The sequence below is a fragment of the Shewanella sp. Scap07 genome (assembly GCF_013394145.1).
Taxonomy (GTDB): domain Bacteria; phylum Pseudomonadota; class Gammaproteobacteria; order Enterobacterales; family Shewanellaceae; genus Shewanella; species Shewanella waksmanii.
In genome coordinates this window covers 415343-473013 of sequence record NZ_CP041329.1, presented here as the reverse complement: position 1 = coordinate 473013, position 57671 = coordinate 415343, and the positions used below count along the sequence as shown (strand labels likewise).

Sequence of the window (57671 nt, the reverse complement as noted above, 5' to 3'; positions counted from 1 at the left end):
AAGGGGGCTTTGTCACCCTCACCGTCAATGGCGGCAGTGCCATTGTGCTGCGCCTCAGTGACTTCACTGACAACGGCAGCGGCGTATTGACGTATAACGGCTACACCTACGATGGTAATGGCGTCATCACTTGGGATGAATCCGCCCCTGCGGAAGGTGAGTCGATCACCGTCACCGCCACCCAAACCGATGAAGCCGGTAACACCTCAGAGCAAGCGAGCGACACCGCCACCGTTGCCGATGAGACCAAGCCGAATACCCCAACGGTCTTGATTGTGGATGATAACAACCCTGATGATGGCGCACTCACCCAAGCAGAGCTGGGCAATGACGGCGTGCAGTTGCAGGTCAACATCAACCATGCGGACTTTGCTGAAGGGGGCTTTGTCACCCTCACCGTCAATGGCGGCAGTGCCATTGTGCTGCGCCTCAGTGACTTCACTGACAACGGCAGCGGCGTACTGACGTATAACGGCTACACCTACGATGGTAATGGCGTCATCACTTGGGATGAATCCGCCCCTGCGGAAGGTGAGTCGATCACCGTCACCGCCACCCAAACCGATGAAGCCGGTAACACCTCAGAGCAAGCGAGCGACACCGCGACCGTTGCCGATGAGACCAAGCCGAATACCCCAACGGTCTTGATTGTGGATGATAACAACCCTGATGATGGCGCACTCACCCAAGCAGAGCTGGGCAATGACGGCGTGCAGTTGCAGGTCAACATCAACCATGCGGACTTTGCTGAAGGGGGCTTTGTCACCCTCACCGTCAATGGCGGCAGTGCCATTGTGCTGCGCCTCAGTGACTTCACTGACAACGGCAGCGGCGTATTGACGTATAACGGCTACACCTACGATGGCAATGGCGTCATCACTTGGGATGAATCCGCCCCTGCGGAAGGTGAGTCGATCACCGTCACCGCCACCCAAACCGATGAAGCCGGTAACACCTCAGAGCAAGCGAGCGACACCGCGACCGTTGCCGATGAGACCAAGCCGAATACCCCAACGGTCTTGATTGTGGATGATAACAACCCTGATGATGGCGCACTCACCCAAGCAGAGCTGGGCAATGACGGCGTGCAGTTGCAGGTCAACATCAACCATGCGGACTTTGCTGAAGGGGGCTTTGTCACCCTCACCGTCAATGGCGGCAGTGCCATTGTGCTGCGCCTCAGTGACTTCACTGACAACGGCAGCGGCGTACTGACGTATAACGGCTACACCTACGATGGTAATGGCGTCATCACTTGGGATGAATCCGCCCCTGCGGAAGGTGAGTCGATCACCGTCACCGCCACCCAAACCGATGAAGCCGGTAACACCTCAGAGCAAGCGAGCGACACCGCCACCGTTGCCGATGAGACCAAGCCGAATACCCCAACGGTCTTGATTGTGGATGATAACAACCCTGATGATGGCGCACTCACCCAAGCAGAGCTGGGCAATGACGGCGTGCAGTTGCAGGTCAACATCAACCATGCGGACTTTGCTGAAGGGGGCTTTGTCACCCTCACCGTCAATGGCGGCAGTGCCATTGTGCTGCGCCTCAGTGACTTCACTGACAACGGCAGCGGCGTATTGACGTATAACGGCTACACCTACGATGGTAATGGCGTCATCACTTGGGATGAATCCGCCCCTGCGGAAGGTGAGTCGATCACCGTCACCGCCACCCAAACCGATGAAGCCGGTAACACCTCAGAGCAAGCGAGCGACACCGCCACCGTTGCCGATGAGACCAAGCCGAATACCCCAACGGTCTTGATTGTGGATGATAACAACCCTGATGATGGCGCACTCACCCAAGCAGAGCTGGGCAATGACGGCGTGCAGTTGCAGGTCAACATCAACCATGCGGACTTTGCTGAAGGGGGCTTTGTCACCCTCACCGTCAATGGCGGCAGTGCCATTGTGCTGCGCCTCAGTGACTTCACTGACAACGGCAGCGGCGTACTGACGTATAACGGCTACACCTACGATGGCAATGGCGTCATCACTTGGGATGAATCCGCCCCTGCGGAAGGTGAGTCGATCACCGTCACCGCCACCCAAACCGATGAAGCCGGTAACACCTCAGAGCAAGCGAGCGACACCGCGACCGTTGCCGATGAGACCAAGCCGAATACCCCAACGGTCTTGATTGTGGATGATAACAACCCTGATGATGGCGCACTCACCCAAGCAGAGCTGGGCAATGACGGCGTGCAGTTGCAGGTCAACATCAACCATGCGGACTTTGCTGAAGGGGGCTTTGTCACCCTCACCGTCAATGGCGGCAGTGCCATTGTGCTGCGCCTCAGTGACTTCACTGACAACGGCAGCGGCGTATTGACGTATAACGGCTACACCTACGATGGTAATGGCGTCATCACTTGGGATGAATCCGCCCCTGCGGAAGGTGAGTCGATCACCGTCACCGCCACCCAAACCGATGAAGCCGGTAACACCTCAGAGCAAGCGAGCGACACCGCGACCGTTGCCGATGAGACCAAGCCGAATACCCCAACGGTCTTGATTGTGGATGATAACAACCCTGATGATGGCGCACTCACCCAAGCAGAGCTGGGCAATGACGGCGTGCAGTTGCAGGTCAACATCAACCATGCGGACTTTGCTGAAGGGGGCTTTGTCACCCTCACCGTCAATGGCGGCAGTGCCATTGTGCTGCGCCTCAGTGACTTCACTGACAACGGCAGCGGCGTATTGACGTATAACGGCTACACCTACGATGGTAATGGCGTCATCACTTGGGATGAATCCGCCCCTGCGGAAGGTGAGTCGATCACCGTCACCGCCACCCAAACCGATGAAGCCGGTAACACCTCAGAGCAAGCGAGCGACACCGCGACCGTTGCCGATGAGACCAAGCCGAATACCCCAACGGTCTTGATTGTGGATGATAACAACCCTGATGATGGCGCACTCACCCAAGCAGAGCTGGGCAATGACGGCGTGCAGTTGCAGGTCAACATCAACCATGCGGACTTTGCTGAAGGGGGCTTTGTCACCCTCACCGTCAATGGCGGCAGTGCCATTGTGCTGCGCCTCAGTGACTTCACTGACAACGGCAGCGGCGTATTGACGTATAACGGCTACACCTACGATGGTAATGGCGTCATCACTTGGGATGAATCCGCCCCTGCGGAAGGTGAGTCGATCACCGTCACCGCCACCCAAACCGATGAAGCCGGTAACACCTCAGAGCAAGCGAGCGACACCGCCACCGTTGCCGATGAGACCAAGCCGAATACCCCAACGGTCTTGATTGTGGATGATAACAACCCTGATGATGGCGCACTCACCCAAGCAGAGCTGGGCAATGACGGCGTGCAGTTGCAGGTCAACATCAACCATGCGGACTTTGCTGAAGGGGGCTTTGTCACCCTCACCGTCAATGGCGGCAGTGCCATTGTGCTGCGCCTCAGTGACTTCACTGACAACGGCAGCGGCGTATTGACGTATAACGGCTACACCTACGATGGTAATGGCGTCATCACTTGGGATGAATCCGCCCCTGCGGAAGGTGAGTCGATCACCGTCACCGCCACCCAAACCGATGAAGCCGGTAACACCTCAGAGCAAGCGAGCGACACCGCCACCGTTGCCGATGAGACCAAGCCGAATACCCCAACGGTCTTGATTGTGGATGATAACAACCCTGATGATGGCGCACTCACCCAAGCAGAGCTGGGCAATGACGGCGTGCAGTTGCAGGTCAACATCAACCATGCGGACTTTGCTGAAGGGGGCTTTGTCACCCTCACCGTCAATGGCGGCAGTGCCATTGTGCTGCGCCTCAGTGACTTCACTGACAACGGCAGCGGCGTACTGACGTATAACGGCTACACCTACGATGGTAATGGCGTCATCACTTGGGATGAATCCGCCCCTGCGGAAGGTGAGTCGATCACCGTCACCGCCACCCAAACCGATGAAGCCGGTAACACCTCAGAGCAAGCGAGCGACACCGCGACCGTTGCCGATGAGACCAAGCCGAATACCCCAACGGTCTTGATTGTGGATGATAACAACCCTGATGATGGCGCACTCACCCAAGCAGAGCTGGGCAATGACGGCGTGCAGTTGCAGGTCAACATCAACCATGCGGACTTTGCTGAAGGGGGCTTTGTCACCCTCACCGTCAATGGCGGCAGTGCCATTGTGCTGCGCCTCAGTGACTTCACTGACAACGGCAGCGGCGTATTGACGTATAACGGCTACACCTACGATGGTAATGGCGTCATCACTTGGGATGAATCCGCCCCTGCGGAAGGTGAGTCGATCACCGTCACCGCCACCCAAACCGATGAAGCCGGTAACACCTCAGAGCAAGCGAGCGACACCGCGACCGTTGCCGATGAGACCAAGCCGAATACCCCAACGGTCTTGATTGTGGATGATAACAACCCTGATGATGGCGCACTCACCCAAGCAGAGCTGGGCAATGACGGCGTGCAGTTGCAGGTCAACATCAACCATGCGGACTTTGCTGAAGGGGGCTTTGTCACCCTCACCGTCAATGGCGGCAGTGCCATTGTGCTGCGCCTCAGTGACTTCACTGACAACGGCAGCGGCGTACTGACGTATAACGGCTACACCTACGATGGTAATGGCGTCATCACTTGGGATGAATCCGCCCCTGCGGAAGGTGAGTCGATCACCGTCACCGCCACCCAAACCGATGAAGCCGGTAACACCTCAGAGCAAGCGAGCGACACCGCGACCGTTGCCGATGAGACCAAGCCGAATACCCCAACGGTCTTGATTGTGGATGATAACAACCCTGATGATGGCGCACTCACCCAAGCAGAGCTGGGCAATGACGGCGTGCAGTTGCAGGTCAACATCAACCATGCGGACTTTGCTGAAGGGGGCTTTGTCACCCTCACCGTCAATGGCGGCAGTGCCATTGTGCTGCGCCTCAGTGACTTCACTGACAACGGCAGCGGCGTATTGACGTATAACGGCTACACCTACGATGGTAATGGCGTCATCACTTGGGATGAATCCGCCCCTGCGGAAGGTGAGTCGATCACCGTCACCGCCACCCAAACCGATGAAGCCGGTAACACCTCAGAGCAAGCGAGCGACACCGCCACCGTTGCCGATGAGACCAAGCCGAATACCCCAACGGTCTTGATTGTGGATGATAACAACCCTGATGATGGCGCACTCACCCAAGCAGAGCTGGGCAATGACGGCGTGCAGTTGCAGGTCAACATCAACCATGCGGACTTTGCTGAAGGGGGCTTTGTCACCCTCACCGTCAATGGCGGCAGTGCCATTGTGCTGCGCCTCAGTGACTTCACTGACAACGGCAGCGGCGTACTGACGTATAACGGCTACACCTACGATGGTAATGGCGTCATCACTTGGGATGAATCCGCCCCTGCGGAAGGTGAGTCGATCACCGTCACCGCCACCCAAACCGATGAAGCCGGTAACACCTCAGAGCAAGCGAGCGACACCGCCACCGTTGCCGATGAGACCAAGCCGAATACCCCAACGGTCTTGATTGTGGATGATAACAACCCTGATGATGGCGCACTCACCCAAGCAGAGCTGGGCAATGACGGCGTGCAGTTGCAGGTCAACATCAACCATGCGGACTTTGCTGAAGGGGGCTTTGTCACCCTCACCGTCAATGGCGGCAGTGCCATTGTGCTGCGCCTCAGTGACTTCACTGACAACGGCAGCGGCGTATTGACGTATAACGGCTACACCTACGATGGTAATGGCGTCATCACTTGGGATGAATCCGCCCCTGCGGAAGGTGAGTCGATCACCGTCACCGCCACGCAAACCGATGAAGCCGGTAACACCTCAGAGCAAGCGAGCGACACCGCCACCGTTGCCGATGAGACCGCACCTACAGTCGCGATTACCGGAATAACGAACGATACTGGCATAGCTGGTGATTTTAATACCAATGACAATACTTTGATTTTCTTCGGTACTGTTGAAATGGAACCTGGAAATGTACTCGTCGTCAATATTGAAGGAACTGAATATACAGTTGGTAACGGTCTAGTTATTGATGCACAAGGCAACTGGAGCGTTGACTTGCAAGGTACTGTCCTGGCCGATGGAACCTATAGCGTCACTGCCACTGTTACTGATTCAGCAGGCAATAGTGCTCAAGCTACTCAAGATGTGGTTATTGAGAACAATGCTCCTGTTATTCAAAACCCAACTAACAGTGCAGTATCGGAAGAAGGGCTAGCAGATGGTCTAATCGATAACACTGGGGAAGACGACACCACTGATAACGTTCAAGCTACAGGTTCAGTCACTATCACAGATACCGATGGTGATACTGTCACTGTTGAGCTGACGGGCCCAGCAGGAATATACTCTGGCGGTGTTGAGCTGCAATGGTCATGGGATAACGGAACACTAACAGGTTACGTCGGTACGATTGGCGAAAGTGACTATGCAGCTGTTATGACAGTGGCACTTACATCACCCACCAACGCCAGCCCTGATGTGTGGAATTATACGGTTAATATACTTGCACCTATCGACCACCCTGATACAACCGAGGAAGATGATTTACCGATCACTGTTGGTATCAATGTTGATGATGGTAATGGTGGTACAGCTTCAAGTAGCTTTACTGTGACGGTAGAAGATGATGCACCTGAAGTAACTGATGCTGCACCTGTCGTAGTCAGTGACGATAACATTCCTGACACACTGACAGGTGAGTTCTCGTTTACGGGATCAAACAGCAACCACAACTCACTTGATTTTGACGGTTTTACCGTCACCGCACGTGGTTTTACCTCTGCAACAGACTCGACATTAGTTGCTGCGCAGGTAAATAGAAGTGGCAGCGGAATCGGGGTGAACAGTGTCGATTCGCCTTACCACAATATCTCTAACGAAGTGGATTTCCGCGAATTTGCAGATGGTTCATCAGCGTCAGAAGAAATCGTCATCACTCTAGACCCTGGCACCGTAGCTTATGGCATCAAGATGGAATTCTCTGCCATGTTTGGTGGCGAGTTAGAAGTGGGAGTAGTCGACTTCTACCGTGATGGCCAATTGATAGCTAGCCAAACCTTTAGCTCCGATGCATCAGACGGCGACTATGCAGCCTTATTTGAAGTATTAGAAGGCGGCTTTGATCAATTAGTTGTTAGAGCAACCGATAATGGTCTTAATGACGATGATGACAATAGTGATTTCACCATCACCTCTATCGAGTTCCTCGGGGTAACCGATCAAGCTATTGGCTATGCTTCTGGTAATGTCGATGTAGAGTGGGGCGCAGACGGATTTGGCTCACTAGCATTTGCAGGTAGTGATGAAAATGCCTTAACCACTGCAAGTGGTGAGGCGATTATTATCACCCAAACAGATAATACCTTGTTGGGTCAAACCGCCGGTGGTGACTTAATCTTTAAAGTAGAATTTACCCCTGCAACAGGCCAATGGGAGTTCTTCCAGTACCAAGCAATGTCAGCCCCATCTGATGGCGCTATTGACTTTAATGTGGTTGCTACTGATGGTGATGGCGATAATAGCCTTGGCCACTTCTCTGTGACCCCTAAAGTGGATGCTATGCCTGTTACCACTGACGGTACAGCTGATGGCATTGAAGATACTGCCTTGATACTGCAGTGGAGTGACTTTAATGTCACTGACAGCGATACAGCCAAAGCGGATATAGCAATTAAAGCTGTTAACTTACCGCAAGCAGCAAATGGTACGTTGCAGTATTACAATGGCTCAACATGGCAATCAGTTACGGTAGGCATGCTACTAACATCAGTGATGTTTGATGATGGTCATGTGCGCTTTATGCCTGCAGAAGACCAAGCTGACGGCACGCTAGGTGGTCTTGGTAATCGCGGCGATGCACTAGCAAGCTTTGATTATGTAGCAACCGATGGTACTTCAGACAGCAACCAGTCTTCAATGACCATCAATATTGATGCTCGAGCCGATAGCCCACTCCTCAATGCATCCGCTGGCGATCTAGTGTGGATTGATAAAGCACCTATTGATACGACCGTACCCGGCAATGTTCAAGCTGGAGACACAGTATTTGGTGTCAATGTCGACAATGTACATTCTGGACGAGCAGTATCTGTAAGTGGCTCAACGGATAATAACTTTATCTCCAATAGTGATGTCAATGACACCTCAGTGCTAGAAGCTGGCAGCGGCGATGATATCTTGATCGGCGGCAACTTAGCTGACAACTTAATCGGTGGTGCTGGCGATGATATTTTTGTTGGTGGCGGTCAGAATGACTCAATATATGGTGGTGCTGGTACCGATACCGCGTTCTACACGGGTAACTTTGCCGACTACACCATTACCAATCATTACGACCATGCAGTGCCGCCATATCTGCTTATTAACGATAGCCGTAATATTGATGCAAGCTCGGTCAATACAGCTGATTTGGAAGCCGGAGACCATTTGTATGAAGTTGAACGTTTGGTGTTTGCCGACGGTATTTATCAGGTCAACCCAGATGGCTCAATTACGCAAGTGCAAACCAAAGAGATAGCATTAGATATTTCTGCAGACTTAGCAGATACCGATGGCAGTGAATCACTCTCTGATATCACAATCACTGATATTCCTGCCGGGCTGGTACTTTCAGCCGGTAGCTATGATGTTGCAACCAATACCTGGACATTGACTCAAGCCGAGTTAGTCGGACTGAAACTGCAAGTGCCTGAAGACTACTCAGGTGCTCAAGAGTTTACCATGAACATCAGTGTTACCAGCACTGAAGACAGTAATGGTAACGCCACGACTACCACTACGGGTGTCGGAATTTCAATTCGTGCCTACGAATATGAAGATGGCACCGATGGCAACAATGTCATTGATGGCGGTGATAACAACGACATCATAGTTGGCGACACCACGGGCATACAGATTGTTCAAGGTGAAAATTACAATATCGCCTTTATTGTTGATACCTCGGGCAGTATGGGCAGCAGCAACGTCAGTACAGCAAAAACTGAGCTGGCCACTGTGTTCAGCACCCTTAAAGCCAGTGTAGGTCAAGGCTCGTCAGGGATTGTAAATATTCTACTTGTCGACTTTGACACTGGAACAAAAGCTAATGTTGCCGTTAATCTTGCTGACAGTAACGCTCTGACCGTTCTCGGTAATATTCTGGATACCATGAGCAGTGGCGGCCGGACTAACTATGAATCAGCCTTTGAAACGGCAATCGATTGGTTTAACAATGGTTCAGCATCGACCAATGATGGAACTAACCTGACTTACTTCATTACAGATGGTAAGCCAAATAACCATACTATTGACAAAGATCTTGATGAAGTCATGGTATACAACGGACCAGGTCAAGGTAACAACGTCTATTTGAATGAGCTAATCGCTGGCTACCAACCAGGTCAGGAATTGAAGTACAACAATCGCACCATCGTAGATGAGTATGGCAATATCAATTATTGGTATCGCGATGATGGCGAGTGGGAAAGTTATCAAGTGGGTACACTACGCACTGATGTTAATGGTGATTACTTTGTGTCATATATTACCAGTGACTCAGGCTCGACTTCAGAAGCGCAAGCCGCGTTTACGGTATTGAGTAACTTATCTGAGGTTGAAGCGCTTGGACTAGGTTCGGGAATTGATCTTGATGATCTTAACCCTTATGACTCTGACGGCAATGCACTGAGCAATATTAACGTCTCTGATTTAGCCGCTATCATCCTAGGTTCTGAACAACTTCTGGTTCAGGGTGATGATACGGTAGATGGTGGTGACGGTAATGACATTATCTTTGGTGACTTAGTCGAGTTCTCTGCCGACAACATTGATGGTCAGGGTTATGCAGCGCTACAAAAATATGTGGCATTGCAGCTATCCGTAACGCCAGACTCTCTATCTGTTAAAGATGTCCATGACTATGTCCTTGCTAACCCCGATGAGTTTGATATATCGCGTACCGATGATGGTGGCGATACATTATCGGGTGGCGACGGTAGCGATATGCTATTTGGTCAAGGTGGTGGCGATACACTTATTGGTGGAGATGGCGCCGATACCATAATTGGTGGATTAGGTGACGATACTCTAACCGGTGGTGAATTAGGCGTAGCCGATACCGATGTTGATACCTTTGTTTGGCATGAAGGTGACACCGGAGAAGATCATATTACCGACTTTGACCTAAGTAATGACAAGCTCGATCTGAGTGATTTATTACAAGGTGAGAATGCCGGGAACTTGGCTGACTACCTAAGCTTCGAAACGAATAATGGCACCACAACCATTAAGATAGATGCGAATAATGACGGAAGCATTGACCAAGAAATTGTATTGGACGGTGTGAACTTAGAAACCGCTTATGGCAATAGTGACGCAGCTATTATTAATGGCTTATTGGGCAATAACGGTGATGGTCCATTAATAGTTGATGGTGTTGCCACAAATAACGCCCAACAGCCATTTTCTGCAACTGAAAATAGCCCAACGGGTAACGATAATGACGATAATATCCAGCATATGATTCCGTAGAAAATATGCTATTTGAACAATGGCCTGTAGCAATACAGGCCATTTTGATTAATAATTCAGTTACAAATATATAATAAAATCTTAAGGATAAGTTTTTAAGATGACTGCGTCAGCGTCTCAAAAAACTGAACAATGGACAATTTCGGCATCACAACGTGTGAATGTTGACCCCTTGTTAGACAGTCTCGTGCTTTTGACTGAATATTTCGGCAGCCCCTGTTCGAGTGAATCTCTTGCAGCGGGTTTACCGTTGTCCGGCACCGTCCTTTCGCCAGACTTAGTGCCACAAGCTGCCGGTCGTGCCGGACTTACAGCCAAATTGACCCGTAAAGGATTAGACCAAATCTCCGGGATTTTTTTACCTTGTATATTACTACTTAAAGATCAAAAAGCCTGTTTATTACGTGAATTGGATATCGACAATGATCGGGCTGTGGTACAAATGCCAGAAACTGGTGGCGAAGAAATTCTGTCACTCGAAGAGCTAGAAGCCCTGTATGTCGGTTACCTGTTTTTAGTCAAACAGCAGTATCGTGGTGATATGGGCTTTGATTTACATCAGCACGATACTCAAAGTCACTGGCTACTACAAACGTTAAAAGATTCAGCTCCCATATATCGCGATGCACTCATCGCCTCGGTGCTCGTCAACTTGTTTGCACTGGTATCACCACTGTTCATTATGAATGTGTACGACAAAGTGGTACCCAACCTAGCCTTCGAATCACTTTGGGTGTTAGCTATCGGTGCTGGCATCGCTTACATATTCGACTTAATCATGAGACAGCTTAGGGCATACCTCATCGATGTGGCTGGCAAAAAAGTTGATATCATTGTTTCATCCCGATTGTTCGCCAAAGCCATTGGTATTCCGCTAGCAAAACGCTCCCCTAGCGTTGGCGGCATGGCGCGGCAACTTGGCGAATTTGATAGTATTCGTGAAATTCTTACCTCTGCCACCATCACTACCTTAGTCGATTTGCCGTTTGCGGCATTTTTCATGTTAGTGATCTATGTTGTTGCCGGTGATTTAGCACTTATTCCACTGATAGGCAGTATCATCATTATCGCCTACACCTTAGCCGTGCAGCCTAGACTCAAAGCAGCAATAGAAGAAAGTAACAAATACGCCAGTTTAAAACATGGCCACTTAATTGAATCACTGGCATCACTTGAATCAATCAAATCGAGTGGCGCAGAAGGATTAGTGCAAAAAAGTTGGCAACACATGATCGGCCACACCGCAAACTGGCAGCTCAAGTCTAAAAAGCTATCAACTTCCGTCAACAACATTGCCAATTTTACCGTACAACTATCCGTTGTCTGTGTCGTGATTTTAGGGGTTTATCGGGTAGCGGATAATGAAATATCTATGGGTGGCATCATTGCTGCGGTTATTTTATCGAGCCGAGCTATTTCACCTATGGCGCAACTTGCCGGGTTAATGACCCGGGGTAATCATACTGCCAGCGCCTTAAGGCAGCTTGATCAAATCATGACTGAAGAGGATGAATTCGAAAACAAAGGTCACTTGGTCAGCAAGCAACGTTTAAAAGGTCAGTTGAACGCCGATCATATCGGCTTTAATTACCCAGGCACAGAAAAGCCGGTTTTACATCCGCTGAGTATTAAGATTGAACCCGGCGAGCGTGTTGCCATTATTGGTCGTAACGGTTCGGGAAAAAGTACCTTAGCCAAGCTCTTGGTCGGCTTATTCCAACCGACTAAAGGCAGTTTACGTTATGACGGCTTAGATTCAGCGCAAATACATCCAACCGATCTTAGGCGCAATTTCGGCTATCTCCCGCAGGATATCACCCTATTTCACGGCTCTATTCGAGATAACATTTTATTTGGTACCCGACAGGTCACTGAGCACCAACTTATCCGCGCCGTACAACTGTCTGGTGTTTATCAATTTACCGATATAGAAACCGAAGGATTAGATACTCAAGTTGGCGAAGGTGGCCAGTCATTGTCACGTGGTCAACGACAAACTGTTGCGCTAGCTAGGGCGACATTAAACGATCCGCCAGTATTGCTGATGGATGAGCCTACAGCCAGTTTAGATGCCCGCGCAGAAAAGCAATTCATTCATGCAATGAAAAATGTCAGTAAAGACCGAACGCTACTGCTGATCACCCATAAAATGCACCTGCTTAACTTGGTTGATCGCATTATCGTACTTGATCGTGGCCATTTGGTCGCTGATGGTCCTAAAGCTGAGGTACTCGACAAACTCTCCAAAGGATTAATTTCTGGAGGAAAGAGTCATGAGTAAGCATCTCACTACCCACGACTTAGATATGGTTGATGATATCTATGGTGCGATGATGACTGACGCCCCAACCAGTCATAGGCTGATTATATGGGCGCTATTTGCTATGGCCATTTGCTTTACAATTTGGGCCTATTTAGCTGAGCTTGACCAAGTCACCACAGGTATGGGCAAAGTTATTCCATCCTCTCAAGTGCAAGTCATTCAAAGCCTAGATGGTGGCATCATGCAAGAATTGTATGTGCAAGAAGGCATGTTAGTCACTAAAGGGCAGCCTCTAGTGCGCATTGATGATACCCGCTTCCGTTCTGATTTTGCCCAACAAGAGCAAGAAGTAGATAGCCTGCGGGCAAACGTGATTCGCCTGCGTGCAGAACTCAATAGCATCACCATTTCTGACATGGCGGCTGACTGGCGGCAGCAGGTCAAGATAGCCAAAATACCACTGCAATTCCCCAGCGCCTTGATTCAAGATCAACCGGATCTCACCCGTCGTCAATCTGAAGAATACGCTGGCAGACTGGATAACCTCAGTAACCAATTAGAGATTTTAGCCAGACAAATTCAGCAACGTCAGCAGGAAACTCAAGAATTAGCGTCTAAAATAAGTACTTTGACCACCAGTTTTCAACTTGTGTCACGTGAACTTGAACTTACCCGCCCGTTGGCGGAAAAGGGTATCGTGCCGGAAGTTGAATTGCTCAAACTAGAAAGAACCGTAAACGATATAAGAGGAGAACTTGCCACACTGCGTCTACTAAGACCGAAAGTTAAAGCATCTCAAGATGAAGCGATATTGAAACGTAGGGAAGCTGTATTTGTATTTGCAGCAGAAGCACGTACGCAACTTAACGATATGCAAACTAAACTGTCTCGAATGAGCGAAGCTCAGGTAGGTGCACAAGATAAGGTTAGCAAAGCTGAAATAGTGTCGCCTGTAAACGGCACAATAAAAACTGTTCATATCAATACACTTGGCGGCGTTGTGCAACCAGGTGTCGATATTATTGAAATTGTGCCCTCAGAAGACCAGCTGCTAATTGAAACTAAAATCATACCTAAAGATATTGCTTTTTTACATCCTGGCTTACCCGCCGTGGTCAAGGTTACGGCCTATGACTTCACCCGATATGGGGGATTAGACGGCGTTGTGGAGCACATTAGTGCCGATACAACACAGGACGAAGAGGGAAACAGTTTCTATCTTGTAAGGGTTAGAACTGAATTATCAAGTTTGACGAAAGACGATGGAACCCAGATGCCAATTATACCGGGAATGTTAACTTCGGTAGATGTCATTACTGGGCAGAGATCTGTTCTGGAGTACATACTTAATCCAATTTTAAGAGCCAAAGATACGGCTCTTCGTGAGCGCTAAACTCACGGATCTAACCAGGGGGGTTAACCATGAACATGAAAACTGTTCAACAACTAAAAGGAAGTGCTATTGCGCTGGCGATAAGCGCGCTGATGATACCAACAACTGCATCTAGTCAAACACTGGAGCAAGCTGTTGCCCATACACTCGACACCAATCCTGAAATTCGCATTGCTTTTAATCGATTTAAAGCACGTGAAGAACAGGTCAACCAAGCCATTGCGGGTTATATGCCAACCGTTGATATTTCAGCAGGTTATGGTTGGGAACAAACCAATAGTCCATCCACTCGCCGTAAAGCCAATCAAGGTGATGTCGACGAGGATGGTGTAATTGAGCTTGAAAGGGGCGAAGCCGGTTTTAGTATCAAACAGATGCTATTTGACGGTTTTTATACTGCCAGTGAAGTCGACAGATATAGCTTCGAAGCCAGTGCTGAGCAGTGGGCACTGTTTGCTGCAGCTGAAGATATGGCGCTCGATGTTGCTAAGGTCTACGTCAACTACATTCGTACCGAACAGGTATTAAAGCTTGCCGAGAAAAACCTTAATAGCCATAAAGAGATTTATGATCAAATCAAGCAACGCACTGACTCAGGTCTAGGTTCTATTGCCGATTTGTCGCAAATTACTGGCCGTTTAGCCCGTGCAAACGCCAACGTCATTTCAGCAAAAAATAACTTTTTTGATGCCAAGGCGCAATTTGTTCGCATTGTTGAACAACAGCCAGAAGCACTCATTGTGCCTGTGCCTGATGATGAAATGCTGCCGGTCGATCTCGATAGCAGCGTCACCCTAGCGCAGGACAATCACCCCATTTTGAAGTCTGCTTCTAGTGATATTATGGCGGCGCAAAATGAGCGTTCTTCAGCGCAATCTAACTACTATCCAACAGTGACATTAGAACTAGACGGTAACTGGAACAATAACCTCGACGGCGAAGATGGCTACTCACAGTTTGCATCACAGAATGTTGGCGGTCATAGCAATGACCTCGTCGCGATGGTGCGACTCAAGTACAACTTGTTTGCCGGTGGTAAAGACTTAGCCAGAGAGAAAGAAGCGGCTTATAAGGTCGGAGAAGCTAAAGAGATCCGTCAACGGGCCCATCGCCAAGTTGTTGAAGGTGTTAACTTAGCTTGGAACGCCTATGAGTTATTGGCTCCACAAAAGGCCTTTATTCGTGATCATGTGGTTGCAGCAAAAGACACCCAAGTTGCATATAGCCAGCAATTTAATTTAGGCCAACGTACTTTGCTTGATTTACTTGATACCGAAAACGAACTCTTTGAAGCACGCAAGGACTACCTAGAAACCGAGTACGATGAGATTATTGCAGAGTACCGAATCTTGAACGCTACCGGGCGTTTACTTGAATCATTACGTGTCACCGCGCCTGATGTTTGGGCCGGCGAACGTGATTATGAAGGAGGAGTGCCACAATGAAGACGTTAACCACCTTACTCATAGGTATGACCATCATCAGCGGTTGCTCAATGCGAGACGTGGTCACAATGGACCAATCAACCTCTCAAGTACATGACCTTAATGATAACGATCGTGACGGTGTCATTGTGGCTCGAGAGCGCTGTAACGATACAGTCATGGGTGCCACCATTGATAATTATGGCTGCGGTAAAGTTGCCCCCATCAACGAGCGTCATGAGCTGAAAATCTTATTCGCGAATGACTCGTATTTTATTGATGACCAATATTACGACCAAGTTGAGCAAATTGCGGTATTTATGCGTCAATACCCCAATACTAAGGTGACCATTGAAGGTCATTGTAGTAAAACGGGGTCATATGATCATAACCTAGCCTTATCTCAAAATAGGGCCAACGCGGTGATTGCAGCGCTGTCAGAGCGATTTGATATCGCATCAGATAGACTCACCGCTATTGGATATAGCTATGATCGACCAGTTGATCCTACCCATACCCCCATGGCACACAAGCGTAATCGCCGCGTGATTGCCGAGGTGACCGGTACGGATACAAGTGCAGATATGAAATGGCATATTTATACCGTTGATGAAGAAGTGAAATAATGAAAATAGTCGGAGAACATGAAAACTAGATTGCGCCTATATAGTCAGTCAAAGAAAGTTTGCCAGCTGAGCTTAGTGGCACTGACTTTAGGCATATCATGTCTTTATGCTTCTCCGACACAAGAGCTTGATGCCAGTCATATCATAACAACGTTAGAGTCTCGTTATGGTGAACGCGCGGGTAAACGTGTTAATGCCTGGTTCAACGTTTTAGAAGAAGCAAAAACACTGAGCGAAATCGATAAGGTCACTAAAGTGAATAACTTTTTTAACCTTTTTCGCTTTGTGGATGACATCAAACTCTGGGGAGAAGCCAACTATTGGGCTACTCCTATGGAGTTTATTGGCGTCAATGGCGGTGATTGTGAAGACTTCTCCATTGCAAAATACTTCACTTTGCTGCAACTGGGTGTACCTGAAGATAAGTTACGCATCACTATGGTTAAGGCCACCAGTGTTAATCAATACCATATGGTATTGGCGTACTACGAAACTCCTGGAGCTATCCCTTTAGTTTTAGACAATTTAGATAGAAAAATTAAGCCGGCAACACAGCGCACTGATCTCATTCCAGTGTACAGTTTCAACGGTCGACAGTTATGGCTTAACAAAGAAAAAGGACGAGGTGTTCTAGCGGGCTCTTCAAAGCGGCTCGCTAAATGGAACGAACTCAAAGACAGATTAGGCGTAGAGCGCTTGCGTATGCCTATATTAAGATTGGAGTAGTTAGGAAATGACACTGTTTCGACAGATATACTCGTTGTTGTTTGGTTTGTTCTTAGTGGTTGTTGCGAGCTTAGGTTACGTGCAATTTACCGAGACCCAAAACTTCCTTACTAAGCAAATGGAATCTGATTTAAATAACACCAGCCATAGCTTAGGCATTATGCTCGTCCCTGACTTAGAAGCCGGAGATATTGTTGGCGCTGAGACGCTGATTAATGTCATTTTTGAAGGTGGCTATTATCAGCAAGTTAAGCTGACCTGGTTAGTCGATGGCAAACAGCAAGTTTGGCAAAATCCAATAGAAATCGACGGCGTACCGCAATGGTTTATTGATTTAGGCTTTTTCAAAACCATTAAAAAAGAAAGCGTGATTACCTCTGGCTGGATCCAGTTAGCCCGCCTTGAAATTACAGCGCACCCTGGTTTTGGCTACCATGAGCTATGGCGTACCATGAGCAACGCCATTATGGTGTTCGCTATTTTGTTTTTACTTGCCATTGTACTCGCCCGAGTTGGGCTATCGTGGATACTCAAACCCTTACATGATATCGCCGAGCACGCCAAGGATATTGCGCAACGCAAATTTGGCCCTGAACTCGATATCCCAAAAACCTCTGAATTAAAATCTGTGGTGACCGCCTTTAACAGCATGTCACAACAGCTTAAGCAGGTCTTTAGTTCATTAGATGAAGAAGTCACCGAGCTGCGTAAGAAAAACTTGGTAGACCAAGTGTCTGGATTGCCGAACCGCCAATACATGATGGGCCAAATAAACAGCTGGTTAAGCGAGCCCTCAAACGGTGCTTTGCTACTGGCTAAGTTTGATTGGCTGGAAGAAGTGCACAGTAAGTATGGCTACCAAGTGCGTGATGAGACTATTCGCTTACTGTCTGAGAAAATGACCCAACACTTAGATGGCGTCGCACCCTCTATCATTGCCCGAATTGCGGCCTATGAGTTTGCTTTCCTACTACCCAGTGCAGAGCACGAACAGACCAGTAAATATCTACAGAGTCTTATTCGCACCGTAAATCAAGAGATGTCGAAGGCTGGCTGCAAGCCAAATGAGAATTTTGCCATTGGTCTGGCTGAGCGTTTAGGACAAATGACCGTATCTGACATTTTGGCACAAACCGATAATGCTCAGCAAAAAGCTATCCAAGAAAATAAAGTATTCCATTGGTTTGAGACCAATGAAAAACAACTGTTTACCCGCGAGCAATGGCGCGAGCATTTGGGTAAAGCCATCTCGACCAAAAAATTCCAATTCAAATGGCAACCGGTACAATTTAATGGCAACAGAGGCGTGGTTCAGCGTGAACTCTATTGCCAGGTAACGATTGGCGATAAAGTTATCCATGCCGGCCAGTTTATGCCCTATGTTGAATTGCTGTCATTAGGCTCAATGTTAGATAGAAGTTTAATTGAAACCGTAAATGAAAAGCACCTGTTAGACCGTAATTATGAGCCCATCGCCATTAATTTGACCTTCCAAAGTCTAAGCGACCTGAGCTTCCATGACTGGTTGAAACAGTTCTTGCGCACTACGCCATTGGCTGAGCGAATGTGCTTTGACATACCCGAAGCCGGTATCTATAGCGACCCTGAAGCCTGTGAGGCCTTGTGTGCTATTATCCGTGACAGCGGCGCCCACTTTGGTATCGATCATTTCGGTCGCCAATTTGGCTCAATGGCATACCTGCAGTCACTTAGGCCGACATACGTCAAGCTGGATCAATCTTTCGCGTATTATGACGAAAGCCAACACAGCAGTGAGCTATGCCGAGCACTGGTGAACGTTGCCAGAGGACTCGACATCCAAATCATCGTCACTGGTATCCAAGAAGAGCAGCAGCTTAAACGATTTGAGCCATTAAAAACCGATGCTTATATGGGCTTTATCACCCCACCAGAGAAAATCGAGTTATAGCACTAAGTTAGGCATCACATGAGCAGTCATCGTGATGCCGAGCCAACAAGACAGCAAGCAAGATAGTCGCTAAGGGCGACTTGAGCACTTATCCCGATCATTATAAGAATTTGATCGACTCATCGCGATTGTTGGCAAACGAGTTCAGAGCGAATAGCTGATGCGGTGTTAACGAGCTGAACCGTAGAACCACTATGCGCTTCACTCGTTGCAAGCCGCATGGATGTGGTGAATGTCATTAATGCACGACTATAAGGATATACGAGGTAGAGTAACGCAGGAGCAGTTAACGACCTTGTCTCAGAACCGCTAAGCTCTCTCTCAGTGACTCAATGTTCATACTGATTGGTATGATATCGAAACTCGGCATTATAGCTTGGATACAAAAAAGCCCTTCGAATTATCGAAGGGCTTTTTCATCACTATCTTTAAGAAGTGGTCGGTGATAGAGGATTCGAACCTCTGACCCTCTGGTCCCAAACCAGATGCGCTACCGGGCTGCGCTAATCACCGAATTTTGTGTTTCGATACCGATATAAAATCACTATCTAAAAATGAGTGGTCGGTGATAGAGGATTCGAACCTCTGACCCTCTGGTCCCAAACCAGATGCGCTACCGGGCTGCGCTAATCACCGAACATAGGGGGAAAAGTGGGGTGACTGATGGGACTTGAACCCACGACAACCGGAATCACAATCCGGGGCTCTACCAACTGAGCTACAATCACCACTGTGTACTTTTCTTGCTAACAAGCTCTTTTCCAACTGGTGCACCCAGAAGGATTCGAACCCTCGGCCTCACCCTCCGGAGGGGTGCGCTCTATCCAGCTGAGCTATGGGTGCCTGCCTTGTTAGCGCCGCATATAGTAGGGATAAATTAACGGCGCGTCTATAGTAAAGCTAACTTTTTTTGCTCATTTGCTCAAGTTTTAGCTAATTGATCTAAATATAATCATGAAACAGTCAAAATAATGACTTGGATCTGATTTTTTTTCATGCTATTTATACCTATTAACCCCAAATCCTAGTCTAAAAAATAATTATAGCGATTGGCGGAGCCATGTTTAGGGATGACAGACACCCACACTCAGAGATTGAGGTGGGGCGATTACACAAAAGGATTGCTCGCTTAAAGGCACTTGCACTTAAGTATAAGCGCGCAGAAATAACCCAAAATGCTCTATTAGAGATATCGAACCTAGCAGCTAAGGTCAATTCGACCGAGCAGTTTTACTCCGGTATTCATAATACATTGAGCAAGCTTTTGCCTGCCGATAATTTTTTTGTGGCCATCGTTAACCCACAAACCCAGCGCATCGAACTACCCTTTTTTATTGACGAAAAAGATTCGCACCCTAGCCTCATCTATCCCGACGAAGATATGTCTCGCACGCTCTATAGCGGCCTGACAGGCTACGTACTCAAAACGGGCCAGCCACTTCTGTGCGATGAGATAAAGTTCAATCAGTTGGTTGCTGATAAACAGATCATGAGCCGAGGCACGGCTTGCCATCAATGGCTGGGTGTACCTATCTTTAATGGCAGTGAAACAGCGGGTGTGTTGGTAGTCCAAAGTTACCGCGAAGCCATTAGTTACGGTGAAATAGAAGTTGAGCTAATGATTTTCATTAGCCAGCACATTGCAGGTGTATTTGAACGTATTCAACACCAACAACAACTAGAGCAAGCCATTGAGCACCGCACTAAAGAGCTCAGTGTTGCTTATGACAAACTTAAGCAGGAAGTGTTTGAGCGCCGCCGCGCTGAACGCCTGCAAAAATCACTCTTTGAAATCGCTAACCTCTCCAACACGCGATTAAAGGTCGATGATTTCTACGCCGAGCTGCACCGGGTGATCAGTCACCTATTGCCAGCCAATAACTGTTATATCGCATTAATAGATGAGAGCGGACGTCATATCGACTTCCCGTTTTATGTATCACAGCTCAGCGCGACCCCGCCACAAAAGCGACCATTGTCAGATGGGTTAACCGAATACATTCTCAAGAATAAACGGCCCATGCTGCTCGACAGTAAAGATATCAGAGCCTTGATTGAGGCCAATGAACTTTATGCTGAAGCACCGTTTTTAAATAAAACTGAAACCATCCACCAATGGATAGGGGTGCCACTGTTTATTCAAGGTATCGTTCGTGGTGCCTTAACGATTTACAGCTTCAGTATGTCGCAAAATTATCAGGCTAAAGATGTTGAGCTACTGACCTTTGTCTCACAACATATCGCCGCGGCAATTGAGCGTAAGTTATCAGCCGAGTCACTGCGCCGCAGCTATGAAGAGTTAGAAGATAAAGTCGCGCATCGTACCCAAGCTTTGGCCATGCTTAACCAAGATTTAGAAAAAGAGATAGCGCAGCGTTGCAAAGTTGAGCAGCAATTGGTCCATGATGCTAGTCACGATACGTTAACTGGCCTGCCTAACCGCGCCATGTTTATGGAGCGACTCAACCAGGCCATAAAACATGTTAGACGCCACGGACTTGACCGTTTTGCACTACTGTTTATCGATTTAGATCGCTTTAAGTTGATTAACGACACCTTAGGCCACCTCCAAGGTGACCGCTTTTTAATTGAAACCGCAAAACGATTACAGCAATGCATTCGAGACAACGACACCTTAGGTCGCATTGGCGGTGATGAGTTTGTGATATTGCTCGACAGCATTAATGAAGTCGAAGATGCCAAAGAAGTGGCCGAGCGAGTATTAACCAGTTTGTCGCGACCCTATGAAATTGGCGATCAAAGCTTTACCTCTGGTGCCAGTATCGGTATCGCTTTTAGCGGCAAACAGAAAACCGATACCAGTGAGTCATTATTACGTGATGCTGATGCCGCAATGTATCAAGCTAAGTCTAAAGGTAAAGGCTGTTATATCATCTTTGATGAGCAGTCCCATACTCAGTTAATCAAAGATGTTGAGCTCGAGATTGAACTGCGCCAAGCTATCGCCGAAGACAAACTGGCCATTCAATATTTCCCAATAATGGATTTGACCAACGAGAACGTCATCGCCATTGAACCCACACTCTATTGGTTGCATCCTCAGCTAGGCAAAATCAAACAAGCCCAACTAAATAACATTGCCGAGCACTGTAATCTAACCAAAGAGCTTGATTTATATTTACTAGAGCAACTCAATAAAGAGTACCCACAACTGCAAGCCAGCCCACTGGCCGATACTGGCTTGCATTTGACCATCGCTAGCCAACACCTCAAACATAAACATGCGGTACGTAAGCTTAAAAACCGTCTCAAGCAATGCCTGTTTAAGCCTGAAAATGTGTGGTTATTTTTCGATGAGAAAGAGTTTGTGCTGGATACTGAAAACCATATCAATGCGTTCGATCTATTGAAAAAGCTCAACATGAATCTGGCCCTTTGTGCTTATGGCACTGCCCATAGCGCACTAAGCAGCTTAACCTTCTTGCCGCTACGCGGTCTAAAGCTTGATTCTAGCTATGTTTCTCATCTAGAGCATGAACAACATCAACGCTTGCTTAAAGCCCATAATCTCAGTGCTCAAGCGCTTGAGCTAACCTTATTTGTTGAAGGGGTGAGCAGCGATATACAGCGCCAGCAACTGCTCAACTTAGGGGTAAAAGAGGGGCAAGGCCCGGCACTTGGCCGAGCTTTTGATATCAATGGGCTGGATAAAAAAAAATTTTTGCAAGAGATATGCGCCTAACCCACCGGCCATAAGCCCGCAATTCATCACTAGCCACAGCCAGATGGATCGCTAAGCAGAAGGTTACTTTTTAAACATATCACGCAAGTTGGCAATATTAGCCTTACCGGCTTGCACACGTTGCTGCTCACTTTGCTGGGGTTTACGGTTTTCCCAAATCAAGTCGTCCTGGGGCAACTCCATTAAAAAGCGGCTTGGCTCGCAGCGCATCACCTCGCCAAATTGACGCCGCTCGCGACAAACAATAAACCACAACTCTTTTTGTGCTCGGGTGATACCTACGTAAGCGAGGCGCCGCTCTTCTTCAACATTATCTTCATCGATACTGCTTTGGTGCGGCAATATACGCTCTTCAGTTCCCACCATAAACACATAGGGGAACTCCAACCCTTTAGAGGCATGCAAAGTCATCAATTGCACCTGATCGCCTGCTTCATCTTCACTATTGCGCTCCATCATGTCGCGCAAAGTCAGTCGCGTTACCACCTCAGGCAAAGTCATGCCTTCATCAAGCTCATCACCCTCTAACATCTCAGTCACCCAGCGATACAGCTCGGAGATATTTTTCATCCGCATTTCAGCGGCTTTGGCGCTGGTACTGGTCTCGTAGAGGTAATCTTCGTAATTAATATTTCGGATCAGATGCTTAACGGCTTCAACGGGTTCGCCACGGCTTGCATGCTCACCAGTATCCACAATAAATTTGCCAAATTGATACAGCGACGACATGGCAGCGGGCGGCAAATGATGATTAAGCTCACTATCAAAAATGGCTTCAAACAAAGAGATCTGTTTTTGATTAGCAAAGTTGCCCACGCGCTCTAAAGTAGCTGGGCCTATGCCCCGTTTAGGTAAGTTCACCACTCGCAAAAATGCATTGTCATCATCAGGGTTTACCACTAAACGCAGGTAAGCCATGATGTCTTTAATTTCAGCGCGACCAAAAAATGAGGTACCGCCACTTAACTTGTAAGGAATACGGTTGGTCATCAACGCCCTTTCCAACAGGCGTGATTGATGGTTTCCGCGGTACAGAATCGCGTAATCACCAAATGAGGTTTTACCCACAAACTTGTGACGAATCATCTCCGCAATGACTCGCTCAGCTTCCTGCTCCTCATTTGCCGCCATCAACACTCTCAGCGGCTCACCGTAGGCCAGCTCACTGAACAATGATTTATCGTAAACATGCGGGTTATTAGCAATCAAAATGTTAGCGGCCCGCAAGATGCGCTGACTTGAACGGTAGTTTTGCTCCAACTTAATCAAACGCAGGGAAGGAAAGTCTTTGCCCAATAGCACTAAGTTCTGCGGCTTAGCCCCACGCCAAGAGTAAATAGATTGATCGTCATCGCCCACAACGGTAAAGCGTGCTCGCTCGCCCACTAGCAACTTCACCAATTCATATTGGCTGGTGTTTGTATCTTGATACTCATCCACCAGCAAATATTGAATGCGTGTTTGCCAGCGCTGTCGCACTTCAAGGTTATGCCGCAACAACAGTGTTGGCAGTAAAATTAGATCATCAAAATCGAGCGCATTGTAGGCTTTCATATGTTGGGCATAGCGCTGATACAACAAAGCAAATAGCTGCGACTGCTCATCTTTAGCCGTCTTACGCGCTTGCTCCGGAATCATCAAATCACCTTTCCAATTGGAAATGGCGGTCATTAACGCACTCAGCAGATCTTTATCACCGTCTAGCTCATTTTCGGTCAGCTCTTTTAACAGTGCCAACGTATCTTGGTCATCGAATAAGGAAAAACCAGGTTTCAAGCCGACCACTTTGTACTCGCGCTTGATGATCTCTAAGCCTAAGGTATGAAAGGTTGATATCCATAAGCCCCGCGCTTCTTTACGTCCCATCGACTGCGCCACACGCTCTTTCATTTCACGTGCAGCTTTATTGGTAAAGGTGACCGCGGCAATATTGCGCGGTTTATAACCACACTTTTGCACCAAATAAGCAATTTTATTGATGATCACACGGGTCTTGCCACTACCTGCACCAGCAAGTACTAAACAAGGGCCACTGACATAGTGTACCGCGTCATTTTGTCCGGGATTGAGCTTCATGGATACGTTATAACCAAGATAATCTAGAAAGGCTGTAAAGCAGGAATCATAGCAGAAACCACAGTGCAAACGAAAAGGTTCTATTGATTAACTGCAACGACACCAATTGTGGCTATATTTATTAACTGCAATCTCAAAAACTTAGCAAGCTAATTCTAAAATGATGCAAATTATTGCTTGCGAGTGACTATACACATGACTACACTATGAATGAACGTTCATTCATTTGTGAGTGATTTATGCACAACAAACAAGACCGCATATTACGTGCGGCAGAGAAGATTATCGCAAACGGTGGTATTCAGGGCCTGTCAATGCAGCATGTTGCCAACGAGGCCGGTGTGGCTGCAGGTACGATTTATCGCTACTTCAAAGATAAAAATGAGCTCATATTAACACTACGTCGAGATGTGTTAGCCCAAGTTGCAGAAGCGATCTTAGAGGATCATGACCAAGGTAATTTAGAGCAACGCTTTAAGCGTATTTGGATGAAAATGTACCACTACGGTAAACAGCGTACGCCTGCCAACCTCAGCTATGAACAGTATGCTCACTTGCCTGAAAGCAATACGGATGAAATTCGTCAGATTGAATTACAACTGTTTGCGCCATTGCTGCACCTTTTTGAAGAGGGGCTCAAACAGGGCAGTATTCAGCCGCTGCATCCACGCGCGCTGTATGCCTTGTCAATGGAGCCGGCGATGACCTTAGCCCGCGCTATCAGACGTGGACTCATCGAATACCAAACTGAAGAGATCGACTTGGCCTGCGAATTATGCTGGCAAAGCATCCAAGTAAAAACTGAACAACACGCTAAAGGAGCGGTTCGGACATGAAAAAATGGACAATGGTAATGCTAGTGATAGCCGTACTGGCATTTGGCTCTGTGATAGGTTTTAACCTTTTTGTTAAAGGCAAAATTGCTGACGCTATTGCAAACATGCCCGAGCCCGTATCGCCGGTGACTGCGATTGAAGTGCAATCAAGTCATTGGCAACCCACGATTAATGCAATTGGTTTTGTAGAACCTAACCAAGGGGTGACAATCTCCAATGAGTTAGCAGGCGTAGTGTCAGCCATTCGATTTGAAAACGGTACACAAGTCGAAGCAGGACAAATGCTGATTGAACTCGACTCCAAAGTCGAAAAGGCCAATTTAAAAAGTAAGCAAGTGCAGCTGCCCGCTGCCGAAGCTGACTTTAAAAGGCTCACCAAGTTATACAAGCAAAACTCGGTATCTAAACAAGATTTGGACAATAGTGAATCTAAGTACTTAGCGCTTCTAGCCGACAGTGAAAGCCTAAGTGCCACTATCGGGCGTCGTGAAATTAAGGCCCCGTTCTCGGGTTTAGTCGGTATTCGCAACGTTAACTTAGGTGAATATCTGCAAACCGGTACTGAAATCGTGCGTTTAGAAGATATTAGTACCATGAAGATTCGCTTCACTATTCCGCAAACCCAGCTGTCCCGCATTGCGACTGGGCAAAAAGTGCATGTATATGTTGATGCCTACCCCACCGAGCCATTTGAAGGGGTGATCTCTGCCATTGAGCCTGCAGTGTTCTACCAAAGCGGCTTGATTCAAGTGCAGGCTCAAATTCCCAATACTGACGCCAAATTACGCAGCGGCATGTTTGCCAAAGTGGATATCCTACTGCCCGAGCTAGCAGAGCAAGTGGTATTGCCGCAAACGGCCATCAGCTTTACTTTATATGGCGACTCTGTATACATCATTGAAGATAAGGAAGAAAATGGCGAAACAGTTAAGCGTGTACAACAAGTGAATGTCACTGTAGTTGAGCGTGATGAGCTCAATGCACTGGTGACTGGTGGCGTTAAAGCCGGAGATGTCATCGTGACATCTGGGCAGGTTCGCCTCAGTAATAACAGTAAAGTCGATGTGACGGAGGATGACGCACTCACTCCCCCAGCCACACTGCCGCAATTATAACGGGGGGTCTGGCAATGCGCTTTACTGATATCTTTATTCGCCGCCCTGTATTGGCAGCTTCAATCAGCTTCCTCATTGTGCTGCTCGGGGCGTATGCGCTGAAGAGCATGCAGGTGCGAGAATACCCTGAAATGACCAATACCGTGGTCACGGTGACCACCAGTTATTACGGGGCTGATTCCAATCTCATTCAAGGCTTTATCACTCAGCCATTAGAACAAGCTCTCGCACAGGCAGATAATGTTGATTTCATGACATCGGAGAGCTTCTTAGGTAGTTCAAAAATTACCGTCTACATGAAGCTCAACACCGATCCCAATGGCGCCTTGGCCGACATTCTCGCTAAGGTCAACTCGGTACGCTCGCAGCTGCCTAAAGAAGCTGAAGATCCTACAGTCGAGATGTCTACTGGGTCGCAAACTTCGGTGCTGTATATTTCGTTTTATAGCGACCAAATTAACTCAAGTCAGATCACCGATTACCTTGAGCGCGTAGTGAAACCTGAGCTATTTACGATTGATGGTGTCGCTAAGGTCAACCTCTATGGCGGCATAAAATACGCAATGCGAATTTGGCTTGATCCTGCACGTATGGGGGCATTTAATCTATCCTCTACCGATGTCATGAATGTGTTGCAAGCCAACAACTATCAGTCTGCCGTAGGCCAAGCCAATAACACTTTCACTTTGTTTAACGGTACCGCGGATACACAAGTTGCCACCGTTGCTGAACTGGAAAAGTTAGTAGTTGGCAGTAAGGACGGGCTAGTGATTCGCCTTGGCGATATCGCTACGGTAAGTTTGGAGAAAAGCCATGATGTTTATCGTGCCTTGGCCGATGGCCAGGAGGCGGTTGTTGTTGGCCTCGATGTGACTCCGACAGCCAATCCGCTGATTGTGGCAGCCGATGCTCGCGCCATGATGCCGCAAATATCACGCGACTTGCCTGTTTCGATGAAAGCCCGCGTGCTGTATGACTCTTCTCTTGCCATTGATGAGTCTATTGATGAAGTGATCAAAACCATTGGTGAAGCCGCGCTGATTGTTATCGTGGTGATCACCCTGTTCTTAGGCTCGTTTAGAGCAGTATTAATCCCTATTGTCACCATTCCTTTGTCATTGATTGGCGTGGCGGTGATCATGCAAATGTTTGGCTTTACCCTTAACTTGATGACATTACTGGCAATGGTACTGGCGATCGGTTTGGTTGTGGATGATGCCATTGTGGTAGTAGAAAATGTCGACCGCCATATTAAACTGGGTGAAACACCGTTTAGGGCGGCAATTATCGGTACACGAGAGATCGCGGTACCCGTTATTTCGATGACGATTACCTTAGCGGCAGTTTACGCCCCCATCGCCCTTATGGGGGGGATTACTGGGTCACTATTTAAAGAGTTCGCCCTAACCTTAGCCGGTGCGGTATTTATCTCTGGTATTGTCGCATTAACCTTATCACCAATGATGTGCTCTAAAATCCTCAAAGCCCACAGCCAGCCAAATCGATTTGAACAAGCTGTTGAGCGATTTTTAGCAGGCCTAACCAATCGCTACAATCGGATGTTATCTGCTGTTTTAGAAAAGCGTCCGGTGATTATTGGTTTTGCGGTAATCGTATTTATCTCTTTACCTATCATGTTTAGCTTTATCCCGTCGGAGCTTGCGCCCAACGAAGATAAGAGCGTGGTCATGATGATGGGCACCGCGCCATCCAGCGCCAATTTAGATTATATTCAGTCGAATATGACCTTAGTCACCAATATGATCAGCGAGCAACCAGAAGCCGCTGCATCATTAGCATTTGTTGGGGTACCTAACGCCAACCAGGCATTTGGTATTGCGCCATTAGTGCCATGGAGTGAGCGTGACAAGAGCCAGAAAGAGATGCAAAAGTTCTTTGGTGAACAGGTTAAAACCATTCCGGGAATGGCGGTAACCACGTTCCAAATGCCAGAGCTGCCTGGGGCATCAAGTGGCCTACCAATCCAGTTTGTGATCACCAGTTCGGCATCATTTGAGAGCTTATTCCAAATTGGTTCCAGCGTGCTGGAAAAAGTACAGCAAAGTCCACTGTTTGTTTACTCTGAAATTAACCTCAAGTTTGATTCAGGAGCGATGAAAATCCATATCAAACGCGATGTTGCAGGCGCTTATGGCATCACGATGCAGGATATCGGTTTAACCTTAACCACCATGATGAGTGATGGCTATGTTAACCGCATTAACCTCGATGGCCGCTCCTATGAGGTGATTCCGCAAGTGGAGCGCAAATACCGCGCTAACCCAGAATCACTAGCAGGTTATTACCTTACTGCTGCCGACGGCCGCTCTATCCCCTTAGCAAGTTTGGTCGATATCGAGATGGTTTCTGAGCCAAGGTCACTGCCGCACTTCAACCAAATGAATGCGGTGACCGTGGGCGGTGTGGCGACTCCTGGGGTTGCTATCGGTGATGCGATCGCTTTTCTTAAAAACATTGGCGATAACGACTTACCTAAGGGCTATAGCTACGACTTTCTTGGTGAAGCACGTCAGTATGTTACTGAAGGTTCGGCATTATATGCCACCTTTGGCCTCGCCTTGGCCATCATCTTTTTGGTATTGGCTAGCCAATTTGAAAGCCTAAAAGACCCACTAGTGATCTTAGTGTCAGTGCCACTGGCGATTAGTGGCGCCTTGATTGCGCTTGGGTGGACCCACGTTATGGGGCTATCGTCGATGAACATCTATACGCAGGTAGGTTTAATCACCTTAGTGGGGCTGATCACTAAGCACGGTATCTTAATGTGTGAGGTGGCTAAAGAAGAGCAGCTACACAATGGTTTGAGTCGCACTGAAGCCATTAAGCATGCGGCGACAATTCGACTGCGCCCCATTTTAATGACTACCGCAGCAATGATTGCCGGTCTGATTCCGCTGCTATTTGCGGTGGGTGCAGGCGCAGTAGCGCGATTCAATATTGGCCTAGTGATCGTCTCAGGGCTGGCTATTGGTACCGTGTTTACCTTGTTTGTACTGCCGGTGATATACACTTACTTGGCAGAAAAACATCAACCCCTGCCCGTATTTGATGAAACGTTAAAGGCAGATCCTACGCTCGCAGAGCAACCATCGCAAGCTTAATTGGCCAAGCCAAGCAAACACCGCTTAGTTCGCACTAAGCGGTGTTTATTTTGGCAATCGTCAATGGCTCAGGTACAATCTACCACCATTGAGCATTTAGCACTGAAGCGGAAACCAACATGATCAACCCAAAGAAAATCGAAGAAGTTGCCAAGCAATTAAGTGATAACCTGCCAGCAGGTTTAAAGCAATTTGCTGGGGAGTTTGAGGACAAAAGCAAGCAGGTGCTGCAAAGCCAATTAATGAAATTGGATGTGGTTTCACGAGAGGAGTTTGAAGTTCAGCAGCATGTATTACTGAAGACCCGTGAAAAGCTCGAAGCACTGCAAGCTCAGGTTGAGGCCTTAGAGGCCAAATTAAACCAAGACCAACAATAAATAAAAGAGCACCGATTAAGGTGCTCTTTTATTTTGCCTCATCTAAACCTTTTGGCGGTTGTTATGATGGACAAATAACACCACGCAACTGGCAAGCAATACCAAATCTTTGACAATAAACTGACCGCTTGAGGTTAGCATCCAAAAACCGCTGTCAGTGCTGTAGGCCGGCAGACTAATAATAAAGGTTTGAGTCGCAATGAAGGTCAGCGCCGCCATCAACAACCCCAGATGATAGATAGGCGTTGAAATGCGTGCCATCATTAAAGCAACCACAGCAATAAGCTCAATGACTCCAATAAAGTAAGAGCCATGTAGCACACTAAAGTAATCATAAATCCAGCTAAACAACACGCTGGTGCGCATCAAACCTTCAATGCCATCGGCTTCAATTTGGGTAAATTTCATCCCGCCAATCCAGGTCAGTACTAACACGACCCCAAGCCAATTTAGCCGCAATGCCCACTGCTGTAATGTATCATTAGCGCTGTAGTACGCTGCTAAATACAAGGCCACAGCGGCAATCCCTAGGTACTTAATCAAACCTTGGCCTGCACCAATAGCTGGAAAACCACCTAGGCTGTCAATCCATACAGGATGAGTCAACAACATCAGCATGGGAACTAAAGCCAGCGCCGCATACCCATACAGCAAGCGGATGCGCCAACGTTTGGCGGGCAATAGTAAGACGGCAACCAATAACAACTGCAGTACACCAACGGCGCTACCTAGCCAGCCAATCTCAGGCAGATTAAGGTGACCTAACTGCTTGATGTAATAATTGGCATCATCACCGGTAAAGCGATTAAATGCGGTAATAAATAGAAAAATGATTAATAAGTAGCGTGCAATCTCGCTACCTGTGTTTACGCTAAAAGTTTTCATTCGGTTCTCCTGATCTGGCTCAAGAGACCTGTGGCAAGTCAGATTACTTTCAACCAACCCACTAAAAACCTATTTTTCCATTCACATTGCCATGTTGTTGCCACAATTGATCAGCGTCTCGGCCCCCTATGAATATGCTAATTTGCTGTAATAGCGATGATAAACAACAAGGAAATGTCATGTTTAAATCGCTCAATATGCAACAAAGCCCTATCAATAGTAAATTACTGCTCATTGCAGTTATCGCCCTGCTGTCATTTATCCCCCTAGGCATACTGATGGATATCACTTCCGATCGCCAAGCCTTGCAACAACAAGTGATTGACGATATTGGCAATAGCTGGGGTCACGCTCAACGTGTTGCCGGCCCTGTTCTGGTGGTGCCTTATACCTATGAGATTGTGAATAATAGTGTCGACAATAATGGGGATATTAAACAGGTTCGCAGCCACTTTAATAGTGAACTCGTTATCTTGCCAAAGCAGCTTGATCTTGATATTGCCGTCCAACACGACTTACTTTCACGTGGGATTTTCGAATCGTTAGTCTACAAAGGCAACATTAGCGGCAAAGCGCAATTTGATCTCAGCAATCTCACCGTGGCCAACCTAATACGGTTTGACTATCGCAATGCGCGGATAGTTTTTGCCGTTTCAGCTAACCAAGCCATTGATAAAGTCAGCCGCTTTGATTTAATCGCAGTAAACTCAGCGGCGCAGCAACCCACATTGGGGGAATTAATGCCCGGCACAGGCCTGAGTGAACAACCTGGCTTGCAATCAGGCTTTCATCGTCTAGTTGACCTCAGCGACAAACACACGCAACTAGAGACTGATTTTGCGATACAGTTACGTGGCTCTCAAGCTATCAGCGCCCTACCTCTTGGCCAACAAACCCAACTGACTTTTACCGCAGACTGGCCACACCCAAGCTTTAAAGGTTTACTGCCTACCTCACGCCACATTGATAACCAAGGTTTTAAAGCAACATGGCAAGTCAGTCACTTAACCCGTAATTACCCGCAGCAATTTAGCACTCAATCCCGGCAGAATTTAACGGAAGTAGAAGCCTATGCACAGCTGTTTCAACCTGTGACTCACTACGGACAAATACATCGCGCGGTGAAATATGGGTTACTGTTTATCTTGTTATCTTGTATCACCTTACTGATTTTTGAATTGAGCTTAAAACGCAATGTTAGCCTGATCCAATACTTGATGATCACCTGTGCTATGACACTGTTTTATCTATTGCTCCTGTCTCTTTCAGAGCATTTACCATTTAGCTTGGCCTATGGTCTAGCGACTTTAGTTCCTATCACTTCGGTGAGCCTCTATATGGGCAGCATTATGGCCAGTAAGCGTCATGGCGCCATCATGGCGGCGTTGCTCAGTTGTTTATATGCTTTACTTTACGGCGTGCTCAAGCTCGAAGACTATGCACTGCTAATGGGCAGCGCTCTACTCGTGGTGGTGATGCTGGTATTAATGTTTATTACTCGTCATGTCCCAGAAACCGAGCAAAAAGCTCTTTTATGAGTAAAGATTAATGGATAATTCATGCTCTTAATATGGCGCGTGCTTAGCTCACGCGCTAGCCTACTCTTTTTTACACTGAGGCTCAGCTTTGTCATCAACTCCTAGTGCTCGTCGTTACTGGCTACTAATGTGGTCGCTACTACTTTCTTTGCCCGCGGTTATTTGGTTCAGCGGTATTAATCTGTTTGCCACTGTGCCGCTAGACTCCCTCCTAGCACAAGGGCTTTATTGGCTTACCTCTACGGGGACCGCCCCCTATGGCGTCCTGACCGTATTGGCAATCTATGCCCTTAGTTACCGATGTTTACCTAAAAAGCACTTTACAGCGCTCGTGCTCAGTGTCGCCGTCGCGATGGTCTCATCACTGACGCTCAACCAATTTTTAAAACCATTCTTCAGCGAAGCGCGACCTAATGCTGTCCTGCTGCAAGAGCAAGGTTTGCTCAATACCAAGCAGTTTTATATGCAGGAAAAAGCTGACCGCCAACAGCAAATTACAGTTGCCACTGAGCAGTACTTACAACAAACTGATGCCATTGCGCTATCGGACAATATCAAACAGCACTGGTTACATGAGGTCGGCTTTGCCTTCCCCTCTGGGCACACCTTATTTGCGGTGTCACTGAGTTTAGTGGTGAGCTACTTTTTTGTGATCGCCGGACAATGGTGGCTACCCAGCATACTCATTGTTTGGACCTGGCTGATGGGCATTAGCCGCATGGTTCTTGGCATGCATTGGTCTCAAGATGTGTTGGCCTCATCCATCATCGGTGGTTTGATCGCCCTGTTCAGTCTATATTGGGTGCTAAGGTGGCAAACACATTGGACTCGACGCTACCCTGCTACCCCATCAACCTTTGATAGCGAGTTACCTAAATGAATGCTTCACAGCTTGATAGTATCGACATCCAAATACTGCGGCTCATGCAACAACACGGCAAACTGGCCAACCAAGAGTTAGCACAGCTAGTGGGCTTATCCGCTTCGCCCTGCTCTCGCCGCGTCAAAGCCATGGAAGAAAGCGGCATTATTGCAGGCTATAGCACCATTCTGAACCCACAGGCATTTAAGCTTAATCTCACAGCCTACGTGCAAGTGAAACTAGAGAAACATGCGCAGTCAATTTTAGAAGCCTTTGAGCGGGAAATGTTGAGCTATGACGAAGTCCTTGAATGCTGTCTGTTAACCGGCAGCGATGCAGATTATCAGCTCAAAGTCTTGGTGGTAGATATGGAAGCTTATAAGCGCTTTCTACTAGAGAAACTGACTACTAACCATGATATTGCCGGAGTTCATTCCAGCTTTGTACTGAAACAAGTGAAGAGTCACAGCGCAATTCCATTGCCATAAAGTCTGCGTTAAGCCACAAATTCAGCAGTTAGGCGCTGTTTTTACTCCCCGATAAAATTGCGCCTATTGTTCACCATACAGAATCAGAGCAAGAAATAGCGACCAAACGCCAGATATTCGCGAGAATTCACTACTAAAATCCTTAACCACCCATTATGTTTGCGAATAAATACGAACTAAGAGCAATAAACAAGCGTTGACCTTAGTAATTTTCGCTCTATGATGCCTGCTCTTCATGTTAAAGAGACCCGTTACAATGAGCAGTCATCAGCAAACTCACTTTAGTTCTCGAATCGGCTTTATTATGGCTGCAGCAGGTTCTGCTGTGGGCGTGGGCAATATTTGGGGCTTTCCTACTCAAGCGGCTACCCACGGTGGAGGCGCTTTCCTACTCGTCTATCTAATTCTAATCGTGCTGCTGGGTTACCCTATGTTAATGGCAGAGCTAATGATTGGCCGCCACGGTCAAACCAACCCCGCCGATGCGATGGCTAAATTGGGCCGCAGCCAAACTAGCCGCAGTATTGGTCGGTTTATCGGCTTTGCCTCCATTATCACGGCCACATTAATCTGCACTTTTTACACAATTTTGTCAGGCTGGTTTGTGAGCTTTGCAGCGGCACCGCTAGCACAAATGGCAGGTGCCGACGGCGTTGCTGACTGGCTGATGCAGTTCTCTTTATCACGTAATTTAATATTCACCCTTATCTTCACGGCAATGGTGGTTGTGGTTATTCGCCAAGGAGTACAACAAGGAATTGAACGTTGGTCAAAGCGCTTGATGCCGTTGCTGCTGGCCATACTGATTTTAGGCGTACTGTACATCATGACCTTACCCGGTGCGACCGCCGGCCTAAGTGCCTTGCTCATTCCTGACTTCAATCGAGTTTGGGATGCAGATGTGCTGATGGGCGCCCTAGGGCAGACCTTTTTCTCACTCACTGTGGGGACAGGCGCAATGATGGTTTACGGCGCCTACCTTAACCGGCAAGAGAACATCGGTAAATTAACCGCTTATGTGACTTTGACAGATACCAGTGTGGCGTTTTTAGCGGCCTTAATGATTATCCCGGCCATGTATGTTGCTCAACACAATGGCGTGCAAATATTTGCCGAAGATGGCAGCTTACTCAACTCCGACACGCTAGTCTTTACCGTTCTTCCGGCGTTATTTGAAACCCTCGGCGGCTATCTGCAATATGTGATTGCTATCATTTTCTTCTTACTGATGACAATCGCAGGCTTAACATCGGCAATCTCCATTGTTGAAGTGCCAACCAGCTATTTAGTAGAGAAAACCCAGCTGGGTCGCGACCGAGCAACGTATTTGGTTGCCACAGTGATCACTTTGATGTCGACCGTCATCGTGTTCAATTTCGAGCAGCTATTTGGTTTAATCATTACCGCCACGACTGAGCGAGCACAACCGTTGATCGCCCTTGGTATTGCCATTTACCTTGGCTGGATCTGGCATCGAAATAGCTTGATTGAAGACATTGCTCAACAACAAGGTGCGGATACCAGCAGTCGCTTTTGGAAACTGTGGCCTATTTACGTGAAATGGGTTTGCCCTATTCTTATCATTGCCATTATTGCCCAGCTAGTCTTGGGCTAACAGCGAAATACCCGCTAACGCATCGCACGCCAACAAGCATTAACAATGGCTCATTTTGGCGTGTAATGCGATATCACCATCTGCGCTGCAGATTCTGCTATCTGTTGCTGCGCCGCCACATCAGGAAAAGGTTGGCCTTGAATCAGTTGCGGCCAGAAGCAAAAGCCCTTAATTAATGCGGTAAACTGGGTCAGGACAAACTGGCTATCTTTAGCCGTTAACGCCCCCGCATCAATAGCAGCAATAAACCATGCCTCTAGCGGCGACTCTTGCTGGCTGAACTGTGCCATTGCCTGTTCTATCAACTGGGGTTTATGGATTGCTTCAGCGATGATGACTTTGGCCATATCCTGAAAAGCGAGCTCACTTAACATAGAAATTTCCGCCAGGGCCAGCTGTGTGAGTTGTGCGGTTAAATCTTGCTCTGGGCTAAATTCGTCACATTCAAAGGTGCATAACGTCGCCATCATGTTGACAATAATGGCCTGAAAAAGCGCCTCTTTACTAGGGAAATGGTTATACACCGTGCGCTTTGAGGCACCGGCGCGCGCAGCAATATCATCCATGCTTGCGACCCCAAAACCACTTAGTTTGAATTCTTGCGTCGCCGCTTCAATGATGTCCAAGCGCTTTTTCTCTGAACGAGAATTTTTTTTGTCTACTATTTTCAATTAATTAACAGCCATTATCGATATTGTCACTAGCTATTTTACACTGATCAGTTTACTTTTCAAAATTACAAAGTAAACTACCCAGTGTAGTTTACTTAGAGTAAAAGTTAATCATCATGTTAAAAGCGATTTTATTAGCAGTTGTTATTGGAGGTTTTATGCTAACGGCCAACTTATTTTCATCTACAGCAGAAAAAGATCTGACGCTGGTAGGCGCTCACCATACCGACAAAGGCTTTCAAAACACCGCAAAAGACTTTAGTAATGACACTGCGATCTTGCCGCTACTTGGCCGTTATATCACCGAGAAACGTACCGATGCCGCACCACTAAAAGCTATTCCGGTCATCACATTGCAGCAACAAGATCTGTTAGACATTCCTGTTGATCGCGACACGGTTATTCGCCTCGGTCACTCAACAATTTATCTGCAAATAGCCGGTCAACGTTGGCTTATCGACCCAGTATTTAGCGAGCGCGCGTCGCCGTTTTCATTTGTGGGCCCCAAACGCTTCCATCAGCCGCCTATAGCACTGTCACAACTACCGGACATCGACGGCGTACTCATTAGTCATGACCATTATGATCACTTAGATAAGGACACCATCGCGCAAATACAGCATAAGGTACAACATTTCGTGGTGCCGCTGGGTGTCGACAAACATTTGTTAAAGTGGCAAGTGCCAGCGGCAAAGATCACCGCTTTAGACTGGTGGCAATCAGCGCAGTTTGAGCAGCTCAATATCACCGCGACTCCCACACAACACTTCTCGGGACGCAGTTTACTCGACAGAGATGAAACTCTCTGGGCGTCCTATGTCATCAAAGGACCAGACAGCAATGTCTATTTCAGTGGTGATTCAGGTTACTTTGACGGTTTCAAAGAGATTGGTCGTCGTTACGGTCCGTTTGATCTCACCATGATTGAAACCGGTGCTTATGATAAAGATTGGTCAACCATTCACATGTCACCACAACAGAGCTTTCAAGCACACCAAGACTTGGGAGGCAATGCAATGATGCCCATCCACAACGGTACTTTTGATTTGGCGTTTCATAGTTGGTATGAACCCTTAGCGCGCATTCAAGCGTTAATTAGCGCTCATAATGACAACCAAGCTGACACGGTAAATAAAGTGCAATTACTTACCCCAAAAATGGGTCAAATATTAGCGGTCAATAATTTGCCCCACACCCAAGCATGGTGGCAAAATCTAAACTAATAACTAAAGTAACAAGTGGTGATAAACATCTATTGCCACTTGTCATCAAAAACTTAATTAAAACAATATAAAACAGAAATTATTTATTTTGATTTCATTTAGCCCAAAAAATAAAACAGTTTCATTCATCTTTAAGATGTCGACATATAATACCAATCAGTATAAACATTTAGTCACTCAGCGAGAATTTAGCGGTTCTGAGGTAAGGTCCTTAAATGCTCCTCGGTAACTGCTCCTGCGTTACCCTACCTCCTATATCCCTATAGTCGTGCATTAATGACATTCACCACATCCATGTGGTTTGCAACGAGTGAAGAGCATAGTTATTCTACGGTTAAGCTCGTTAACACAGCATCAGAATCGCTAAAAATCGCCATTCTGGCGCGTTTTAGGCTGCCTACTTCTGCGTTGAATAATTTCACAAGGGAACAACCATTGTTTCAATCATTCGCCTTGAATTAGTGTGCCCAAAGCGCGCTGAGTAGATCAAATTCTTATACTGATTGGTATAATAATTTAGTATTAACATATCCCGCCCTATTATAAACAAGCTAAACCAAAGCATTAGTCCGCATTAACTATGGCCTTACAAATAGCCATGATGCCAATACACACAGCAAATAAATCAGTATTTAGTATTAAAAAACAGCCAGGTTTAGAATTTATCAACTTAAGATAAAATTATTCTCATTTCTAATTACTTGCCTATACTCTATAGCGGTAATCACTTTCACGAAAAATGATTATTTATAAAACCTAAAACAATAACACTATAACTAAATTACTCATGTAGTAACCATTTACCCTGGTTGAGTAACAATCCCTATTGATTAAATAAGGGTGTGTCGTAAAACCCATAATGGAGTAACACATGAAACCTCTATATCAGTGTATTTTTGCAATGGTCGCACTAATACTGATAAGCCTACCAGTGCACAGTGCTAACCTAAGTAACCCGCAGCAAGTTAAAGATTGTAATTTCAGCAAGAGCGCCAATTGGTGGCAACAAGGCTATGATAGTTTGCCGAATAATATCGCCAATAACCCTGTCACCGGTGACCCGGAGTTTTGTGAGTTCTACCAGTTTGCAGAAGATTGGTTCCTGTACCTGATCTCACCGCAATCAGCCAAAACCAGCCAGGCCAACTGGGAAAATACCAGCCGATTTCCACTTCTAGAGTTAAGCGGTACTAACTCTTGTGATAAAGACGCTCCGGCGCACTCCTTTAATCTGCGCATGATCAAATCAGCCGATGACAGTTCGCCGTTTCAAATGCCAGAACGAATCGATCAGGCCGGTGCCGATGCCATCTACGATCAGCAAGGTAATGTGGTGTTTTATGAAATACGCTTTTCCCGCAACCTATGTGATGTTAAAGCCATTCAGTCGCAGGCAAACTTTCCTGGTAAAACACTCGAACTGAAAATGGCTTGGCGAATCATGACGGCCGACGATGATCCACAACAGTACTATCAAACCACCGCCATCATTAATGACCAACCGCAGCAGCTAGGACTCGTTGGCTGGCACATCGTTATTACTGCTGACAATCACCCCGAAATGGTTTGGGTTACGGTAGATCACAGTAATAATGCCGTGGTGTGCGATCAAATAGGCGCCCAGCAATCTGCTTATGACTTTACCAGCCAGGCTTGTGCTAAAAACATCAAAGATTGTAATAACCTCAATCAATCCCTAAAGTCTACTTCCATTAGCTTACCCAGTGACGTTCAGCCCAATGATATCTGCCAGGTGTTCCCGTTTGGCACTCAAGCTAGCACCGATACAAGCAGCCGAGACTGGCTCAACATCGCCCTCATTGAAAAGCTCAATGACAGCCTACAAAACCAACTGCTAGCCAGTGCCAACCTTCCCACCAGCATGAAAGTTTGGAAAAACTATCAAGTTACTGGTGCGCTATGGATATCGGATATTAATAAAAGCTCTAGCGACACCAGTAACCAACGCGGCTCATTAAAATTAGCCAATACCGTAATGGAAACCACCTTCCAAGGTGATCCACACACAGGCGAAGGCACACTCAATTGTTTTGTGTGCCACAACTACAATGCCCCGGACTCAGGTAAAAGCAACACCGCCTACGGCGCAAATTTAAGTCACATCTTTGACGATGTCATTGATGGCCAATGCCAAGATTTCCAAGCAAAATCAGTCATCAACAGTCAAAGCCAAGCAGAAGCAGCCTGTCCGCAAGTGTGTAATGCGCAGTCGCTAACTTGGCACGGACAGTGGACCAATCAAGATGCCAAAACCGGGGCTCAACTGCCGATGACCGTCTGTGGTTGCTGCCCATAACCTCACCTTCAAGTTAAAACATAATCATAGGCTAACCAATGGGTTAGCCTATTGTGCTAATGATAAATGCATGGAGCAATCATCATGTTCAACATAACTTTTGGTCACAACGACCATCCACGAACTTCACCTAGCCTGCCCCAACATGATTCACCATCTGAGCAAGAAGCTCGAGAAATACAGCTTGCCGAAGCCAAAACAACCTATATTTGGGATACTGACGTGGCAAGTGTTAAAGGTGTGCCGATGGCAGAGTCGGTACCAGAAGCGGATAAACCAACCATAGCTTGGTTCATTAAGGTCATTGAAGTGGCGTTGCAAGTGGTTGAAAATACGCTAGCTAACTCTATCGAAGATGACGATAGCGATGATTTAAGCACCTTAGGTCATATCCGCGATAATCTAAACGGTGTCCGCCAAAAATACCAAGATCAACAACAGCCATCAGCGGCTAGTTGGCTCACCAATGTTTTGGTAGAAGCGAGACATTTGCTCAACCTCAACTTCAGCAATGTCAGCGCTGAACTTAAAACACTGCAACTGATTGTTGAGCGTCACCAAGACAAAATATCCAATAGTGCCGACAATACGCTTGCGGCCTACAAAGAGCTGTTTAATACCATAGCGCTCAGTGATGTTGCAGAACAATTCCAATCAGATGCAATGTTCGCCTACTACCGTGTAGCGGGTCCTAACCCAATGCTGATTACCTGCATCAGCGAAGTCCCAGCTAAATTTCCGGTTACAGACGACGGTTACCAGCGATACATGGGCGATAGCGATTCAATTGCAAAGGCCTTGAGTGAGCAAAGATTATTTCTACTCGACTATCACGAACTACAACTGTTGGTCGATAACCCTGGTTTCTACGATGGCCTTGCAAAACAACTGTTTGCGCCACTGGTATTACTCGCACGTCCCATCAACAGCGATGCCTTGGTACCTGTGGCGATTCAGCGTAGCCAAGATCCGCAGCAAAGCGAAATTGTCTACGCAACGGAAAACCCACAAGACGAGCAATACTGGCCGTGGCAAACCGCTAAAAGCATCGTCGAGATGTCTGAAGGTAACTACCATGAGCTGTTTGTTCACTTAGCACGTACTCATTTGCTCATAGAGCCCTTCGCCATCGCCACCCAACGTAATCTCGCTAAAAGCCACCCACTTAATGTGTTGCTTACCCCGCATTTTGAAGGCACTTTATTCATCAATAACTCCGCCACCGGTAGCTTAATTGCTGAAGGCGGCCCGATTGATCAGATTTTTGCCGCTGAGATCACCTACAGCCAACAAGCCGCGGGCAATGACCGTTTAGCCTATGACTTTTACGCCAATATGCTGCCCAATGACCTAGCTCGCCGTGGGGTTGCCGATGCCAATATCTTGCCTAACTACCCTTATCGAGACGATGCGCTTTTGATTTGGGAGGCAATCAATCAATGGCTAAATCAATACGTTAATATTTACTATCAACACGATAGCGACGTTATTGGTGACACTGAGCTTGCGGCTTGGACAGCGGATGTTATCGAGCAAGGTAAGGTTGCAGGCTTCACGACGATTGAGAATAAAGCCCAACTGGTTGAAGTGTTAACTATGGTCGTATTTACCGCCAGTGCCCAACATGCCGCAGTGAACTTCCCCCAAAGCAGTATTATGACCTATGCTCCGGCGATATCTGGTTCTATCTGGGGTGACAAAGATCCACAAGGGGCTAACGAGCAACAATGGCTAGCAACCATGAGTCCATTAAGCCTTGCCAGTAAGCAACTTAACTTTTTGCATTTACTGGGTGGTGTGTACTATCGCATGCTGGGCCATTACCAAACCAATGACTTTCCTTATTTAGATTGGTTTGAAGATCCAAAAGTCAGTGGTGAAGATGGAGCACTGAGCCGCTTCCAGCAACATTTACAAGAGATTGAACAGCAGATAAACCAACGCAATAGTCAGCAACGTGATATCCCTTATACCCACCTGTTGCCGAGCCGTATCCCGATGAGTATCAATATTTAAATCCACAAACAGCAAGGCCGATAATCATTATCGGCCTTGTTTACTGGTGTAACACCCAGCGGTTTAGTGCAGCAGCTTTATTTTAGAACATCTTGCAACGCTTTTAGACACAGGGCGACATTTTCGCGACGAGCACCAAAACCCATCAAACCAATACGCCAAGCTTTACCAGCAAGCGCCCCTAAACCGGCGCCAATTTCTAAGTTATAGCGATTGAGCAACTCGCTGCGAACTGCAGCATCATCCACACCATCGGGAATATACACAGCGTTTAATTGCGGCAGGCGGCTTTGCTCGTCAACCACAAAAGTTAATCCAAGCTCAGTCAGCCCAGCGCGTAACTCTTGGTGCATCTGTGCATGGCGCTGCCAGGCATTCTCTAAACCTTCTTCGGCCAATAAACGCAGTGATTCATGTAGCGCATAGAGCGCATTTACTGGTGCCGTATGATGGTAACTGCGTTTACCGCCAGCAGCCTGATCGCCACTCCAATAACCCATCACTAAGCTTTGATCTAAAAACCAGCTTTGTACGGGTGTACTGCGGGCCGCTAATTTTTCCACAGCCTTAGCTGAAAAAGACACCGGCGAGAGCCCCGGCACACAAGATAGGCATTTCTGACTGCCAGAGTAAATGGCATCAATGCCCCACTCATCAACTTTGAGTTCAACACCGCCAAGTGAGGTCACTGCATCTACAATCGTCAAACAATCATGTTGCTGAGCTAATGCACATAACTGTTTGGCATCAGATAATGCCCCGGTAGAGGTCTCGGCATGCACAAAAGCTAAGAACTTGGCATCGCTGTGCGCTTGCAGCGCCGCTTCTACATCGGCCACACTGACGGGTTCACCCCAAGGGTTGTCCACCATCACCGCCGTAGCGCCGATACGTTCGACATTCTGACGCATGCGCTCACCAAATACCCCGTTGCGACAAACAATGACCTTTTCCCCCGCTTCAACCAAGTTAACAAAGCAGGTTTCCATGCCCGCGCTGCCTGGGGCAGAAACCGCCAAGGTCATGGCATTTTCAGTCTGAAACGCATACTGAATCAGGGCTTTAAGCTCATCCATCATGGCGACAAATAGCGGGTCAAGGTGACCTATGGTTGGTCGCGATTGAGCGGCCAGCACTTCAGGGTAAACATCGGAAGGACCTGGGCCCATCAATGTTCGACGTGGGGGAGTAAAGGCTTTGATTTGCGGTGCTGCTAACATCTTAATTCCTCTGCAAGGTAAATAGGCTGACTCATATCTACGATTGGCTTACCTCAAAAGCGGGTAAACCCATTCCCTACGTATTTAGTCTCAATAGGCGCTGTTATTGTTATTTGAACTTCATAGTAAGCACTGCCATTGCGTTATACAACTGGACTTATGGCTACTGTTGATCGGCACCTGAGCATATTTCAAACTACTGTTTGAATTAGCAACATAGCATAAAAAAGGGCGCAAATGCGCCCTTTGATCTCAGTAAGTTGGCTTTAATCTCGATTATCCAAAAACAACCGATAAGCTGGGCTTTGGGTTTCTTCTTGATAGACAAAACCCAACTTGGTCAAAAACTGCTGAAACGCAACATCGTCAGCGTCTGGCACTTCAAACCCAGCCAACACACGCCCATAAGCAGCGCCGTGGTTACGGTAATGAAATAAGCTAATATTCCACTGGCTTTGTAAAGTCGTGAGAAACTTAAACAGTGCACCTGGATGCTCTGGAAACTCAAAACTAAACAACCGCTCATTGAGCGCTTCAGGTGGATGACCGCCCACCATATAACGTACATGCAGCTTGGCAGTTTCGTCGTTAGAGAGATCTTGCACTTCAAAGCCATCACCGTTGAGATTGGTTATGATCTCATCGAGCTCCGTTTGCCCGTTAGATAAGCGAATACCGGCAAATACTACCGCACTGTCACGACTAGAAAAGCGGTAGTTAAATTCGGTCATTGCCCGCTTTTCCAATAACTCACAAAAGCGTAAGAAAATACCCGGCCGCTCCGGTACCTTGACCGCCAAAATGGCTTCTTTTTGCTCGCCTAGCTCACAACGCTCAGACACATAGCGTAAGCTGTGAAAATTGACGTTTGCCCCACTTAAAATGGCCGCCACTTTCTCGCCCTTGCCTTGATCGCCAACATACTTCTTTAAACCCGCTAATGCCAGTGCACCAGCAGGTTCAGCAATCGCGCGGGTATCTTCAAAAATATCTTTAACAGCGGCGCATATTTCATCTGAGGTAACGGTCACCACATCATCAACATATTCGCGCGCCAGTTTAAACGGCTCAGCACCAATCTGTTTTACCGCCACACCATCCGCAAACAACCCGACTTGGTCGAGTACCACTCGACTATCGGCATCTAGCGCCGCTTTTAAGCAAGCTGAATCTTGCGGTTCTACACCTATAATTTTCACCTGTGGCATTACCGCTTTGTAATAAGCCGCTATCCCGGCAATTAACCCGCCGCCCCCCACAGGCACAAAAACCACTTCCAGATCCCGTTGTTGCTGTACCATCTCCTGCGCCACTGTGCCTTGGCCGGCAATCACCGCTTCATCATCAAACGGGGCAACATACACCCGGCCCTCTGTTTTCGCTAATTGCTGCGCGTGGCCATTGGCCATATCGAATGATTGGCCATGCAACACCACGGTACCGCCGAGACGACGCACCGCATCGACTTTGATATCGGGTGTGGTTTCTGGCATCACAATTACCGCACTGATACCTCTCGCAGAGGCCGACATGGCAACGCCTTGGGCATGATTACCTGCCGAAGCACACACTACGCCGCGCTGGCATTCTTCACTGCTCAGTTCGGCAATGCGATTGTAGGCACCGCGTAACTTAAACGAGTGCACCGGCTGCATATCTTCACGCTTGAGGAATACTTGGCACCCGAGCCGCGCTGATAGCTTATTTAAGCTAGACAGTGGCGTGACTTTGGCAACATCATAGACCGAAGACAACAAGATCTTTTGCAGATAATAATGTGCTAAATCCAACTGAGTTTGCGAGGCAAGTGCCAACATATTAATCCTCCAGCTTACTGGTATCTCTTACTGCACCTTTATCGGCACTTGTGGCTAGCATTGCGTAAGCTTTTAACGCTAAAGACACCTGACGCTGACGGTCAACTGGCTTCCAAGCTTGCTTGCCTTTGGCTTCCATCGCTGCGCGGCGTGCGCCCAGTTCAACTTCGCTAATCGCCAATTTAATACTGCGCTTAGGAATATCAATCTCAATTCTGTCACCAGTCTCAACCAGTGCAATGGTGCCACCAGCTGCAGCTTCAGGTGATACGTGGCCAATAGACAACCCTGACGTACCACCAGAGAAACGACCATCGGTGATCAACGCACAAGCTGTGCCGAGCCCTTTCGATTTCAGGTAACTGGTTGGGTACAGCATCTCTTGCATGCCTGGGCCACCTTTGGGGCCTTCATAACGAATCACCACCACATCACCCGCCACGACTTCGCCACCTAAAATGCCGGCTACCGCATCATCTTGGCTCTCATACACCCGCGCCGAACCATTGAAAATGTGATTCTCTTCTTCGACACCCGCGGTTTTGACAATGCATCCATCTAGGGCAATATTGCCCGACAGCACGGCTAAGCCACCTTCTTGGCTAAAGGCATTTTCGCGGCGACGAATACAGCCTTGCTCGCGGTCATCATCAACACTGTCCCAACGGCACTCTTGGCTAAACGCTTTCGTTGTTGGGATCCCAGCAGGGCCTGCTGAGAAGAATTTGCGTACTGCCTCATCTTGAGTCTGGGCAATATCATACTTGGCCAATACGGCTTTTAGGTTTTCACCCGCCACATGGCTAACTTCATTGTGTAGTAGGCCTGCACGGTCTAGTTCACCTAAAATCCCCATGACGCCACCGGCACGGTGCACATCTTCCATATGATATTTAGGTGTCGACGGCGCCACTTTACATAAATGCGGCACCTTGCGAGACATACGATCAATATCTGCCATGGTAAAGTCGACCTTGCCCTCTTGAGCAGCGGCAAGCAGATGCAATACGGTATTACTTGAACCGCCCATAGCAATATCCAGCGCCATGGCATTTTCAAACGCTTTAAAATTAGCAATATTACGCGGCAATGCTGACTCATCGTCATGTCTGTAATAACGCGTGGCCAAATCCATCACTCGGCGACCCGCTTCTAAAAAGAGTTCGCGGCGATCTGCGTGGGTCGCAAGCATAGAGCCATTACCCGGCAGTGATAAGCCAAGCGCTTCAGTTAGACAGTTCATCGAATTAGCGGTAAACATACCTGAACAAGAACCACAGGTCGGGCACGCGCTACGCTCAATTTTCTCGCTATCCTCATCTGACACGCGGTCATCTGCCGCGGCTACCATAGCATCGACCAGATCAAGCTTGATCAGTTGATCAGATAACTTGGTTTTACCCGCTTCCATTGGGCCACCTGAGACAAAAATAACGGGAATATTCAGGCGCAAAGCGGCCATTAACATGCCCGGGGTAATTTTGTCGCAGTTTGAAATACACACCAAGGCATCGGCACAATGGGCATTCACCATGTATTCAACACTATCGGCAATCAGCTCGCGCGATGGCAAACTGTACAACATACCGCCATGGCCCATGGCGATACCATCATCAACGGCAATGGTATTAAACTCTTTGGCGATACCGCCAGCCTCTTCAATGGCCCCTGCAACCAATGAGCCCATATCTTTTAGATGCACATGTCCGGGAACAAACTGAGTGAACGAGTTCGCGATGGCAATAATCGGTTTACCAAAGTCATTATCTTTCATTCCTGTCGCACGCCATAACGCGCGAGCGCCCGCCATATTGCGGCCTTCGGTACTCGTAGCTGAACGTAATTTTGCCATGACACTAATTTCCTGTGTAACAAAGGTGGCGTCACCTTTGGATTAAATTGGTATTAAATAGGTTGACCAAGCAAGGCTTAAAGTGGTTCTAACCAGCCCCATTTATCTTCTGTTTCACCGTTAAATAGGCCAAAGAAACTTTGCTGAATCTGCGCAGTAACGGGACCACGCTTACCTTCACCTACATCAATGCGATCGACACTGCGCACCGGCACTATCTCGGCCGCCGTTCCTGTCATAAAAATTTCGTCTGCTAGGTATAAAAATTCACGCGACATCGCTTCTTCAACGACCTCATAACCTAGCTCGCGCGCCAGTGTAATGATGGTATCGCGGGTGAGCCCCATCAGAATAGCCGCGGTAGCAGGAGGCGTATACAACTTTCCTTTCTTTACCACGAAAAGATTGGCACCAGCGCCTTCGCTGACTAGGCCATTGACATCTAAGGCAATGCCTTCGTCAAAGCCGTTGCGTTTTGCTTCGGTAGAGATTTGAATTGAAGACAGGTAATTACCTCCCGCCTTAGCGCCAGTCGGAATGGTATTGGCCGCCAAACGATTCCAAGATGTTACCGCCACATCAACGCCGCGCTCCATGCTGTCTTCACCTAAGTATGCTCCCCATGGGAATGCCGCGACTAACAAGTCACACTGGGCATCACTTGGCGGGGTAATTCCCATGCCAACATCGCCGTAGAATGCAAGAGGACGTAGATATGCGCTACGTAAGTCATTGGCTTGCACGCTGTCTTTACACGCTTGCATGGTTTGTTCAAAAGTATACGGAATGGGCATACGGTAGATTTTGGCTGAATCATATAAGCGTTGCACATGGTCCGTTAAGCGAAAACCTGCCGGACCCAAATGCGTATCATAGACACGGATACCTTCAAATACTGACGATCCATAATGCAATGCATGAGACATCACATGTACCTTGGCATCGCCCCAAGGCATGATTTGTCCGTTGAACCATATTAATTCTGCTTTCTTCGCGGCCATATTCTTTATTCCTATCCTTTAAACGATTAAGCACTGCTGCTTTAAGACTGTGGCTTAGTCGCTTCGACCTTGCACTCGGTTACATCAATAAGTTTTGTCAGCTGATGGGTCAGTAGCTCAACGGCTCGCTCACTTCTGACTTGCATATCGACCAGGGTCTGCCCACTGTCGTTAATGCCCATCGTTAAATTAGTTAACCTAAAGCCTCGATGGCGCACCACCCGCAATACGCGCTCAAGCACTTCAGGTTGAGATTGTAAGGTTAACGCTAGGCTGTAATTCATGTTTGTTTCTCCATCTCATCCATCATGTCGCGGTTACACGCCCCTGGTGGCACTAGCGGCCAAACGTTGTGGGCCTCATCAATACGTACATGCAACAAAAATGGTCCGTCACTGTTAAGCATTTCATCTAATGCGGCATCCACTTCATGTGCTTGAGTAATGGTGCGACCTGGAATATCGAATGCTGATGCCATCGTGACAAAGTCTGGATTATCACTGAGGTCCGTTTCGCTAAACCGCTCTTCAAAGAACAGCTGTTGCCACTGTTTCACCATGCCCAGTTTTTGGTTATCGATAAGCAGTATTTTCAGCGGAATTTGTCGGCGCTTGATGGTGGTCAGCTCTTGGACGTTCATCATAAATGACCCATCACCCGATACTGCGACTACCGCAGCATCTGGACGAGCCACTTTGGCACCTATCGCCGCGGGTAAACCAAAGCCCATCGTACCTAAACCAGCACTTGATAAATGATCTTCTGGTCGTCTAAACCACATGTGCTGTGCAACCCACATTTGGTGTTGGCCGACATCACAGGCCACCACGCTGTCTTGGGGTAACTTGTCTGCCAAGCTCTTGAGCATTTTAGGGGCAAAAATCAAAGAACCTGGACGGTCGTATCGCCACTGATGCGCTTGTTTTAGCGTTGCAACTTCATCACACCAAGGGGCAATATTCATTGGCGTCACCAATGCCGGCAAGATCTGGCGCAAATCGCCCGCCAGTGCCACATCGGGGTGACGTAACTTACCAAACTCTGCAATGTCGATATCCAGATGGATCACTTTGGCGTGCTCAGCAAAAGTAGCTAAGCGCCCAGTTACCCGATCATCAAAACGGGCACCAACCACAATCAGTAAATCGCATTCTTGCACCGCGATATTAGCCGCTTTACCACCATGCATGCCTAACATGCCTAAGTAACTGGGTTCATCATGATTGATGCTGCCCAAACCCTTTAAGGTGGCCACAGATGGTATGCCTGTTTGCTTAATAAAATCACGCAACTGCTCTACCGCACCCGCCATGCCTACTCCGCCGCCAACATACAGCATTGGCTTGCTGGCACCGCTAAGTAATTCACGGGCTTGGGCAAGTTGATCTTGCTCCACCGTCAAATGCTGCTCAACCGCTTGCAAAGGGGTTTTGTATTCAAGCTGGGCAATCTGAATATCTTTGGGGATATCAACCAATACCGGGCCCGGACGACCTGATGCTGCAATCTCAAATGCCTTATACAAGGTTGGGATCAGCTCGTTGATATCGGTCACCATAAAGCTGTGTTTAGTACAAGACAGCGACATACCCAATACGTCGATCTCTTGGAAGGCATCGGTACCAATCACCGCAGTAGAAACTTGGCCGGTAATGGCCACTAGTGGCACAGAGTCAAGTAACGCATCAGCTAACGACGTCACCAAGTTGGTGGCGCCAGGACCGGATGTCGCAAAACAGACACCGGTTTTACCACTGGCCCGCGCATACCCCACAGCCGCAAAGGCAGCGCCTTGCTCATGGCGGCTAAGCAAGTGCTCAACAGGTGCGCCGTAAAGGGCGTCATAAATTGGCATAATCGCCCCACCTGGGTAACCAAACACTGTGGTAACACCATGTGCAGCTAACACCTTTATGACTGCGTCTGCGCCTCTTATCATCTGCCCTTGTTCCATCTGCTCTATCCTGCGTTTATTTGGGTTGGGGTTTACAAAGCCTGAAAAACAAAAAACCCCCGGTCCTTTCGGAGCGGGGGTTTTTGTTGCAATCTTTACCTAGTTAGGTTTGTCGATGCGCCAAGTGAAGCCCCCGCTGTGATTTAATAATCACGACGGTAATAATCTCAATAATGAGTAGGGCGACTTGGTTAAACATAAGTATCGATATTTCCTAAATAGTGTCTTTGCGTTATCTGGTAATGGTTGAGTGTTTGACTCAACAACCCTTTAATCAATACCACAAAGACCACAATTTACACAACCAAAAATGTTTTATTACCGCAGAACAATCAATTTTTGAGGCTAAACAACCCAGCCAAAATCAACCATTACCGCGATATTCCTACTCAATCCAGTGAGATTATTGCCAGCGGCTTAGCCTAGCTAAGCAACTGTTATGTATAGATTTGAGGTTTGATACCAATCAGGTCAACCGTTAAAGCTGTAACCTGATTGGACACCATCTAACCTTTTGGTTTGTTTAAATTAACTTTCTTCAACAATACGCTTCATTTCTGTCATGTAGCCACGTAGTTCAGCACCGACAAATTCAACAGAAGTATTGCGAATCGCGTCATTGACTTCGATAAGACGCACGTTATCGACACCGTTACCACTGTCGGCTAAACCACCACCTAGGTACTCACTTGACATGTTTTGTACGTATTCACGTAACATAGGCACTGCGGCATGGTTGAATAGGTAGCAGCCATACTCAGCGGTATCTGAAATCACCACGTTCATTTCATAAAGACGCTTACGGGCAATGGTGTTAGCAATCAATGGCGTTTCATGCAGTGATTCATAGTAAGCAGATTCTTCGATGATACCCGCTGACACCATAGTATCGAACGCTAGCTCTACGCCGGCTTTGATCATGGCAACAAGGAAAATACCTTTATCGAAGTAAGTTTGCTCATCGATATGCTCATCACATGCTGGCGCATTTTCGAAACCAGTTTCGTTGGTCTCGTTACGCCATTTTAGTAGGTTGGCATCATCGTTAGCCCAATCTTCCATCATGGTTTTTGAGAATTCACCACTAATGATGTCATCCATGTGCTTTTCAAATAGCGGCGCTAAAATACCTTTTAGCTCTTCAGCCATTTCAAATGCTTTAACTTTGGCAGGGTTAGACAGGCGGTCCATCATGTGAGTAATACCGCCATGCTTAAGTGCTTCAGTAGTTGTTTCCCAACCTTGCTGAATCAACTTAGCGGCGTAGCCTGGCTCAACACCATCAGCAACCATCTTTTCATAACCTAAGATGGCACCGGTTTGCAGCATGCCGCAAAGAATGGTTTGCTCACCCATTAGATCCGATTTCACTTCAGCGATGAATGATGAGTGCAATACGCCTGCACGGTCACCACCAGTGGCACTTGCATAGGCTTTAGCCACTTCAAAACCATCACCTTTAGGGTCATTTTCTGGGTGCACTGCAATCAATGTTGGTACACCAAAGCCACGCTTGTACTCTTCACGTACTTCAGTGCCTGGACACTTAGGCGCCACCATAATTACTGTGATGTCTTCACGTACCTGCATACCTTCTTCAACAATGTTGAAGCCATGAGAATATGATAATACTGAACCTTGCTTCATGAGCGGCATAACCGTATTTACAGCGTCGGTATGTTGCTTATCTGGAGTCAGGTTAAGTACTAAGTCTGCATCTGGAATTAGCTCTTCAAACGTCCCAACGCGGAAACCGTTACCGGTCGCTTTTTGGTAAGAGGCACGTTTTTCTGCAATCGCTTGTGGACGCAATGCAAAAGAGATATTCAAACCTGAGTCGCGCATGTTAAGGCCTTGGTTTAGACCCTGTGCACCACAACCCAAAATAACAATGTTCCAGCCTTTGATGTAGTCACAGCCTTGGCTAAATTCACTACGATCCATAAAACGGCACTGAGCCAATTGTTCTAGCTGCTGACGTAAGTTCAGAGAGTTAAAATAGTTAGCCATCTGATGTTCCACCTGTAATAAACAAATTTAGAAACTGGCTTAACCCACTGGGCCAAGCTGTGATTAAAATCACTATACCCCATGCATATGATTGCTTAAAATGATATATTCGAAATGTAGTATTGCAAAAAATGCAACACCAAGTTAATCGCTGAGGCGCGCTATGGATATCCGCACCATTAAGTTGTACTTACATTTGTCTAACAGTTTGCATTTCGGCAAAACAGCCCAGCAAATGCATGTTAGCCCATCGACCTTGAGCCGAGCCATGCAGCGCTTAGAGGAAGAAGTGGGTGCCAAGCTATTTCAGCGTGACAACCGCAGTGTGGCTCTCACCAATGCGGGAGTGGAATATCGTCATTTCGCCGAGCAGATGCTCGACCAGTGGACCAAGCTTAAAACCCGTTTAGACCCTAAACAAGATCTGCTCCGTGGCCGCCTAAACCTATACTGCTCGGTCACAGCGGCATACAGTCACCTACCAGCATTGCTTGACCGTTTTCGTCATGAACACCCATTGGTAGAAATTGCCCTGCATACCGGTGATGCCGCAAACGCGGTAGATATGGTGAGACAAAATCAAGCTGACATCAGTATTGCCGCCCTGCCAGAGTCGCTGCCAGATTCGGTTAACTTCACCAAAATTGATGATGTCCCCCTGTCTATCATCGCCCCAACCTTCAAATGTAAAGTGCAAGAACTCCTCAGCGAGTCCTATATCCCTTGGGACAGGTTACCGTTTATTATTCCGGAGTTTGGTCCCGGCCGTCGCCGCATCGAAACTTGGTTTAAACAGTTAGGCTTAAATGCCAACATTTACGCACAGGTATCAGGCCAAGAAGCGATAGCCTCTATGGTGGCGTTGGGATGTGGGGTGAGCATTTCACCCGAAGTGGTGATTCAAAACAGCCCTGTACGTGACCGAATTCAACTGTTAACTTCGCCGGTGCCCATTGCCCCGTTTGAACTCGGTTGTTGTTATCGCGTAAACCGCAGTGATGAACCGATATTGGCGGCATTCCTTAAGGTGCTATAAACAATAATAAGTTTATTTAAGCTCGTCTTATTCAGGCTTTGCTATACTCTGAACACCGCACCCTAAGTAGCTTAATTCATGGATCGATTATGCAAGCTGATTGTGCTGGCAATCTTGAGTTTGTCACTCCCAAATGCCAGCGCCGAACAGGAATTCATCAAGCCTAACCTCACCTTTTGTGTTGAAGACACGGAGTTTCCTCCCTACAACTACTTTGAGCGAGTCAACGGCAACAAACAAGCCACCCAAGGCTATGATGTTGATATATTGGCTGAAGTTTTTGCTGAAACCGGTATTGAGTATAAAATTGTTGCTCTGCCGTGGCGCCGCTGCTTAAAAGAGGTCAGAGAGGGGCTTATCGATGCCGCAATGAGTGCGTCGCTTAATCCGCAAAGGCAGCGAGATTATGTGGCAACGCAAGCCTACTATGCGTTGACGCCCAGTTATTTTTACCTGCAAAGCGACTATCCCGATTCACCGGATATTAGCCACTTAGATCAACTGCTGACACTGGGTCATATTTGCGGCATTAAGGGCTTCAACTATCGTAATTTTGGATTAACTCAACTGCAGCAAATTGACGAAATTAATGATTTAGCCCATCTTCCCGATATGCTTAAACGTAACCGCTGTGAGTTTTTCTTAGCCCGTAAAGAAACCTTGTTAGGTACCTTAGCCGTCAACAAATTGCATGAGTTTGATAGCTTGATTCAAAGTCAGCCTGTACCCAATGTTCGCTTAGAGCCTTTTCATATGCTGATCTCAAGAAAATCAGCCTATAGCCATATTATTGAAGAGCAATTTAATCGCATTGTGTCCGAGCTACAGCAAAGCGGTGAAACAGACAAAATATTGCAACGTCACTTAAACAAGCTCAAAAAGATGAATCAGTAACCGCTCTGCAGCTACTTAGGTTTGTAGGGGCAGTAATTTGGCTTAGGGCCAATTTTAGGATGATTACGACAAGTTTCGGGGCGTTTAGCATAGATGGTACACCGCCGTGTTTTAGCATCTAAGTACAAACAATCGTCATTGGACATGCGGGCCAGAGTATAGATATCAGCCTTGTGATTGTAATTACTGACAATACGCGCTTTTTGCAGGCGCTTAGCGATGGATTTGCCACTTTCTTGCGCTTCAAACTCATCCACCAGCTCCATGCGCACCAAATCTGCTACGCTCACCTCAACAGGCAGCGTACAGCAAGTCGCTTGGCAGCTATCGCATAGGTTTTTGCGATACTTACTCCAAGTCGATAAATCATCAATATTGAAATAGCTAGGGTTACTGTTACGTTTTGCCACGAACTTGCCATCTTTGCACTATAAAATCTGCGCGCATTATAAGATAAACCTCACCGCTGACCTAGCCCAAGGCAAATATCCAACCGCAGTTTTTCTTCTATACTTATTCCCTACAAGCTAATCAAATGAGCGGAGGACCGCGTGATATTTGCCATTTGTCTAGTATTGCTAGGGTTATCAGGGTTACTCGCTGCCATCATTCCGACCTATCAAATGTGCGTATTACACGAACAGCACAAAGGTTGGCAATTACTGATGAGCATGATCGCCATGTTCATCTTCGGCTATATCGGCTTTATCTGGTTACTGCTGCACCGCCCCACAGCCACATTAGAGATGATAGTCGCGGCAGTATTTGCCGGCGGCGGTATTTTTGTCTGGCTAGTCACCAAGATGAGCCGCCACACGTTAGCAAAATTACTGCAGACTTTGCACGACAAAGACTATCAAGCCAACCACGACCTACTGACCGGTCTGCCCAATCGTAATCGATTTTATACACAACTTGATATGATGCTGGCCAATACCTCAAACACCTTTAGTTGCATTATGATGGACTTAAATGAGTTTAAAATCATTAACGATACCCTCGGCCACGAAGCGGGTGATGAAGTGCTAAAAGAAGTCGGTAAACGTATCGCGTATGTCTGCCCACCGCAGTCATTATCGGCACGCCTAGGCGGTGATGAATTTGCGGTAATATTACCCAATACTAATAGCCAACTTGCCAGTGAGACGGCACTAAAAATTAAACAGGCTCTGTTGCAAGATATTCAGTTTGAACAACACCGCCTCGCCGTTGGTGTCAGTATTGGCATTGCCGAATTTCCACGTAACGGCAACGATAGACGTAGTTTGATGAAAAGTGCCGACATCGCCATGTATCATGCCAAAAACCATCATACCCCGTTCACGATTTTCGGCTCACCGGTGACGGCTAAATGATTCAAGTCGGCGATTAGCCACACAGTCACTATTTAGCTGCTACACTCAATAGCGTCTTGATTTGTAAATTAATCACAGTAAACAAAAGGATTTGTTTATGGCTATAGCCTGTGTCAGTACACGCGCCAATAAAGGGGTGGAAGCCCCAGCGGTTACCGTAGAAGTCCACCTCAGTAACGGCTTACCTGCATTTAATCTGGTTGGCCTACCAGAAACTTCAGTTAAAGAAGCGAAAGAGCGAGTCCGCAGCGCAATCATTAATGCTGGGTTTGAGTTTCCCATGAAGCGTATCACCGTCAACTTAGCCCCCGCTGACCTGCCTAAACAGGGCGGTCGCTATGATTTACCCATCGCTATCGGCATTTTAGCGGCATCAAAGCAGGTCCCGATGCAATCACTTAACGACCATGAATTTGTAGGCGAACTGGCTCTATCCGGTCAAGTCCGCTACTGCCAAGGGCTGTTACCGGTAATTGTGGATGCCAGCAAACAACACAGTAAGCTGGTTATGCCGGTAGATAACCGTCAGGAAGCTGAACTGGTCGGTTACCAACACTGCTACTTTGCCACTCATCTGCAGCAACTCAGTGAATATTTACATGGCCAATCACTGCTGCCTGGAATAGATAGCCAAACCCACTGGGTGAGTGAAGAACCTAATGAGCAAATGGGCTGCCTTACCGATGTAATTGGCCAATACCAAGCCAAACAGGCCTTAGAGATAGCCGCAGCGGGGCAACACAACTTACTGATGTTGGGCAGCCCTGGGACCGGCAAAACGATGCTCGCCAGCCGAATTATCGGCCTACTGCCCGATCTTAACTACGATCAAGCACTGGAAGTCGCCGCTATTCACTCGGTGGCCGGTCAACCGCTATCAGTGCAACGTTTCTATCGACGTCCGTTTCGAACGCCACACCATACCAGCTCAGCCACGGCACTGGTCGGCGGCGGGACCATTCCCAAACCGGGAGAGATCTCCTTAGCTCATCATGGTGTGTTGTTTTTAGATGAGATCGCCGAGTTCCCACGTAAGGTACTTGATTGTTTGCGTGAACCGATGGAAACGGGAGAAGTCACCATATCTCGTGCTGCCGCTAAACTAAGATTCGATAGCCGTTTTCAGCTCATCGCAGCCATGAACCCCAGCCCATGTGGTGATGTAAATCAGTCTCGAGCCAATAGTGATCAAATCCAGCGCTACTTGTCTCGTCTATCGGGGCCATTTCTCGATCGATTCGATCTGACCATTGAAGTCCCTAAACTACCTGAAGGCACCCTGACAAAAACCGACAACAGTGGTGAAACCAGCGCCGAAGTGGCGCAGCGGGTACTGCTTGCCAGAGAGATCCAACTGCAACGTTTTGGCGTGCTCAATAGCCAGCTCAGTGGTAAGCAGCTAAAACAAGCGGGCTTCCAGCATGCCGACCTGCAATTTTTAGAACAAAGTGTGCATAAATTAGGGTTGTCAGTCCGTAGTTTTCATCGACTCCAACGGGTCGCTCGTACTATTGCGGATTTACAGCAAAGTCAACAAGTTTGCCGCCGTCACATAGCCCAAGCACTAGGCTATCGCGCCATGGATCGATTACTCAACAGCTTAAACAGTCCCTATTAATTGTACTAAACACCAGTTAATCCCACTGGATAACGGACATTTAGGCGAATAACCCTAACTTAATCGTCTTGTCGATTGAGTGAAACGCGCGCAAAGAGTAATATAGTCGACCAAAATTTTCATTGGGGATGAAATGGGTCGCGTGTTAACAACAATCAGAGGCAGCGTGGTTTTCTGCTGCTTAGTCATCAATACTCTGTTTTGGGTTACCCCCATTTTATTTATGAGTATATTTAAACTGATCCCTCTGACAAGCATGCGCAAGCTGTGCAGCTACATCCTCGACAACTGTGCCAGTGCATGGATTTCGGTCAACTATGGCATTGAGAAACTCTTCCATCCGGTTGCGGTCAACATCAATATTGACGGCGAGCTGTCACCAAAAGACTGGTACATGGTGGTCGCCAATCACCAATCTTGGGTCGATATTTTAGTGCTGCAACGGGTATTGAATCGTAAAATTCCGTTTTTAAAGTTCTTTTTAAAACAAGAACTCATCTATGTGCCTGTACTTGGACTTGCCTGGTGGGCACTCGATTTTCCATTTATGCGCCGCTACAGCACGGCACAATTGCGAAAGAACCCTAAATTACGCGGTAAAGATATTGAAATTACGCGCCGAGCGTGTAATAAATTTAAGCACAAGCCTGTTAGCATTATGAACTTTGTTGAAGGGACTCGCTTTAGTGATAGCAAACATAGCAAGCAAAACTCGCCGTATCAGCATTTACTTAAGCCCAAAGCGGGGGGCATGGCTTTTGCGTTATCAGCAATGGGAGAGCACATTCATAAGCTAGTGAATGTGTCGATTTATTATCCTGAAGGAACACCAAGTTTTTGGCAGTTTATCAGCGGCCAAGTCAAACATATTGATATCAGCATACGCGTCAGCGAAATCAGCGACACCATGCGCGGCGACTATGTGAATGACCGGCAGTTTAAAATTGCCTTTCAAGAGCAGCTAAATACATTGTGGCAAGATAAAGATGCAGAGTTGAGTCAACTTGCCCAGCAACACGTACAACCAAAGGTATAATTTTCGCATGTTTAACTTTTTGCCCGGCCCCGTTCTTTTCTTACTAAGTAGCGTTTTATTAGTAATAAACACCGTGGTATGGAGCAGCTTTATTATTATCGGCGGCTTGATCAAGTTCGTTATGCCGATTCGCGTTATACGCACAGGGC

At 47.4% G+C, this 57671-nt stretch carries 36 protein-coding genes and 4 tRNA genes (2 of these 40 running past the window's edge); 25 read left to right on the top strand and 15 right to left on the bottom strand.

Going from position 1 to position 57671, the window contains the following annotated elements:
- The 7 genes from FLM48_RS02275 to FLM48_RS02245 form a co-directional block, all read left to right on the top strand.
- Nucleotides 1–10523: the 3' portion of an Ig-like domain-containing protein gene (locus FLM48_RS02275; protein ID WP_179023167.1), read on the top strand. The gene continues 7396 nt to the left of window position 1, outside the view; the window shows 10523 of its 17919 coding nt (coding positions 7397–17919); the start codon falls outside the window, past its left edge; the stop codon is at nt 10521–10523.
- Between the two features lie 100 nt (nt 10524–10623).
- Nucleotides 10624–12804, top strand: coding sequence for a type I secretion system permease/ATPase (locus FLM48_RS02270; RefSeq protein ID WP_179023165.1), 2181 nt, complete (start codon nt 10624–10626; stop codon nt 12802–12804).
- Nucleotides 12797–14179, top strand: coding sequence for an HlyD family type I secretion periplasmic adaptor subunit (locus FLM48_RS02265; RefSeq protein ID WP_028773626.1), 1383 nt, complete (start codon nt 12797–12799; stop codon nt 14177–14179). Before FLM48_RS02270 ends, FLM48_RS02265 begins: the two co-directional genes overlap by 8 nt.
- A 29-nt stretch (nt 14180–14208) precedes the next feature.
- Entirely contained in the window at nt 14209–15624 is a 1416-nt protein-coding gene (locus FLM48_RS02260; RefSeq protein WP_179023163.1) for a TolC family outer membrane protein, read from the top strand.
- A complete protein-coding gene (locus FLM48_RS02255; protein WP_028773628.1) occupies nt 15621–16229 on the top strand; it encodes an OmpA family protein in 609 nt (202 codons plus the stop codon). Before FLM48_RS02260 ends, FLM48_RS02255 begins: the two co-directional genes overlap by 4 nt.
- Nucleotides 16230–16247: 18 nt before the next feature.
- Complete coding sequence (locus FLM48_RS02250; protein WP_179023162.1) at nt 16248–16955, top strand: transglutaminase-like cysteine peptidase; 708 nt, start codon at nt 16248–16250, stop codon at nt 16953–16955.
- Between the two features lie 7 nt (nt 16956–16962).
- Nucleotides 16963–18885, top strand: coding sequence for an EAL domain-containing protein (locus tag FLM48_RS02245; protein ID WP_028773630.1), 1923 nt, complete (start codon nt 16963–16965; stop codon nt 18883–18885).
- 436 nt (nt 18886–19321) lie between these two features.
- Here FLM48_RS02245 and FLM48_RS02240 read toward each other — a convergent pair.
- The 4 genes from FLM48_RS02240 to FLM48_RS02225 form a co-directional block, all read right to left on the bottom strand.
- Nucleotides 19322–19398, bottom strand: a tRNA-Pro gene (locus FLM48_RS02240).
- 46 nt (nt 19399–19444) lie between these two features.
- Nucleotides 19445–19521: transfer RNA gene (locus FLM48_RS02235), tRNA-Pro, on the bottom strand.
- Nucleotides 19522–19537: 16 nt separating this feature from the next.
- A tRNA-His gene (locus FLM48_RS02230) sits at nt 19538–19613 on the bottom strand.
- A 38-nt stretch (nt 19614–19651) separates the two neighbouring features.
- Nucleotides 19652–19728 (bottom strand) — tRNA-Arg (locus tag FLM48_RS02225).
- A 217-nt stretch (nt 19729–19945) separates the two neighbouring features.
- Between FLM48_RS02225 and FLM48_RS02220 the strand changes: the two genes are divergently transcribed.
- Nucleotides 19946–22588: a diguanylate cyclase domain-containing protein gene (locus tag FLM48_RS02220; protein ID WP_179023160.1), complete on the top strand. Its 2643-nt coding sequence runs from the start codon at nt 19946–19948 to the stop codon at nt 22586–22588.
- A gap of 63 nt (nt 22589–22651) precedes the next feature.
- On the opposite strand, the gene rep is transcribed toward FLM48_RS02220, so the two are convergent.
- A complete protein-coding gene (rep, locus tag FLM48_RS02215; RefSeq protein WP_179023158.1) occupies nt 22652–24664 on the bottom strand; it encodes a DNA helicase Rep in 2013 nt (670 codons plus the stop codon).
- A gap of 239 nt (nt 24665–24903) precedes the next feature.
- Here rep and FLM48_RS02210 point away from each other — a divergent pair, with 239 nt between their 5' ends.
- The 4 genes from FLM48_RS02210 (at nt 24904) to FLM48_RS02195 (ending at nt 30114) form a co-directional block, all read left to right on the top strand.
- The gene (locus tag FLM48_RS02210) at nt 24904–25500 is read left to right on the top strand and encodes a TetR/AcrR family transcriptional regulator (protein WP_256871022.1); all 597 of its coding nucleotides are present in this window, start codon (nt 24904–24906) and stop codon (nt 25498–25500) included.
- Complete coding sequence (locus FLM48_RS02205) at nt 25497–26615, top strand: efflux RND transporter periplasmic adaptor subunit (protein ID WP_179023156.1); 1119 nt, start codon at nt 25497–25499, stop codon at nt 26613–26615. Before FLM48_RS02210 ends, FLM48_RS02205 begins: the two co-directional genes overlap by 4 nt.
- 14 nt (nt 26616–26629) lie before the next feature.
- Complete coding sequence (locus FLM48_RS02200) at nt 26630–29737, top strand: multidrug efflux RND transporter permease subunit (RefSeq protein ID WP_179023154.1); 3108 nt, start codon at nt 26630–26632, stop codon at nt 29735–29737.
- Nucleotides 29738–29856: 119 nt separating this feature from the next.
- The gene (locus FLM48_RS02195; RefSeq protein WP_179023152.1) at nt 29857–30114 is read left to right on the top strand and encodes an accessory factor UbiK family protein; all 258 of its coding nucleotides are present in this window, start codon (nt 29857–29859) and stop codon (nt 30112–30114) included.
- A 42-nt stretch (nt 30115–30156) separates the two neighbouring features.
- Here the strand turns inward: FLM48_RS02195 and FLM48_RS02190 are convergent, their stop codons facing one another.
- Nucleotides 30157–30999 carry a DUF417 family protein gene (locus FLM48_RS02190; RefSeq protein WP_179023150.1) on the bottom strand — a complete coding sequence of 281 codons (843 nt, stop codon included), beginning with the start codon at nt 30997–30999 and terminating at the stop codon, nt 30157–30159.
- A 179-nt stretch (nt 31000–31178) separates the two neighbouring features.
- On the opposite strand from FLM48_RS02190, the gene creD reads away from it, so the two are divergent.
- The 4 genes from creD (at nt 31179) to FLM48_RS02170 (ending at nt 35502) form a co-directional block, all read left to right on the top strand.
- Complete coding sequence (gene creD / locus FLM48_RS02185; protein WP_179023148.1) at nt 31179–32537, top strand: cell envelope integrity protein CreD; 1359 nt, start codon at nt 31179–31181, stop codon at nt 32535–32537.
- Between the two features lie 88 nt (nt 32538–32625).
- Complete coding sequence (locus tag FLM48_RS02180) at nt 32626–33417, top strand: phosphatase PAP2 family protein (protein WP_179023146.1); 792 nt, start codon at nt 32626–32628, stop codon at nt 33415–33417.
- Nucleotides 33414–33887 (top strand): Lrp/AsnC family transcriptional regulator, encoded by a 474-nt coding sequence (locus FLM48_RS02175; RefSeq protein ID WP_028773637.1) that lies wholly within the window; start codon nt 33414–33416, stop codon nt 33885–33887. The genes FLM48_RS02180 and FLM48_RS02175 overlap by 4 nt, the downstream gene beginning before the upstream one ends.
- Nucleotides 33888–34143: 256 nt before the next feature.
- Nucleotides 34144–35502, top strand: a complete 1359-nt coding sequence (locus FLM48_RS02170; protein ID WP_179023145.1) for a sodium-dependent transporter — start codon at nt 34144–34146, stop codon at nt 35500–35502.
- A 50-nt stretch (nt 35503–35552) separates the two neighbouring features.
- On the opposite strand, the gene FLM48_RS02165 is transcribed toward FLM48_RS02170, so the two are convergent.
- Complete coding sequence (locus tag FLM48_RS02165) at nt 35553–36173, bottom strand: TetR/AcrR family transcriptional regulator (protein ID WP_256871021.1); 621 nt, start codon at nt 36171–36173, stop codon at nt 35553–35555.
- Between the two features lie 158 nt (nt 36174–36331).
- Here FLM48_RS02165 and FLM48_RS02160 point away from each other — a divergent pair, with 158 nt between their 5' ends.
- The 3 genes from FLM48_RS02160 (at nt 36332) to FLM48_RS02150 (ending at nt 41729) form a co-directional block, all read left to right on the top strand.
- Nucleotides 36332–37396, top strand: a complete 1065-nt coding sequence (locus tag FLM48_RS02160; RefSeq protein ID WP_179023143.1) for an MBL fold metallo-hydrolase — start codon at nt 36332–36334, stop codon at nt 37394–37396.
- An 871-nt stretch (nt 37397–38267) separates the two neighbouring features.
- Entirely contained in the window at nt 38268–39713 is a 1446-nt protein-coding gene (locus tag FLM48_RS02155; RefSeq protein WP_179023141.1) for a mannan-binding lectin, read from the top strand.
- An 84-nt stretch (nt 39714–39797) separates the two neighbouring features.
- The gene (locus FLM48_RS02150) at nt 39798–41729 is read left to right on the top strand and encodes a lipoxygenase family protein (RefSeq protein ID WP_179023139.1); all 1932 of its coding nucleotides are present in this window, start codon (nt 39798–39800) and stop codon (nt 41727–41729) included.
- Nucleotides 41730–41806: 77 nt separating this feature from the next.
- On the opposite strand, the gene FLM48_RS02145 is transcribed toward FLM48_RS02150, so the two are convergent.
- The 7 genes from FLM48_RS02145 to ilvC all read right to left on the bottom strand — a co-directional run bounded on the left by FLM48_RS02145 (nt 41807) and on the right by ilvC (nt 51583).
- Nucleotides 41807–42949 carry an alanine--glyoxylate aminotransferase family protein gene (locus FLM48_RS02145; RefSeq protein WP_028773643.1) on the bottom strand — a complete coding sequence of 381 codons (1143 nt, stop codon included), beginning with the start codon at nt 42947–42949 and terminating at the stop codon, nt 41807–41809.
- A 266-nt stretch (nt 42950–43215) separates the two neighbouring features.
- Nucleotides 43216–44766: a threonine ammonia-lyase, biosynthetic gene (ilvA, locus tag FLM48_RS02140; protein ID WP_179023137.1), complete on the bottom strand. Its 1551-nt coding sequence runs from the start codon at nt 44764–44766 to the stop codon at nt 43216–43218.
- Nucleotide 44767: 1 nt separating this feature from the next.
- On the bottom strand, nt 44768–46618 hold the full coding sequence (ilvD, locus tag FLM48_RS02135; RefSeq protein WP_028773645.1) for a dihydroxy-acid dehydratase: 1851 nt from the start codon (nt 46616–46618) through the stop codon (nt 44768–44770).
- A gap of 77 nt (nt 46619–46695) precedes the next feature.
- Nucleotides 46696–47619, bottom strand: a complete 924-nt coding sequence (locus tag FLM48_RS02130; RefSeq protein WP_028773646.1) for a branched-chain amino acid transaminase — start codon at nt 47617–47619, stop codon at nt 46696–46698.
- Between the two features lie 41 nt (nt 47620–47660).
- Complete coding sequence (ilvM, locus tag FLM48_RS02125; protein ID WP_028773647.1) at nt 47661–47903, bottom strand: acetolactate synthase 2 small subunit; 243 nt, start codon at nt 47901–47903, stop codon at nt 47661–47663.
- A complete protein-coding gene (gene ilvG / locus FLM48_RS02120) occupies nt 47900–49573 on the bottom strand; it encodes an acetolactate synthase 2 catalytic subunit (protein WP_179023135.1) in 1674 nt (557 codons plus the stop codon). The genes ilvM and ilvG overlap by 4 nt, the downstream gene beginning before the upstream one ends.
- A 528-nt stretch (nt 49574–50101) precedes the next feature.
- On the bottom strand, nt 50102–51583 hold the full coding sequence (ilvC, locus tag FLM48_RS02115; protein WP_179023133.1) for a ketol-acid reductoisomerase: 1482 nt from the start codon (nt 51581–51583) through the stop codon (nt 50102–50104).
- Nucleotides 51584–51746: 163 nt separating this feature from the next.
- Between ilvC and ilvY the strand changes: the two genes are divergently transcribed.
- Nucleotides 51747–52619, top strand: coding sequence for an HTH-type transcriptional activator IlvY (ilvY, locus tag FLM48_RS02110; RefSeq protein ID WP_179023131.1), 873 nt, complete (start codon nt 51747–51749; stop codon nt 52617–52619).
- 78 nt (nt 52620–52697) lie between these two features.
- Nucleotides 52698–53513, top strand: a complete 816-nt coding sequence (locus FLM48_RS02105; RefSeq protein ID WP_179023129.1) for an ABC transporter substrate-binding protein — start codon at nt 52698–52700, stop codon at nt 53511–53513.
- 11 nt (nt 53514–53524) lie between these two features.
- On the opposite strand, the gene FLM48_RS02100 is transcribed toward FLM48_RS02105, so the two are convergent.
- The gene (locus FLM48_RS02100; RefSeq protein WP_037471120.1) at nt 53525–53923 is read right to left on the bottom strand and encodes a YkgJ family cysteine cluster protein; all 399 of its coding nucleotides are present in this window, start codon (nt 53921–53923) and stop codon (nt 53525–53527) included.
- A 141-nt stretch (nt 53924–54064) separates the two neighbouring features.
- On the opposite strand from FLM48_RS02100, the gene FLM48_RS02095 reads away from it, so the two are divergent.
- The 4 genes from FLM48_RS02095 to FLM48_RS02080 form a co-directional block, all read left to right on the top strand.
- Nucleotides 54065–54868: a GGDEF domain-containing protein gene (locus tag FLM48_RS02095; protein ID WP_256871020.1), complete on the top strand. Its 804-nt coding sequence runs from the start codon at nt 54065–54067 to the stop codon at nt 54866–54868.
- A 97-nt stretch (nt 54869–54965) separates the two neighbouring features.
- Nucleotides 54966–56486 (top strand): YifB family Mg chelatase-like AAA ATPase, encoded by a 1521-nt coding sequence (locus FLM48_RS02090; protein ID WP_179023127.1) that lies wholly within the window; start codon nt 54966–54968, stop codon nt 56484–56486.
- 133 nt (nt 56487–56619) lie between these two features.
- Nucleotides 56620–57522, top strand: coding sequence for an acyltransferase (locus FLM48_RS02085; RefSeq protein WP_028773652.1), 903 nt, complete (start codon nt 56620–56622; stop codon nt 57520–57522).
- A 7-nt stretch (nt 57523–57529) separates the two neighbouring features.
- Nucleotides 57530–57671, top strand: partial view of an acyltransferase gene (locus FLM48_RS02080; protein ID WP_179023125.1) — the start only. It continues 797 nt past the right edge of the window; 142 of the gene's 939 nt are visible here — the first part of the coding sequence; the start codon lies at nt 57530–57532; its stop codon lies beyond the right edge, outside the window.

Excerpts from the sequence above, each read along its gene's own strand:
- ilvY (WP_179023131.1), top strand. The coding sequence starts at position 51,747 with ATGGATATCCGCACCATTAAGTTGTACTTACATTTGTCTAACAGTTTG.
- FLM48_RS02160 (WP_179023143.1), top strand. The coding sequence starts at position 36,332 with ATGCTAACGGCCAACTTATTTTCATCTACAGCAGAAAAAGATCTGACG.
- FLM48_RS02265 (WP_028773626.1), top strand. The coding sequence starts at position 12,797 with ATGAGTAAGCATCTCACTACCCACGACTTAGATATGGTTGATGATATC.
- FLM48_RS02270 (WP_179023165.1), top strand. The coding sequence starts at position 10,624 with ATGACTGCGTCAGCGTCTCAAAAAACTGAACAATGGACAATTTCGGCA.
- ilvM (WP_028773647.1), bottom strand. The coding sequence starts at position 47,903 with ATGAATTACAGCCTAGCGTTAACCTTACAATCTCAACCTGAAGTGCTT.
- FLM48_RS02210 (WP_256871022.1), top strand. The coding sequence starts at position 24,904 with ATGCACAACAAACAAGACCGCATATTACGTGCGGCAGAGAAGATTATC.
- FLM48_RS02190 (WP_179023150.1), bottom strand. The coding sequence starts at position 30,999 with ATGAAAACTTTTAGCGTAAACACAGGTAGCGAGATTGCACGCTACTTA.
- FLM48_RS02090 (WP_179023127.1), top strand. The coding sequence starts at position 54,966 with ATGGCTATAGCCTGTGTCAGTACACGCGCCAATAAAGGGGTGGAAGCC.
- ilvA (WP_179023137.1), bottom strand. The coding sequence starts at position 44,766 with ATGTTGGCACTTGCCTCGCAAACTCAGTTGGATTTAGCACATTATTAT.
- ilvC (WP_179023133.1), bottom strand. The coding sequence starts at position 51,583 with ATGGCTAACTATTTTAACTCTCTGAACTTACGTCAGCAGCTAGAACAA.
- ilvD (WP_028773645.1), bottom strand. The coding sequence starts at position 46,618 with ATGGCAAAATTACGTTCAGCTACGAGTACCGAAGGCCGCAATATGGCG.
- FLM48_RS02200 (WP_179023154.1), top strand. The coding sequence starts at position 26,630 with ATGCGCTTTACTGATATCTTTATTCGCCGCCCTGTATTGGCAGCTTCA.
- FLM48_RS02195 (WP_179023152.1), top strand. The coding sequence starts at position 29,857 with ATGATCAACCCAAAGAAAATCGAAGAAGTTGCCAAGCAATTAAGTGAT.
- FLM48_RS02130 (WP_028773646.1), bottom strand. The coding sequence starts at position 47,619 with ATGGCCGCGAAGAAAGCAGAATTAATATGGTTCAACGGACAAATCATG.
- FLM48_RS02245 (WP_028773630.1), top strand. The coding sequence starts at position 16,963 with ATGACACTGTTTCGACAGATATACTCGTTGTTGTTTGGTTTGTTCTTA.
- FLM48_RS02250 (WP_179023162.1), top strand. The coding sequence starts at position 16,248 with ATGAAAACTAGATTGCGCCTATATAGTCAGTCAAAGAAAGTTTGCCAG.
- FLM48_RS02175 (WP_028773637.1), top strand. The coding sequence starts at position 33,414 with ATGAATGCTTCACAGCTTGATAGTATCGACATCCAAATACTGCGGCTC.
- FLM48_RS02105 (WP_179023129.1), top strand. The coding sequence starts at position 52,698 with ATGGATCGATTATGCAAGCTGATTGTGCTGGCAATCTTGAGTTTGTCA.
- FLM48_RS02150 (WP_179023139.1), top strand. The coding sequence starts at position 39,798 with ATGTTCAACATAACTTTTGGTCACAACGACCATCCACGAACTTCACCT.
- rep (WP_179023158.1), bottom strand. The coding sequence starts at position 24,664 with ATGAAGCTCAATCCCGGACAAAATGACGCGGTACACTATGTCAGTGGC.
- FLM48_RS02170 (WP_179023145.1), top strand. The coding sequence starts at position 34,144 with ATGAGCAGTCATCAGCAAACTCACTTTAGTTCTCGAATCGGCTTTATT.
- creD (WP_179023148.1), top strand. The coding sequence starts at position 31,179 with ATGTTTAAATCGCTCAATATGCAACAAAGCCCTATCAATAGTAAATTA.
- FLM48_RS02220 (WP_179023160.1), top strand. The coding sequence starts at position 19,946 with ATGTTTAGGGATGACAGACACCCACACTCAGAGATTGAGGTGGGGCGA.
- FLM48_RS02260 (WP_179023163.1), top strand. The coding sequence starts at position 14,209 with ATGAACATGAAAACTGTTCAACAACTAAAAGGAAGTGCTATTGCGCTG.
- FLM48_RS02085 (WP_028773652.1), top strand. The coding sequence starts at position 56,620 with ATGGGTCGCGTGTTAACAACAATCAGAGGCAGCGTGGTTTTCTGCTGC.
- FLM48_RS02205 (WP_179023156.1), top strand. The coding sequence starts at position 25,497 with ATGAAAAAATGGACAATGGTAATGCTAGTGATAGCCGTACTGGCATTT.
- ilvG (WP_179023135.1), bottom strand. The coding sequence starts at position 49,573 with ATGGAACAAGGGCAGATGATAAGAGGCGCAGACGCAGTCATAAAGGTG.
- FLM48_RS02155 (WP_179023141.1), top strand. The coding sequence starts at position 38,268 with ATGAAACCTCTATATCAGTGTATTTTTGCAATGGTCGCACTAATACTG.
- FLM48_RS02145 (WP_028773643.1), bottom strand. The coding sequence starts at position 42,949 with ATGTTAGCAGCACCGCAAATCAAAGCCTTTACTCCCCCACGTCGAACA.
- FLM48_RS02255 (WP_028773628.1), top strand. The coding sequence starts at position 15,621 with ATGAAGACGTTAACCACCTTACTCATAGGTATGACCATCATCAGCGGT.